This window comes from Paenarthrobacter sp. FR1, from assembly GCF_051106045.1.
GTDB lineage: Bacteria > Actinomycetota > Actinomycetes > Actinomycetales > Micrococcaceae > Arthrobacter > Arthrobacter nitroguajacolicus_A.
In genome coordinates, this window is sequence record NZ_JBPFSF010000002.1 from 286,809 (window position 1) to 343,806 (window position 56,998).

Genomic DNA, 56,998 nt, shown 5'->3' on the forward strand with positions numbered 1-56,998 from the left:
GCCAGTCCTGGCTGCTGTCCACGCGCATCCACACCGAGGAAGCGCTGTTCCCGTCGGAGCTGTGGACCGCGATCGAGCGCTCGCACTACATGCAGTCATCCAAGACGTTCGTGATGGTGGACCGGCCGTTCTGGAAGGATATCGACCCCGAGACGGGCCGCGAAGTCCTCTCCATGACGCTCACCGACCGCCTCAACCGGGCAACGTATCTGCTCGACGACGGTCCGGACAAGCCCGCTGTCATCCTCCTGTCCTACACGTGGAACGACGACGCCCTGAAGTGGCTGGCCCTGACCGCCGAGGAACGCGTGAAGCTGATGCTCCACTCGCTGCAGCAGATCTATCCCGGCGTGGACATCGCGAGCCACATTGTCGGGCAGCCGATCACCGTTTCCTGGGAAGCGGACCCCAACTTCATGGGAGCCTTCAAAGCCAACCTGCCGGGGCACTATCGCTATCAGCAGCGGCTGTTCACGCACTTCAAGCAGGACCAACTGCCTGAGAGCCAGCGCGGTATCTTTCTTGCGGGGGATGACGTCTCCTTCACCGCCGGCTGGGCCGAAGGCGCCGTGACCACGGGCCTGAACGCTGTGTGGGGAGTGGTGAACCACCTTGGTGGCTCGTCCGTTGCCGGGAACCCGGGTCCGGGTGACCTGCTGGACGAGCTCGGTCCGATCCCGCTGGACTAGGTTCCCCGATGTTGTGAGGCCCGCTCTGCGTCCCAAACCCTCAGGTTAGGACGCAGAGCAGGCCTCGCATTGGGCGTTAAGCGTGCATTTCCCGGTGCGCCGCGGCGAGCCCCCTGTAGTGGGCAGCGTTGTGCTTGACGCCCTCGAACTCTTCGTCCGTCAGTTCGCGGCGGACTTTGGCGGGCACGCCTGCTACCAAGGAGCGCGGGGGAATGACGGTGCCTTCCAACACGACGGCGCCGGCCGCAATGAGCGAGCCCGATCCGATCACCGCGCCGTTGAGGATGGTGGCGCTCATGCCGATGAGGCAGTCGTCCTCCACGGTGCATCCGTGGACCACGGCGCTGTGCCCCACGGAGACGCGCTCGCCGACAGTGCACGGGAAACCGGGGTCGGCGTGGAGAACTACGTTGTCCTGCAGGTTGGAGCCTGCGCCTACGCTGATCGCGGCTGTATCCGCGCGGACGGAGACCCCGTAGAAGGCGCTGGAGTCCTCAGCCAACGTTGCCTTCCCAATAATGGACGCAGTGGGTGCCACGAAGGCGGTTTCATGGATGGCCGGGGTGTCCCCGGCGAAAGTGTAAGAAGGAGCCATGGGCCCAGCCTAGTTGGGTGAAGGGGTGCGGAGCAGCAGGAATTGGTAGTGCTGCACCCAGTTGCCCGCGCCGGGGCCTGACTCCACGCCCACGCCCTCAGGCCACGTGCGGAAGTGCTCGATCAAGCCGTGCTCGCTGAAGATCCTGCACACGGTTTCGTCACTGCGGCGGCTGAAGAAACGCCGAGGTTCGTCCAGGTCCTCCGGGTTCAAGACTTCATCGTCCTCACCTGACCAGAGCCCGACGGCGATTGGCGCACCAGGTGCTGTGACCCGCACAAGTTCGCGGACGACGTCGTGAATTCCGCTGTTGGGGACATGTAACAGCGTGCTCATGGTCCAGGCGGCCGCGAAGACCGAATCGGGAAACGGCAGGTTCCGGCCGCTGGCCACCGAGGCGTCGAGCCCCGCCGAACGCGCCAAGCGAACGCTTTCGGACGACAGGTCAACACCCGTATAGTGCAGCCCCGCACGAACGAACTCCGCGCCCTCAACGCCCGTGCCACAGCCGAGCTCCAGCAAGGAACGACGGTGTTCGGACTTGAGCAGCCGGATGAACCACTCCCGGCACTCAACCCGGTGGGGAGTCAGCGAGCGGGTATTCCGTGCGGCGGCATGGCGGTCGTAATAGAGGGCGAGGTCGCGCTCGGGATCAGGAAGGCCCTGCATACCCCCAGCTTAGGAGTGGCGCTAGTTGAACACCACGGTCCGGGTGCCATCGAGCAGCACGCGGTGTTCGGCGTGCCATTGCACGGCCTGGGCCAAGGTGCGGCCTTCGACGTCGCGGCCCATCTGGACGAACTGGGCAGCCGTGCGGGCGTGGTCCACGCGGATGACTTCCTGCTCGATGATCGGGCCTTCATCAAGGTCCGCTGTCACATAGTGGGCCGTGGCACCGATGATCTTCACGCCGCGGGCGTGGGCCTGGTGGTACGGCTTGGCACCCTTGAATGAAGGGAGGAACGAGTGGTGGATGTTGATGGCCTTGCCATTCAACTCCGTGCAGAGATCGTTGGAGAGGACCTGCATGTACCGGGCCAGGACCGTCAGCTCGACGTCGTGCTCGGCGATCAGCTTCAGAAGCTCAGCCTCGGCCTGCGGCTTCGTCTCAGGCGTCACGGGGATGTGGTGGAACGGGATGCCATAGAAGTTGGCCAGTTCCTCCAGGTCGCGGTGGTTGGAGACGATGGCCGGAACCTCGATGGGCAGGGTGCCGGTACGCTGCTGGAACAGCAGGTCGTTGAGGCAGTGGGCATCCTTGGAACACAGGATGATGGTGCGGACTTTCCGGCCCACGGGGTTGATGTGCCACGTCATGCCGAAGGATTCGGCCACGGGCCGCAGGGCGGCAGCCAGTTCCGCCTGGGTGCTCGACGTCGTTGCCTCCACGCGCATGAAGAAGTTGCCGGTGGTAGGGCTTCCGTATTGTTGCGAATCGGCGATATTGCACCCCGCACCAAGGAGTGCGCCGGCAACAGCGTGCACGATGCCGGGACGGTCGGGGCAGGAAAGGGTCACAACAAAAGCGGTGGAGTCAGTCACACGGACAAGCCTACCGGTGCTGCCTTGTTGTACTGTTAACGGGTCGCAACTGGCGTTGGGTGGACTACCACCAGGGAGCGGCAATCACGAAGACCACGGATCGTACGCCTGGGCCGAGGGTCATGTCTTACCGTCGCACGCACGTGACCGATGCCTCCTGTCATCAAGGGGACGCGGGAATGCTGCTGCCGGTAGCCTGACCTGTAGCACCACCCGTTCCCTAGCCAGGAGATCTCCGTGACTACCACCACTTCAGCGTCTGTCAGCAACCAGTCGCTCGCCGAACTCGATCCCGAGATCGCAGCAGTCCTCGACCAGGAGCTTGGCCGCCAGCGCGGCACCCTGGAAATGATTGCCTCCGAAAACTTCGCCCCCCGCGCTGTGATGGAAGCCCAGGGCTCCGTCCTGACCAACAAGTATGCCGAGGGTTACCCAGGCCGCCGCTACTACGGCGGTTGTGAATACGTCGACGTCGCTGAGCAGCTCGCCATCGACCGGGTCAAGGAACTCTTCGGCGCCGAATACGCCAACGTCCAGCCCCACTCCGGTGCCCAGGCAAACGCTGCAGCACTGTCCGCCATGATCAACCCGGGCGACAAGATCCTCGGCCTGTCCCTGGCCCACGGCGGACACCTGACCCACGGCATGAAGCTCAACTTCTCCGGCAAGCTCTACAACGTGGCTGCTTACCAGGTGGAAGAGGACAACTTCCGCATCGACATGGACAAGCTCCGCGAGCAGGCCATCGCCGAGAAGCCTCAGGTCATCATTGCCGGCTGGTCCGCCTACCCGCGCCACCTCGACTTCGCAGCTTTCCGTTCCATCGCGGACGAAGTCGGTGCGCTCCTGTGGACCGACATGGCGCACTTCGCAGGCCTTGTAGCAGCAGGACTGCACCCGAGCCCGGTGCCGCACTCCGACGTCGTCACCTCCACGGTCCACAAGACCCTGGCAGGGCCGCGTTCCGGCGTGATCCTGGGCAAGCAGGAGTGGGCCAAGAAGCTCAACTCCAGCGTCTTCCCGGGCCAGCAGGGCGGCCCGCTCATGCACGTCATCGCAGCCAAGGCCGTTGCCTTCAAGATCGCCGGCAGCGACGAGTTCAAGGAACGCCAGGAGCGCGTCCTTGAGGGCGCCAAGATCATCGCTGACCGCCTCAATCAGTCCGACGTCGCCGAAGCCGGCGTCTCGGTCCTGACCGGCGGCACCGACGTCCACCTGGTCCTGGTTGACCTGCGCAACTCCCAGTTGGACGGCCAGCAGGCCGAAGACCTCCTGCACTCGGTGGGCATCACCGTGAACCGGAACTCTGTTCCGTTCGACCCCCGCCCGCCGATGGTCACCTCCGGCCTCCGCATCGGTACGCCCGCCCTGGCTACCCGCGGTTTCGGTGCCAACGAGTTCACCGAGGTTGCCGACATCATCGCCACCGCACTCGTAAAGGGCGCCGCCGGCAGCGTTGATGCAGAGGCCCTCCAGGCACGCGTCGACAAGCTCGCCGACAACTTCCCGCTGTACCCGCAGCACGAGCAGTGGTAACCAGCGGTTCCTGCGACAACAAGCGCTGAACACGCATTACCCCGGCACTGAACCGGAGCCAACGGGATCCGCCGCCACACCAACGGCGGCGGGTCCCGTTGGCATGAGCCTCCCAGCAGAAAGAGCAGATGGAATGACACAGTCCACCGCACAGATCCTTGACGGCAAGGCCACCGCCGCTGCCATCAAGGCAGAACTGACCACCCGCGTTTCTGCCCTTGCCGCCAAGGGCATCGTCCCCGGCCTGGGCACCATCCTGGTGGGCTCCGACCCCGGCAGCACCTGGTATGTCGGCGGCAAGCACAAGGACTGCGCAGAGGTGGGCATCCAGTCCATCCGCCGCGACCTCCCCGAGGACATCTCCCAGGAAGACCTCCTTGAGGTTGTCCGCGAGCTCAACGACAACCCGGAATGCACCGGCTACATTGTCCAGCTCCCGCTTCCCAAGCACATCGACCAGGACGTCATCCTGGAGGCCATGGACCCGGACAAGGACGCCGACGGCCTGCACCCCATGAACCTTGGCCGCCTGGTGGCCAACGTGAACGGCGAAATGAAGTCTCCGCTGCCCTGCACGCCCAAGGGCTGTGTGGAGCTGCTGCGCCGCCACGACATCGACCTCAAGGGCAAGCGCGTCCTGGTGGTTGGCCGCGGCGTGACCATCGGCCGTCCCATCGGACTGCTGCTGACCCGCAAGGAAGTCAACGCAACGGTCATCCTGGCCCACACCGGAACCGTGGACCTTCCCGCGGAACTCAAGCAGGCCGACGTCGTGATTGCCGCCGCTGGCGTGCCGCACATGATCAAGGCAGAAGACCTCAAGCCGGGCGCAATCGTGCTCGACGTCGGCGTCAGCCGCGTGGACGACGGCAACGGCAAGGCTGTGGTCACCGGAGATGTGGACCCGGCGGCTGCCGACGTCGCTGCGTGGCTGTCCCCGAACCCGGGCGGCGTAGGCCCGATGACCCGCGCCATGCTGCTCGCCAACGTCGTGGAGAGCGCTGAGCGCCAGGCGGGCATCGCGTAGCCCGTACCGCAGTCCAAGGGTGCGTGCACCCAACCCAACTGGCTGGCATTAGTGGTTGTTTTGAAGGCCGGAACAACCACTAATGCCAGCCAGTTGCGCAAATATCTGCAAGAGCCCTTTCACATATTCCTTGGCGCTATTAGTCTGCTGAGGGTGCACAATGAAGCAACCCGCTCTCCGACACCGTCACCAACACAGACACAATCGTCGCAAGCCAGCCTCGACATGAACCGACCAACCGTCATCAGCGCGCGGAACCTCACCAAGGCCTATGGTGACCTTACCGCCGTGGACAACATCTCCTTCGACGTCCCCGCAGGGGAGTCCTTCGGCCTGCTGGGCCCGAACGGTGCCGGCAAGTCCACCACCATGAAAATGATTGGCGGCGTCTCCCAGCGCACGTCCGGCTCACTCACCATCATGGGCCTGGACCCCGAATCCCACGGCCCGGAGGTCAGGGCGCACCTGGGCGTCGTGCCGCAGCAGGACAACCTGGACGAAGAGCTAAGGGTCCGCGAGAACCTGATTGTCTACGGGCGCTACTTTGGCCTGCCGCTGAGCTACTTGCGGCCCAAGGCGGACGAACTCCTGGAGTTCGCGCAGCTGACGGACAAAGCCAACTCGAAGGTGGACGCCCTCTCCGGCGGCATGAAGCGCCGGCTCACCATCGCCCGCTCGCTCATCAACGAGCCACGGATCCTGCTTCTCGACGAGCCCACCACAGGCCTTGATCCGCAGGCCAGGCACATCCTCTGGGACCGCCTGTTCCGGCTCAAGGAAAGCGGCGTGACCCTCATCCTCACCACGCACTACATGGACGAGGCCGAGCAACTCTGCGACCGCCTCATCGTGGTGGACAAGGGCCGGATCATGGCCGAAGGTTCACCCGCCACCCTCATCCGCGAGCACTCCTCGCGCGAAGTACTGGAACTCAGGTTCGGGTCCGAGCGGAACGCGACCATCGGCGTCGAACTTCAAGGCATCGGTGAGCGGCTGGAGACGCTGCCGGACCGCGTGCTGATCTACGCGCACGACGGCGAAGCCGCGCTGGAGCAGGTCACTGCCCGCGGGCTGCGTCCCATGACCTCGCTGGTGCGTCGCTCGTCGCTGGAGGACGTGTTCCTGCGGCTGACCGGCAGGAGGCTCGTTGACTGAGAATCAAAGCACGACGGCGGAGCACCCGTTGCGGGCCCACGCACCCGCCGTCTCGGCTGCCAGGGCGCGCCGCTGGGGTGCCTTCTTCTATGCGGAGCAGGTGCTTCGCGTCATGCGGAACTACGGCTGGTCCGTGGTCCTGTACAGCGTGGGGCAGCCGGTGGCGTACCTGTTCGCCATGGGAGTTGGGCTCGCCAGTTTGGTGGATGCCAACAGCGAGTCGGCCTTCGGCGGCGTCAGCTACCTGGAGTTCGTGGCGCCGGCCTTGTTGGTATCCGCAGCGGTGATGACGGCATCGGGCGAGTTTTCCTACCCCATCATGGATGGCTTCAAGTGGCGCCGGGTGTTCTATGGCCCGCATGCCTCGCCGTTGATTCCACAGCAGATTGCCAGTGGGCACATCATGGCCAGCACAGTGCGGTTCCTGTCGCAATCGGTGGTCTACTTCGCGGTGGTTGCTATGTTCGGTGCCTCACCGAGTCCGTGGGGTTGGGTATCAGCCATAGTGGCAACGGTGGCCGCCCTGAGCTTTGGCCTGCCCCTGATGGCCTATGCGGCAAGCATCACCCAGGACAAAGGGCAGTTTGCGTTGGTGCAACGGTTTATTGTGATGCCGCTGTTCCTGTTCTCCGGGACGTTCTTCCCGCTGGATTCGCTGCCGATGGCGGTGCGGTGGATCGGCTGGATTTCGCCGGTCTGGCATGGAACCGAGTTAAGCCGAGTCTTCACCTACGGCATGGATCAGGACCCGTTGCTGACCATCACCCACGTGGTGTTCCTGGTGGCGACCGCCACGGTGGGCTGGGTGCTGGTCCGCCGGCAGTTCGTGAAGAGGATGGGCTCATGAGTGTCCTGACAGGTGGCCACAGTGCCACGGACGTCGCCCGCGAGCGGAAGTTTGGTTCCCTCTACTCCCGCAACGCGAAGGCTGTTGTGGGCCGTGGGTTGATGGCGGCCAAGAGCAGTACGTGGCTTGTCATGGTGTCCGGGTTCTTCGAGCCCGTGCTGTTCCTGCTGGCCATGGGCGTAGGAATGGGCTCGATTGTGGGCACAGTGCAGGGCCCGGGCGGTGAGGAGATCAGCTACGCGGCGTACATCGCGCCGGCGCTGCTGGCCGTCTCGGCAATGAACGGGGCCATCTACGACTCCACCTGGAACGTCTTCTTCAAGATGAACTTCGCCAAGCTCTACCAAGGAATGCTTTACACCTCCCTGGGGCCGCTGGACGTTGCCATCGGCGAGATCTTCCTGGCCCTCCTGCGCGGCCTGCTCTACGCCACTGGTTTCACGGCCGTCATGGGGGTGATGGGGCTGCTCACCAGTTGGTGGGCGATTTTGGTCATTCCGGCGTCGGTGTTGATCGCGTTCGGCTTCGCAAGCTTCGGCATGGGCATCACCAGCTTCATGAAGACCTTCCAGCAGATGGACTGGATCAACTTCTTCCTGCTGCCCATGTTCCTGTTCAGCGCCACGTTCTACCCGCTCAGCGTCTATCCGCAGGTTATCCAGTGGTTTATCCAGGCCATGCCGTTGTGGCACGGTGTGGAGTTGCTGAGGCAGATCAGCGTGGGTTCTTTCAGCCCGGCAACCGCCATCCACGTGGGTTACTACGTGGTGATGATTGCGCTCGGCATCATGCTGACCACTGGAAGGCTGCGCCAACTGTTCCTCAAGTGATGGAGTTTTTGTACACCTCCTGCCCGTAAAAGGGTGTGTTGAGGGCATCAGGTGTACAAAAACTCCCAGGGATTGGGGCTCGTGTTCGCCGTCCGTGGAAGCGGGCACGTGCACCTTTCCGCGTTTGAGAGAATGGCTTCATGCAATCTCTCGGTGACCCGCACCCGTCCACGTCTCCCGCCGGCAAAGGCATGTTCAAGGGCTTCCGCATCGGCGGCCTGGGGATGACCGTCGTCATCATCGCCTTCCTTGTAGCCGTCATCTTTGCTGCCAACCAGAACGACGTCGTGGGCTGGGTCGTCGCTGTCGTGGCTTTCGGATGGCTGGCCCTCGCCACGTTCGTGGTGCTCAGCATTCGCAAGGCCGCGCAGCGGGCCGGAGCAAAGCTGACCGAAGCGCAGGCCGCCTTCGCTTCGGCAGCCGGCCGCGCGCCGTCGTCGAATGTTGCCGACCATGGCGGCACCCGCGTCGTTGCCGAGCGGAGCCAGGCTGATGAAGTCCGCGACCTCAAGTTGGACCACTCGTTCAAGATCGTCCAGGTGCAGGTCCGTGTGGTGGATGAGGAACGCGCCAAGGGTGGTGCTGCGGACCAGGACACCATCAACCGCGCACTGGAAACCATTGCCATTACGGCCACCAACGCCAGGGACATGATCAAGTCCTCGGGCGGCTCGGACGAGCCCGTTGCCGGCACCATCATCGACTAGAGTAGAGCGGGTGAGTACGGCATTGAAGAAGGACTTCCTTCGCATCGCATCAGTCAACGTCAATGGCCTGCGGGCTGCCTACAAGAACGGCATGGCGGAATGGCTGGAGCCCCGCGAGGTGGATATCCTCTGCCTGCAGGAAGTACGGGCGCCTGACGACATCGTCCGGAAGCTGATTGGCGAAGGCTGGCACATCCTTCACACCGAGGCTGAGGCCAAGGGCCGCGCCGGCGTGGCTATTGCTTCGCGCCAAGAGCCCACCGCCACCCGCGTGGGCATTGGTGACGACTACTTCGATACCTCGGGACGCTGGGTGGAAGCCGACTACACCGTACAAACCGCTGCCGGTGAATTCACCACTCTCTCCGTTGTCAGTGCTTACGTGCACTCCGGCGAAGTCGGTACGCCCAAGCAGGACGACAAGTACCGCTTCCTCGACGCCATGAGCGTGCGGCTGCCTGAGCTCGCCAAGCACAGCGACCACGCCTTGGTGGTTGGCGACCTCAACGTCGGACACACGGAACTCGACATCAAGAACTGGAAGGGCAACGTCAAGCGTGCCGGCTTCCTTCCGGAGGAGCGCGCATACTTTGACCGCTTCCTCGGTGAAGAAATCGGATGGAGGGATGTCCACAGGGGCCTGGCAGGTAATGTCGCCGGCCCCTACACCTGGTGGTCCCAGCGCGGTAAGGCCTTTGACACTGACACTGGCTGGCGCATCGACTACCACTTGGCCACTCCGGGCCTCGCAGCAGCCGCTTTCTCGGCTGTTGTGGACCGGGCGCCTTCGTGGGACACCCGCTTCTCCGACCACGCACCGCTGGTAGTCGACTACCGGCTCTAAGCTTCCTAAGGTATTGCTCCATGACTAGTTCCACCACGACCGAAACCGGCACGGCAGCCGCTGTGACCGAACCGAAGCCTGCGACGTCCACCAAACTGGCCGTTGGTGCCAAGCACCGTGTCCTCTCCGGCATGCAGCCTTCCGCCGATTCCCTGCACCTGGGCAACTACCTCGGGGCCTTGGTCAACTGGGTGAGGATGCAGGACGAGTACGACGCCGTTTACTTCATCCCAGACCTGCACGCCATCACCGTTCCCCAGGATCCCGCCGAACTCGCACGGCGTACGCGGGTCACCGCAGCGCAGTACATCGCCGGTGGCGTTGACGTCAACAAGTGCACGCTGTTCGTCCAGTCCCAGGTCCCGGAGCACGCCCAACTTGCGTGGGTCCTGAACTGCATCACCGGAATGGGCGAAGCCGGCCGTATGACCCAGTTCAAGGACAAAGCGCAAAAGCAGGGTTCGGACCACGCCAGCGTGGGCCTGTTCACCTACCCGATCCTGCAGGCCGCCGACATCCTCCTGTACCAGCCGCACGGTGTGCCGGTAGGGGAAGACCAGCGCCAGCACGTGGAACTCAGCCGGGACCTCGCCAATCGCTTCAACAGTCGGTTCGGTGAGACGTTCCAGGTGCCGGAGGCCTTTATCCAGAAGGAATCGGCAAAGATCTACGACCTCCAGAACCCCACTGCCAAGATGTCCAAGTCCGCCGAATCACCGGCCGGCCTGATCAACTTGCTCGATGACCCCAAGACTGTGGCCAAGCGCATCAAGTCCGCTGTCACGGACACCGAGACGGAGATCCGCTACGACCGTGAGAACAAGCCAGGGGTTTCCAACCTGTTGACCATCTACTCGGCCATCAGCGGTACTCCGGTGGAGAAGATCGTGGCTGACTACGAGGGCAAGATGTACGGCCACCTCAAGGTCGACCTCGCGGAACTCGTCTCCGGCCACCTGGCACCCATCCGGGAACGTGCCAACGAACTCCTGGCGGATCCAGCGGAACTGGACCGGCTCCTGGCCCTCGGCGCAGACAAGGCGCGTGAAATCGCGTCGGCCACCCTCGCAGACGTCTACTCCAAGGTTGGCTTCCTGCCGTACCGTGGGGACGCTGCACTCGGCGAACAGGGAGTCCGCTAACCCCATGTGCTCTGCTGGCCAGCTCAACGTCAAGACCGACACCCCTCCGGGTGTCGGTCCGGACGATTCTCGCCAGCCCGCTGTCACCGGCACTGACTGTGGTGCCGGTGACACCATGTGCGTGGGCGTCATCCTGGGTTTCCCGCCGGAGATCGCCCGTGAACTGCAGGAGTGGCGGGCATCGTTCGGTGACCCCATGGCCGAGGTCATCCCCGCCCACATCACCCTGATCACCACCACGCCCACCCAGGACTGGGCCGCCACCCGGGACCATGTCAGGGAGGTTGCGCAGGCCCAGGAGCCGTTCACCATCACCATTTCCGGCACCGGCTCCTTCCGGCCCATCTCGCCCGTGGTCTTCGTTAACGTTGAAGAAGGCTTTGAAGAGTGCGTGCAGTTGCACGAGAAACTGCAAAGCGGTCCACTCGAACGGATGCTTCCTTTCCCGTACCATCCGCACGTCACGGTGGCCCATGACGTGGCACAGGAAAACCTTGACGAGGCCGAAACGGTGCTCAGAGATTACCGGGCCACCTTCCCTGTGGTTAGCATGGGACTTTACGAGCACGACACCAATGGAATTTGGCAGCTACGGGAAGAGCTCGACTTTGGCGGCGATACTGACGAAGAACAGCAAGCGGATACAAGCCGCGCAGGCGGACGCTCCTCCACTTCCAACTGAGCTGGCGAAGCTCAAACTGGAGCTTCTCCGCAAGAGGCAGGACTGGGGGCAGGCCAAGCGTGCCGGCGATGGCCTGCCGAAGAAGGCCGGCGTATTCTTCGCCCTTTTCATGGCCAGACTGAACACCAACAGGGCCATGCGTGCCTTCCAGCACTACACCCGTCAACACGGCCCCCTGCTCAGTGCGGGCATCGGCTTCAACATGTTCTTTTCCGTCACCGGTCTGCTCACCACCGGCTTCGCGATCGCCGGCATCGTACTGGGCGGCAACCCGGCACTGCAGGACGCCGTGATCGAGAGTGTGGCTGCTGCGGCTCCCGGGCTGCTTCAGGTCAATGGCGGCGAAGGGCTGGTGGATCCGCAATCTCTGCTTAACCCGTCAGGACTGGGGTGGACGGCCCTCATCGCGGCGCTGGTGACGGTCTTCGTATCGCTCGGGTGGATCGCCAGTATCCGGGAAGGCCTCCGGGGTGTGATGAACGCTGACCCGTTGGTCCGCAACGCCGTCCTTCAGAAGCTCATCGACGCCGGCACGCTCTTGCTCCTTGGCCTGATCCTGGTGGTCAGCGCCGGCGCCTCCCTGGTTTTCGGAACGGCCGCAGAGTGGGTCTTCGACCTCTTGAAACTGGACGAGGCCGCGGCGGCACCGCTGGCGGCCGTCATCAAGATCGTGGTGCCGCTCCTCTTGAACTGCGCGACGGCGGCAGTACTGTTCCGCATCGCATCCGGCCTCAAGTTCGGGCGCCGCGCGCTCCTTGAAGGGGTGATCCTTGCCGGCGTCGGCACCACGGTGTTGCAGTTCTTCAGCACCGAGCTCCTGGCCCGGGCCGGCGCCAACCCTGTCCTGGCATCCTTTGCCATCATCATCGGCCTGTTGATCTGGTTCAACCTGGTGAGCCAGGTGTACCTCGTGTCGGCATCGTGGTCCGCCATTCGTGAGTCGGATACTGAGGCGGGGGAGACCCCGCGCAAGAGGGTCCTCGGCTCGCGTCGCGCAGCGCCCCGGACCTGACGGTTCTGGCTTACATGGAGGCTCAATGAATAACCAGCTGTGGATCGCTTGCCTCCTTGGAGCCGCCGTGGGCCTCGTAGTGGGCCAGTTGGTCTTCAACTCGCCCTTCCTTGGCATCCTCATCGGCGTCGGACTGGGTGCGCTGGTCGGTGCGGCTGTGGGACCCCGCCGCGGATAACCGGAAGGGTCCCCTGTCTGCCTAAGGCGCCTGCACCAGTCCTTCCCACGCTACGGTCCATTCCGCCGGGAAGCCCGGCGCGTGCCGCTCCGGCCCGTCATCCCAGCCAGCCGCCATCAGGGCGACAGCGGCGAGCAGGCCTCCGTTTCCGGGCAGGTAGAGCGGCAGTGAGTCGGTTTGGCGGTTGTGCCCATTGGCGAGGACCGTGTTCTTACCGGCGCCAAGGAGCAGGGCATCCACGGCCGCTTCCGGGTCCTCAAGGCGGGCGGCCGTCATGGCCATCACGGGGTAGTCCCAACCCCAGGTGCTGTCCCAGTCCCAGTCAGCCAGGACATCGGACAGGGTGGCGCGCATGATGTCCGGATCGATCACATCCGTCTGTGGGAGCACGCCCAAGGCGCACAGCATGGATGGGTGGTCAGTGCGGATAGTGAAGGGCTCGACGTCGATGGCAGCGTACACGCCGTTGATGACGCGCGGATGGACCATGCCGTCTGCCACGGTGGTCCAGTCCTGCACAGGTTCCAGCCCCAGCCGTTCCCGCCACGCCGCGGCTATCCGGAGGCCCCATTGCCAATACGCCAGCTCAAAGGTGGGATTGGTAACCTTGGCCCGGATGGAGCCGTAGCTTTCCTGGGCCGGAATCAGGGGTGGTCCCAGCTCGAAACCGCGCGGCGTCGGATGGGCAAAGCTGGCCATGAAGGCCGCGGATTCGAACACGATCTCCGCGAACTCCTCCAACACGTCCCGGCTGGGATTGGCCCGATACACCAGCTCGGCCAAGTGGATAGGGTGTGGTTGCTGCCAGATCAGGAACGTCCCGATGGGGCTTGGGCTTTCCCGCCCGTCCGGCCCTACCTGCTTGGGCCACCGCACACCCTCGAAGCCTTGGGCCTTGGCCGTCTGGCGCGACACCTCCAGCACCGTGGAGTACCAGCGCAAGGACGGCAGAAGCAGCTCCACCCGGTTCCAGTGGGCAAAGTGCGCCGCGTGCCACCAATGCATCTCCAGATGGAACCGTCCCCGCCATGAATTGCACACAAGCCCCGTCTCCTGCGGTGGCAGCGAGCCGGAGCAATTGATCGCGGTCAGGTACTGGGACAGCACGATCCTCCGCTCCAACTCCTTGGCGCGGGGATCGTCGGTCGCATCAAGCTCGATTGCCCCACCGGAGAACCAGAACCGCGGCCAATGGACCGCTGATGCGACGGCAACACGGCCTGCCGGTGAAAGTTCGACGCCGGTCGTCGCCTCGGCCTCCGCGTTCGCCCCGGGTGTCCCGGCAGTGAGCGTGTTGTTGCCCCGGGCGATGCAGTCACCGTCTCCTGCGGAGATGAACTCGATGGTGAAATCGAGGAGGTCGATGCTGCCGGGCGCATCTGTCAGTGTCGGCTCTATCCGGAGGCGGTGTTGCCCGCTCTGTTCCACCGTCAGGTTCTGCCCGGTGATTCGCACCTGGTAGCTGGAGCTGTCCAACTCGCGGTGGGCTGTCCACTGTGGAGTAAGCCCAGGTTCCGGGTCCGTTGGATTGTCGAGTGTGGTGGTGTGCGTGTCCGGGGTGCTCCAGTCCGCGGCGTCGTGCCACGCTTCGGAACCGTAGGGGAAACTGACGCCCACTGACAGTCCGGCGCCCAGCGCGGGCGACTCGACGCTGAAGCCGAGCTGATCGCGGTGGGGGTGGCACGCCGTCGTAACAGTGACGGGGTGACCCAGCAGGGTGAAGCGGCTGGTCACCGTTCCCGTCCACAAGTCCAGTGTTTGTTCGGTGTCGGAGAGGTCCGCTGCGGTGATGGCCCGCTCTGCGTCGTCGTCGGTCCAGCGGAAACCTATACGCCCCAGATCCAGCCTGTGGGCGTTGGCCCGGAGCCAGGTCTCAGCCTGGGAAGTGTCGGTCTCGCGATCATTGACGATGTCGCCCACCATGTCCACATAGGGCACAGGGCCACGAGGCGAGTCGTAAAGGACGGTCGAACCAGCGAGGTCGTAAGGCTGCGGTGATGGTACCGAGTGCCAACCCCATTGTGATTGAGTGCCGAGGAGCGTTCCCGGCGGGAGGTCGTCGCGGGCACCGACAGGGTAGGCGTCCGGCAGCGACTGGAGCCCCGTGAGGTCCATGGTGAAGGCGAATTCACCGTTGCCCACGGATACGGGGCTCCGTGGATCGAGGCGGTGCTGCCGAATGTTATGGCGCTGAACGAGTGCTCTGCGGTCGATGGGAGTGGGCGGTGTCGAATTGGGGGTGGTGCTTTGGCTGTGCACTGTGCACGCCCTCCTGATGCTGTCTGCTGTGACTGCGGCTAAAACTGAGAAATCGCTTTCCGAAACGATTCAATCCTGATCTTCGAGAGAGGGCCTGTCAACCCCTCTGAGTGGCGGACGTGGCTCCGGCGCCCGTGCCTGGCGAGGATAAAACGACCGTGTCTTCCAGTTCGTCGAGGGGGAAGAACGCCGCCCGTTCGTTCGGCGTGCTGTTGGGCTGGTGCAGGGTCAGGAACAATCGGTGGTCGAGGGTTCGGCCAATCATCCCGTGCCCACCATTGGCGCTCCAGAGAGCCTCGGTTTCCTGGACCCAGGGGCCAACGACTGTCCCGGACTCGCTGCGGGCGATGCCCATGGCGTAACCGTCGTCGCCGAAGCTGGACCACAGCATGATGAGCCGGCCGCTGGTGAGCCTGAACAGGTATGGGCCATCGGTGACGTACACCGGGAACTCGCGGTCCTTCACGGATGGGACGTCGAGGGCGCGTGCCCAGGGTGCTTCCGAGGCGTTGAAGAGGAAGACGGGCGCCCCTTCCGCGCTTCGCAGGTCCGATGTGAGGCGCTGAGCCATGACGGCCCCATCATGTACTTGCTTCCATTCATGGCAGAAGACCAACCACGGCATGCCTTCCTGGTCCACGTGCAGAGTTCCATCCAGGCACTGCCAATTGCGTGGAGTGACCGGACCGTCACTCCACGGTTGGTACGGCCCCTCGGGTTGCCCTGATGAGAGAATCTGCGTCCCACGGAGATGGCCGGGGGCTATGAATGTGGCGAACATGAAGTAGCGGCCTTGGTATTCGTGGACTTCGGGCGCCCAGTACTGCTCCCGGCTCCAGAAGGTCGGAGATGGACGGAAGGCAGGGGAGGGGCCCTCCCAGGTGACCAGGTCCTTGCTCCGATAGCTATCGAAGCCCGTGGCGGGCCCGGACCAGATGTTCTTGTCCGTGCTTCCGAACAGCAGGTACTCGTGCGAATCGGGCAGGGTGAGGACGAATGGATCGCGGATTTGGATGTCGGTCAAGGGCGTGGACAAGAGGATCTCCTAGGGAATTCAAATAGTTCATAGCCAAAACTATTGACGCTGGAACGGGTCCTTGATACGTTTCAGGAACCGTTTTCTCAGAGTTGAAAGAAGCTTACCCAATGGCGCGTAAATCTCTCCGTCGCATTCGAAAGTCAGTGGCAGTCCTGGCTACAGTGGGCATGCTGGGCCTCACCGTGGCGTGCTCAAGTCCCTCCTCCAACCAGCCCGAAGACGGCCCGGTGGAAATTCGGTTCTCATGGTGGGGAAACGCCACCCGGGCCGAATTGACCAACAAGGCCATCAAGGAATTCGAAGCGGCCAACCCCAACATCAAGGTCAAGCCCGAGTACGGCGACATCGGGGGCTACTTCGACAAACTCGCTACCCAGGTTGCCGCCAACGACGCTCCCGACGTCATCACCATGGGCGGCGCGTACCCGGCCGAGTATGCCAACCGCGGTGCGCTGCTGGATCTGTCCAAAGTGGAGGGTTCGCTCGATCTTTCCAAGCTGGACCAGGGAGCCCGGGAAAACGGGCAGGTCCAGGGCAAGCAGTACGGCGTGTCCACCGGCGCCAACTCACTCGCCATCGTGGTGAACCCCGCCGTCTTCGAGGCCGCCGGCGTGGCAGTCCCGGACGACAGCAAGTGGTCCTGGGATGATTTCGCCAAGGTAGCCGCAGAGGTGACGGCAAAGAGCCCCAAGGGAACTTATGGCACTGCAACCGTACTGACGCATGACTCGTTGGATGCCTTCGCCCGGCAACGGGGAAAGTCGCTCTACACCCAGGACGGCCAGCTGGGTCTCGACAAGGAAACCGTGCAGGACTACTTCGACTTCTCGGTCAAGCTCAGTGAATCGGGCGCAGCCCCCAGTGCTTCGGAGACCGTGGAGAAGCTCAACGTCAGCACCGAGCAGACGCTCATGGGGATGGGCCAGGCCGGCATGATGCTTACGTGGACCAACTCCCTCTCTGCCCTCAGCAAAGCCTCGGGTGCGGAGCTGAAGCTGCTCAAACTGCCCGGTGAGACACCCACGCCCGGCATCTGGCTCCAGTCCTCGCAGTTCTACACCATCTCAGCCCGCAGCAAGCACACGGATGCAGCTGCAAAGCTGGTGAACTTCCTGGTGAACAATGAGGCCGCAGCCAAGATCATCCAGAGCGACCGTGGCGTGCCCAGCAACTCCGGCATGCGCACGGCCATCCAGGACCTGCTGACACCCCAGGGCAAAGTGGAAGCCGCCTACATCGACCAGATCGGCAAGATGGACTTCGCCCCCACGTTCATCGGCCCCACCGGTTCGACGGCTGTCTCCGAGATTACTGCCCGCGTTAACACCGAGGTCCTGTTCAAGCGGCTGACCCCGGAGAAGGCAGCCGAGCAGTGGCTCAGCGAAAGCAAAGCGGCCATCGGCAAGTAGAGGCTAGCCGGCGTCGCGGATCTCCAGATACGGATCCGCCCACGCGCTGATAATCCGCGCAACCCGTGCTGCCTGGCCCTTGCCCGTGAGCAGATGCTCGCTGCCTTCCAGCGAGATGAAGCTACGGGGGTGCCGGGCAGTACGGAAAATCTCGCTGGCGTTGTCTATCCCCACGGTGTTGTCGGTGGGGGAGTGCATCACCATGAGCGGCTTGTGGAGGGTGCGGATGCAGTCGCGCAGATCAGCGCGCTCCACATCCTCCACAAAGTGGCGGCGGACCTCCATGGGCCGGCCACCAAGGTCCACCACGGCGCTGCCGTCACGCAGGATGGCATCGATCTCGCTGTCGAACATGTGCTCCACGTGCTTCGGCTCATAGGGTGCACCGATGGTCACGACAGCATTGAGTCCGGGGATGTCGCGGGCTGCGGCCAGCACAGCCGCACCCCCGAACGAATGGCCCACCAGCAAGGAAATGTCCCTGCCCTGCTCCCTCATGAATTCTGCGGCGAGGATGGTGTCGGCAACCTTGACGCTGAACGACCCGGCGGACCATTCCCCGGCCGAACCGCCCAGACCCAGGTTGTCGAAGCGCAGCATCCCCACGCCCTGCTCAGCCAGCCCTTTACAGATGCGGGACGCCGCCGGGCTGTCCTTGCCCAGGGTGAGCCCATGCGAATACAACCCCCATCCTCGGACGGGACCTTCGGGGACATCCACGATGCCCGCCAGCGCATCGCCGGTGCTTCCAGTGAAGCTGATCTTTTCGGAGCGTGACACGCTGGTCTCCTTGCGTTGCGATGTGTGGTTGCGGCAGTTGATTAACGACGACGGCGCCCCTCACCTGAAGAGGTGAGCGGCGCCGTCGACGTGCTGTTCTTCGAGGAACGGCCGGCTAGATCTTGCGGGCCAGGATGGCCTGCTTGACCTCTGCGATTGCCTTGGTTACCTGGATGCCACGAGGGCATGCTTCCGAGCAGTTGAAGGTGGTGCGGCAGCGCCACACGCCCTCTTTGTCGTTGAGGATCTCAAGGCGCATGTCGCCGGCGTCATCACGGGAATCGAAGATGAAGCGGTGTGCGTTGACGATCGCAGCCGGACCAAAGTACTGGCCGTCGGTCCAGAAGACCGGGCAGGACGAGGTGCAGGCAGCGCAGAGGATGCACTTGGTGGTGTCATCAAAGCGCTCACGGTCTTCGACGGACTGCAGGCGTTCCTTGGTGGGCTCGTGGCCCTTGTTGATCAGGAACGGCATGACTTCGCGGAAGGACTGGAAGAACGGTTCCATGTCCACGATCAGGTCCTTCTCCACCGGGAGGCCCTTGATCGGCTCGACGGTGATGGGCTTGGACGTGTCCAGGTCCTTCAGCAGCGTCTTGCAGGCGAGACGGTTGCGGCCGTTGATGCGCATCGCATCGGAACCGCACACGCCGTGGGCGCAGGAGCGGCGGAAGGAAACACTTCCGTCGATTTCCCACTTGACCTTGTGGAGGGCATCCAACACACGGTCCGTGCCGTACATGGTCAGCTTGTAGTCGTCCCAGCGTGCTTCGTCCGAGATCTCGGGGTCGTAGCGGCGTACGCGGAGCGTGATGTGGAAGGTGGGGATTTCACCGTCACCGGCAACACTTGCCGGGAGCTCGATCTTGGAAGCGGGCTCTGCCATTTCGGTCGTCATTAGTACTTACGCTCCATCGGCTCGTAACGGGTGAAGATGACGGGCTTCGTCTCAAGACGGATGCCCGCGACGGATTCCGCCGAGGAGTCGACGGTGACGGAAGTGTCCAGGTAAGCCATGGAGTGCTTCATGAACTTTTCGTCGTTGCGGTCCGGGAAGTCCTCACGGTAGTGGCCACCGCGGGACTCTTCACGGTGCAGGGCACCGACGGTCATGACTTTGGCCATGTCCAACAGGAAGCCGAGCTCCACTGCTTCCAGGAGGTCCAGGTTGAAGCGCTTGCCCTTGTCCTGGACAGTGACGTTCTTGTAGCGCTCTTCGAAGGAGGCGATGTCGCGAAGGACCTGCTCCAGCGATTCCTTGGTACGGAACACCTGCATGTTGGCATCCATGGTGTCCTGCAGTTCCTTGCGGATCTGGGCAACACGCTCGGTGCCGCTACCCGTGAGCAGGCCGTCAAGGATGCCACGCGTCATTGCCTCGGGGTCCTCGGGCAGCTCGACGTAATCGGCCGTCTTGGAGTACTCCGCAGCGGCAATACCCGCACGCTTACCGAACACGTTGATGTCCAGGAGCGAGTTGGTGCCCAAGCGGTTGGAACCGTGAACGGACACACAGGCAACTTCACCGGCTGCGTAGAGGCCAGGCACGATCGTGTCGTTGTCCTGCAGCACCTCGGTGGTGATGTTGGTGGGGATGCCGCCCATGGCGTAGTGCGCCGTCGGGAACACGGGAACCGGATCCGTGAACGGCTCCACGCCCAGGTAGGTGCGGGCGAACTCGGTGATGTCCGGAAGCTTGGCCTCGATGTGGGCTGGCTCAAGGTGGGTCAGGTCCAGGAGGACGTAATCCTTGTTCGGGCCACTACCGCGGCCTTCACGCACTTCGTTGGCCATGGCGCGGGCCACGATGTCGCGGGGTGCGAGGTCCTTGATGGTGGGGGCGTAGCGCTCCATGAAGCGCTCACCTTCGGAGTTACGCAGGATGGCGCCCTCACCACGTGCACCCTCGGTGAGGAGGATGCCCAAGCCGGCGAGGCCGGTCGGGTGGAACTGGAAGAACTCCATGTCTTCCAGGGGGATGCCGCGGCGGAACGCGATGCCCATGCCGTCGCCGGTAAGGGTGTGGGCGTTGGACGTGGTCTTGAAGACCTTGCCCGCGCCGCCGGAGGCGAACACCACGGACTTGGCCTGGAACACGTGAAGCTCGCCGGAAGCGAGGTCGTAGGAGACCACACCGGCAACGCGCTTCTGCTTGTAGGGGGTACCGTCTTCACGCACTGCGTCTTCTTCGACGATCAGCAGGTCAAGGACGTAGTACTCGTTGTAGAACTCAACGTTGTGCTTGACGCAGTTTTGGTACAGCGTCTGCAGGATCATGTGGCCGGTGCGGTCGGCCGCATAACACGCACGGCGGACCGGGGCCTTGCCGTGGTCACGGGTGTGGCCACCGAAGCGGCGCTGGTCAATCCGGCCCTCGGGCGTGCGGTTGAACGGCAGACCCATCTTTTCCAGGTCCAGCACGGCGTCGATGGCTTCCTTCGCCATGACCTCTGCTGCGTCCTGGTCAACCAGGTAGTCGCCACCCTTGATGGTGTCAAAGGTGTGCCATTCCCAGTTGTCTTCTTCGACGTTGGCCAGTGCTGCACACATTCCACCCTGGGCCGCACCGGTGTGCGAGCGGGTGGGGTAGAGCTTGGTCAGTACCGCTGTGCGTGCGCGCTGACCGGACTCGATCGCGGCGCGCATGCCGGCGCCACCTGCACCGACAATGACGACGTCGTACTTATGGACCTGCATACCAGATGCTCTCTCTTTCAAAAATTCAGATGGTCGGCGGAGGCTGCTCCGCTACGTGAGGCGAGCCGAAGTTAACCGGAACGCCGCTGCGGCAGGGCCGCTACGGGGCCGGGCAGAATCCGCCAGGCAGCTGAACACCGTCGACGACGGGGCACGGGTTGAACGTGAAGATCACCAAGGTGCCAAGGATGATGATGACCAAGGTGGCCGCGTAGAGGACCATCTTGAGCCAGAAGCGAGTGGAATCCTTCTCGGCGTAGTCGTTGATGATGGTGCGGACGCCGTTGGTGCCGTGCAGCATGGCAAGCCACAGCATGGCAAGATCCCAGAACTGCCAGAAGGGATCGGCCCACTTGCCGGCTACGAAGCCGAAGTCAATGGCGTGGATGCCTTCGCCCACCAACAGGTTCACGAAGAGGTGGCCGAAGATCAGCACCACCAGGACGATGCCGGAGAGGCGCATGAAGAGCCAGGCGATCATTTCGAAGTTGCCGCGGCTCGAGCCGGAGCGGTTGTACTTCGGAGCGACCTTCCCGGAGCCAATTTTTCCGCTGCGTGGAGTTTCGATGGTTGTCATGGCTTAGTGGCCTCCCAGCGCGAGGGAAAGGTGGCGGATGGCGAAGCCGGCGAACGTGACCAGCCACAGCGCCAGCACGATCCACAGCATCTGGCGCTGGTACTTCGCGCCCTTCTTCCAGAAATCGATGGCGATCACACGCAGGCCGTTGAAGGCGTGGAAGATGATCGCGGCGACCAGGCCCGTTTCACCCAGGGCCATGAGGGGGTTCTTGTAAGCACCAATAACGGCCGTGTAGGCCTCAGGGGACACGCGCACCAATGAGGTGTCCAGCACATGGACCAACAAGAAGAAAAAGATCACTACACCGGTAATACGGTGTCCAACCCAGGACCACATGCCTTCACGGCCGCGGTACAAGGTGCCAGCTGGTTTTGTCGGCACTGATTAAACCTTCCTGCAACACAGCGGCGCTGGCATGGGATCCACGCGGGGGGAACGCCTGCTGCGAGAGCACTCGTAGCTCACGCCTAAATCTAGGCTTCGCTCACAGCATATTCAATTTAGGGCGGGCTTCTCTGCTTGTTAATTCCATGTTTCCTGCCAGTATTCAGGCGATTTTGGCCAGTCCCTGAGACGAACGCCACATGTGTGGCGTTCTGCGGGGCTTCCGGGTTGCGTCGGATAAAGTGTTGCGGTGAGTACAGAAGACGCGAAATACCCGGAATCGCCAATGAACCGCTTCCATGCGGTTATTCCGGCGGGCGGTGTGGGGACCCGGTTGTGGCCACTCTCGCGTGCCGCTGCGCCCAAGTTCCTCCATGACCTGACCGGTTCCGGCAGCACGTTGTTGAGGGCCACCTACGACCGCCTCGAGCCGCTGGCCGGCGAGAGGGTCCTTGTTGTCACCGGCGAGGCACACCGAGCCGCCGTGTGCCGCCAGCTCCCCGAGGTAGGGGACGACGAGCTGGTGCTCGAAAGCGAGCCAAAGGACTCCGGCGCTGCTATCGGGCTGGCCGCTGCCATCCTGTACCGCCGTGATCCGGACACCATCATGGGTTCCTTCGCTGCGGACCAGGTGATCAGCCCCGACGACCTCTTCCAGGAGACGGTGCGCGAGGCGATCTACACCGCTGCCATGGGAAAGATTGTCACCATCGGCATCAAGCCCACGCATCCCTCCACCGGTTTCGGCTACATCCGATCCGGCGCTGCCCTCCATGTTGAGGGCGCTCCGAATGCGCTGGCCGTGGCGGAGTTCGTCGAGAAGCCCAGCCAGGAAGTCGCCAACAAGTATGTAGAGGCCGGCGATTACGTCTGGAACGCCGGTATGTTCGTCGCTCCCGTTGCCCTCATGCTCAAGCACCTCGAAGCCAACCAGCCGGAGCTGTTCGCGGGCCTGCAGGAAATCGCCGAGGCCTGGGACACTCCGCAGCGCGCCGAAGTGACGGCGCGTGTGTGGCCAACCCTGCCGAAGATTGCCATCGACTACGCCGTCGCCGAACCCGCAGCGGCAGCCGGCGATGTCGCCGTCGTACCTGGCACCTTCCGCTGGGATGACGTTGGCGACTTTGCCGCCATCGGCCGGCTGAACAATGCAGGCGATGTCGATGAAGTGACGGTACTCGGGGAAGGTGCCCGTGTCTTCGCTGAGAACGCGAGCGGCGTGGTGGTTTCCGATACCAAGCGTGTCATTGCCCTCATCGGCATTAAGGACGTGGTCATCGTGGACACCCCGGACGCACTCCTGGTCACCACCAAGGAACATGCCCAACTCGTGAAAGGCACAGTCGACGCCCTGAAAGCCAGCGGCGATACGGACGTGCTGTAAAGCATTCGCTTATACCGTGAGCCACCTCTTTGGTTGTCCTGCGCCTGAACGCAGCGTAACCAAGAGGTGGCTTTCGTTCTTCGGGGGCCGCGCATGGCTAGAGTTGTGACGTGCGCAATTACACGACTGAAACCGAGCCCGCTCCCGTTGTGAGTCCTTGGGTTGATGAACTGCTTCCCGGACTCATCGAATTCCGGCGTGACCTGCATGCGCACCCGGAGCTTTCCTTCAAGGAATTCCGCACCACGGACAAGCTCGTGGAGCGACTGGAGGCAGCCGGACTGAAGCCCCGTCGGCTGGAGGAGACCGGATTGACGGTTGACGTGGGTGAAGGCCCCATTGCCACAGCCCTTCGCGGGGATATCGATGCACTGCCGATCATCGAGGAAACCGGCCTGCCCTTCGCGTCGAAGAACCATGGCGTCACGCATGCGTGCGGGCACGATGTCCACACCACCGCCATGCTGGGTATTGCCTTGACGCTGCAGCGAATGCACAAGAACAATCCGTTGGGCGGCACGGTCCGGATCATCTTCCAGCCTGCCGAGGAAACCATGCCCGGCGGCGCCTTATCCTGCATTGAGCAAGGCGTGCTTGAAGGCGTGCCGAGGATCCTGGCGCTGCACTGCGATCCCCGGATCAACGTTGGCCAGATCGGCACGCGTATCGGCGCCATCACGTCGGCATCGGACACCATCAAGATCGAACTCTCCGGACGCGGTGGCCACACTTCCCGCCCGCACCTGACCGAAGACCTGGTCTTTGCTTTGTCGCAGATCGCCATCAACGTTCCGGCTGTCCTTTCCCGCCGCGTGGATGTCCGCAGCGGTGTATCCGTGGTCTGGGGCCAGATTTCCGCCGGCTCTGCGCCGAACGCCATTCCCGGATCCGGCTACATGGCCGGCACCATGCGTTGCCTCGACCGCGATGCCTGGCACAGTGCGGGGGAGTTGCTGGACGACGTCGTGAAGCAGGTTGCCGCGCCCTATGGCGTGGATGTCCGCATGGAGCACACCAGGGGAGTTCCTCCGGTGGTGAACTCGGAGCACGAGACGGCTCTGATCGAGGCGTCGGCCCGCGCGGAGCTGGGCGAGAATGCTGTGGTCCTCACCCCGCAGTCCATGGGTGGCGAGGACTTTGCCTGGTTCCTGGCCGATCTGCCCGGTGCCATGATGCGACTCGGCACGCACACGCCCGGTGGCGAGGAATACGATCTTCACCGCGGCGACTTCATCGTTGACGAGCGCGCGCTCGGTTATGCCATCCGCGTCCTGACCGCAGCCGCCCTCCGCACCATCCGCGACCTCGAGAAATAAACCCACCTGGGGGACAGCACATGTCCTTTTAAGCGCCCTTTGGAGCCTGTGCTGTCCCTTGATGTGGTGACTTTCTCCCGGATGAGTTGTGCACAATTGAATTGTGCACTATTGTTTTAGTCATGAGTGATGCACCCCGCCTCCGCCACCAGGTCTGCTTTGCGCTGTACTCGGCGTCCAAAGCCGCGACGGCGGTCTACCGCCCCGTACTGGAAGACCTCGGGCTGACCTACCCGCAATACCTGGTGATGCTGGTCTTGTGGGAGCGGGAACCGCGGAGCGTCCGTGAACTCGGTGCTGAACTGGGCCTTGACTCCGGCACCTTGTCGCCCCTGCTGAAGCGCCTCGAAGGCCTGGGCCTCGTGGAACGCCGCCGTGCGGCCGAGGATGAGCGCCGGGTGGACGTCGTCCTGACGGACGCGGGAACCGCCTTGAGTGCCCGCGCCCAGGCTGTGCCCCAGCGCCTCGCGGACGCCGCCGGCCTGTCTGCCGACGAGATCGAACAGTTGCACGCCACCCTCGGCAAACTCACTGCGGCCCTGAACAGCTCACTCTGACACGTTTTCCAAGCCACCCATTCCCAAGAGAAACGGAAACACCATGAAGACTCTCTACACTGCTGAGGCACTTGCCTCCGGCGAAGGCCGCGATGGCAATGCGCGCACCAACGACGGCAAGCTGGACGTTTCGCTCGCCAGCCCCGTGGAACTCGGCGGAAACGGCCAGGGAACCAACCCCGAGCAGCTTTTCGCTGCCGGATACGCCGCCTGCTTCCACTCCGCCTTGCGCCTGGTGGGCCGCAAGGAGCGCGCGGACCTTAGTGATTCGGCTGTTGCCGCGAAGATTCACTTCGGTGCCTTGACGGACAGCGAAGGCTATGGCTTGGCTGCCGAACTCGAAATCGCCCTGCCCGCCCTGGACCGCGACACCGCAGAACAATTGATGGCGAAGGCACACCAGATCTGCCCCTACTCCAACGCAACGCGCGGCAACATGGCCGTTGACCTCAAGCTCGTGGAGTTCGCAGCATGAGCGCCGCCACCAGCACCACAACCCGCGAAATCCAGCTCGCCTCCCGCCCCGTGGGGCGGCCCGCTCCGGAGAACTTCCGCCTGGCGGAAGCCCAGCTGCCGGAGCTCGCTGAGGGCCAGATCCTGGTCAAGAACCAGTACATGTCCGTGGACCCCTACATGCGCGGCCGCATGAATGACGTCAAGTCGTACTCGGCGCCGTTCCGCCTCGATGCAGCGCTCGACGGCGGTGCGGTAGGTGAGGTGATCGCGTCCCGTTCGGACGCGCACAAGGTGGGTGACGTCGTCGTGCACCAACTGGGGTGGCGCGAACACGCGGTGGTGGACGCAGCAGCGACTACCCCCGTGCCGAGCGGCTTGGCTCCTACCTCCGCCTTCCTCGGAGCGCTGGGCATGACCGGCCTGACGGCCTATGCCGGCCTGCTGAAGGTGGCCGAGTTCAAGGAAGGCGACGTTGTCTTTGTGTCCGGAGCGGCCGGCGCAGTTGGATCCATGGTGGGCCAGATCGCCAAGGCCATGGGTGCCGGCAAGGTCATCGGCAGCGCCGGTTCTCCCGAGAAGGTGGCACGGTTGCTGGAACTCGGTTTTGACGCCGCGTTCAACTACAACGATGCACCAGTGCTGGACCAGCTCCGTGAAGCAGCGGGGGAGCGCGGCATCGACGTCTACTTCGACAACGTCGGCGGCGAGCACCTCGAAGCTGCGCTGGCTACGCTGACCGTTGGTGGCCGGGTGGCCATGTGCGGCGCCATCGCCCAATACAACTCCACTGAGCCTCCCGTTGCGCCCAGGAACCTGGCAGTGGCCATCGGCAAGCAGCTGACGTTGCGCGGTTTCCTGGTGGGCGGCCAGCGGCAGCACGCCGCTGAGTTCGCACAGAAGATGGCGGGATGGCTGGCTGATGGGTCCGTTAGCTATGACGAAACCATCGTCGACGGACTCGAGAACGCACCGCAGGCATTCATCGATTTGCTGGACGGCGCGAACACCGGAAAGATGCTCGTTCGCCTGTGACTTGCGCACCCAGCTACTGCTTGGTAACAAAAGGTCAACAATCTGACCTGGAGTGATCAATTGTGGTAGCTGGGTGTGTTGCAGGCCACTAGTGTGGGTTTCATCAATGCGCTTCGGCGCAGCTGCGAGCATCAGTGAAAACAGAATTTCTGCCTCAGGTATAGGAAACGGACACTCATTGACCATCCGTCGTAGCGCCAATCACTTTCTTCCTGGAGGAAAATTGAAGAAACCACTGCGTGCCACCCTGAAGCGCGGTTCAATGGCCGGTGTTGCCACTGTCGGCGCAGCAGCGCTCCTGCTGACCGGCTGCGGACAGGCCCCCGACGCCGGATCCGGCGCCGCTACCAAGAGCGACTTTGTTGGATGCATTGTGTCCGACTCCGGCGGATTCGATGACCAGTCCTTCAACCAGTCCTCGTTCGAAGGCCTTAAGAAGGCCGAGACCGATTTGGGCATCACGGTGAAGTCGGCCGAATCGAAGGCCAACAGCGACTTCGAAACCAACCTCAACGGCATGATCTCTGCCGGCTGCAACCTCACGGTGACCGTTGGCTTCCTCTTGGGCGATGCCACCAAGGCCGCCGCCGAGAAGAACGCCGACAAACACTTCGCGATCGTCGACTACACGTACGAGACTCCGATCGCCAACGTCAAGCCGATCGTCTATGACACGGCACAGGCGGCATACCTGGCCGGATACGCGGCTGCGGCTACCACCAAGACCGGCAAGGTGGGTACCTTCGGCGGCATCAAGATCCCCACGGTCACCATCTTCATGGACGGCTTCTACGACGGCGTCCAGGCCTACAACAAGGCCAAGAACAAGACCGTCCAGGTTGTTGGCTGGGACAAGACCACCCAGGACGGTTCGTTCACGGGTGACTTCGAGAAGCAGGACACGGGCAAGCAGGTCACCATCAACCTGCTGGACCAGGGCGCGGACATCATCATGCCTGTCGCAGGACCTGTTGGTAAGGGTGCGGGCGCTGCGCTGAAGGAGGCCAAGGCGGCCGGCAAGGACGTCAAGCTCATCTGGGTTGACTCCGATGGCTACCTCACCGCTCCTGAGTACAAGGACCTCATGCTGACTTCCGTGGTCAAGCAGATGGGCGAAGCTGTTGAAGCCGTGGTGAAGGATGACACGGAAGGCAAGTTCAACAACGCCGCCTACGTCGGCACCTTGGAGAACGACGGCGTTGCCATCGCTCCGTTCCACGATCTCGATTCGGCAGTTTCTGCCGAAACGAAGTCCGAGCTCGATGCCCTGAAGGCTGACATCGTCTCCGGCAAGCTGGTTGTCGAATCGGCAGCGAGCCCCAAGAAGTAAATCAATTCCTGGACGCGCCGCCAGTACCGAGCCCCGGTACTGGCGGCGCGTTTTTGCCCTGACTACGCTGGGCCTCAAAGCCAGTGGCTTTGGAGCAGTACAGCCGTCCCTCGGACTCACAGAACGGTGGGAGTTGTGAAACTCGAATTGAAGGGGATCTCGAAAGCCTTCGGGACCTTCTACGCCAACCAAGACATCGACCTCGTGGTCGAATCCGGCCAGATCCATTGCCTTCTCGGCGAAAACGGTGCCGGAAAATCAACCCTTATGAACGTGCTGTACGGGCTGTACGAGCCCACAGCCGGACAGATCCTGGTCAATGACCAGCCGGTCAGTTTCCGCGGCCCCGGTGATGCCATGGCGGCCGGCATCGGCATGGTGCACCAGCACTTCATGCTGGTCCCCGTCTTTACGGTGGCGGAGAACGTGGCCCTCGGTGCAGAGCCGACCTCGTTCGGCGGTGTGCTCAGCATGGACGACACTCGAAAGAAGATCCGGGAAATCTCCGATAAGTACGGCTTTGACGTGGACCCCGACGCCTTGGTGGAGGGCCTGCCCGTGGGCGTCCAGCAACGGGTCGAGATCATCAAGGCACTGGTCCGCGAAGCCAAGGTCCTCATCCTGGACGAGCCCACGGCCGTGCTGACGCCGCAGGAGACCGATGAACTTCTGGACATCATGCGTCAGCTCAAAGCAGGCGGCACGTCCATCGTCTTTATCTCGCACAAGCTGCGTGAAGTGAAGGCTGTCTCAGACGTCATCACCGTCATTCGCCGCGGCAAAGTAGTGGGGGATGCGCCTCCCACGGCATCCGCCACCGAACTGGCGTCCATGATGGTGGGCCGCCCCGTCAGCCTGAGCCTGAACAAGGCACCCGCGCAGCCGAAGGAAACCACGTTCGTGGTGGAAAACCTGACGGTCCGCGCTGCCAACGGCACCAACGTGGTGGACGGGATTAGCTTCGACATCGCCCAAGGCGAGATCCTCGCCGTCGCGGGTGTCCAGGGGAATGGCCAAACGGAACTGACCGAAGCCATCCTGGGCGTGCAGGAGCACGTCACAGGTTCGGTGACCCTGGACGGCAAGCAACTGCTGGGCCTTCCGGTCAAAGAGGTGCTGCGTTCGGGCGTCGGCTTTGTTCCAGAGGACCGCACCGTGGATGGACTGGTTGGTCCCTTCTCGGTGGCCGAAAACCTGGTGCTTGACCTGTATGACCAAGCACCGTTTGCCAGCGGCATCAGCATGAAGCCGGCCAAGGTTGCCGAGCATGCCAAGGCCAAGATCGAAGAATTCGATATCCGGACTCCCTCTGCGGGGTCGGCCGCCGGAACGCTGTCCGGCGGCAACCAGCAAAAAGTGGTCATGGCCAGGGAATTGTCCAGGCCTCTGCGGTTGTTCATCGCGAGCCAGCCGACCCGTGGCGTGGATGTCGGCTCCATCGAGTTCCTGCACAAGCGCATCGTTGCCGAGCGCGACGTCGGAACGCCGGTCATGATTGTTTCCACTGAACTTGATGAGGTCATCGAACTCGCCGACCGGATTGCCGTGCTCTACAAGGGCAAGCTCGTGGGCATCGTCCCCGCCGGCACACCCCGCGACACCCTCGGCTTGATGATGGCCGGCGTCGGCCCGGAAGGAGGCTCCGATGACTGAGAACGATCAGTCCAAGAGCGAACCAACACCCGCCCTGCCCACTGAGGACAGGCCCGCTGAGGACCAGTCCGCAGCGGACCTCCGTGCGGCAGATGTATCCCTCGATACCGCGGGAGGCATGCTGGAACCGTCCATCGTTCCGGTGTCTTCCCAAAGCGGCGATTCAGGAGCGCAGCAGGGCAGCCTCATGCGCCGGATCGTGATGGGAAACGGCTTCGTGTCCGTCCTGGCCGTCATCGTGGCGCTGTTCCTGGGTGGCCTGCTGATTGCCAGCACGGACGCCCAGGTAGCCAAAACCGCAGGGTACTTGTTTGCACGGCCCACGGACTTCCTGAGCGCGTTGTGGTCTGCCATGACCGAGAGCTATGTTGCCCTTTTCCAAGGGTCGGTTTTCAACCCCCGGCAGGGACTGCAGCCGCTGCTGGAAACCATGACTGTGGCAACTCCGCTGATCTGTGCGGGCCTTGGTGTTGCCTTGGCCTTCCGCGCCGGCCTGTTCAACATCGGCGCCCAAGGACAGATCATCATCAGCGCCACGCTTGCTGCTTACGTAGGGTTCGCCTGGCACTTGCCGTTCGGCCTGCACCTGCTGGTAGTCATCATCATGGGGGTCCTGGGTGGTGCTCTTTGGGGTGCCATCGTCGGCATCCTCAAAGCTCGGACCGGCGCACACGAAGTGATCGTCACCATCATGCTGAACTACGTGGCGTTGTTCCTGCTGGACTTCCTGCTGAACACTGCTGCGTTCCGGCGTCCGGGTGACAACAGCCCCATTTCGCCCCGCCTGGACGAGTCGGCGACGTATCCCGTCCTCATCCCCGGCTCCCGTCTCCACCTGGGATTCCTGGTGGCCATAGCGCTGACCTACGGCGTGTGGTGGCTGTTGAACCGGTCCACCATCGGCTTCGAGTTCCGTGCTGTTGGCGCCAACCCCATCGCCGCACGGACCGCCGGCGTGAAGGTATCCCGCGCCACCATCCTGGTGATGGCCATGGCCGGTGCCCTCGCCGCCTTCGGAGGTATTGCGCAGGTGGCCGGTACGGAGAAGGTGCTGACCGGCGGCGTCGCTGCCCAGATCGGCTTCGACGCCATCACGGTTGCCTTGCTGGGACGCAGCACGCCGTGGGGGACGTTCTTCGCCGGCCTGCTGTTTGGAGCTTTCCGTGCAGGGGCAGTGCAGATGCAGATCCAGACGGGAACGCCCATCGACATCGTGCTGGTGGTGCAGTCCTTGATCGTGCTCTTCATCGCAGCACCTCCGCTCATCCGGTCGATTTTCCGGCTTGAGCCCAAGAAGAAGAACAAGACACCCAAAGCGGCTCCCAAGGCTGCCCTCGTCAACGCCTCCGGAGGTGCCAAATGAGCGCGACAACCACCGCTCCGAAGTCGGGCTCAACGGCCCTGCCGGCGTTCCGGCCTTCCATGAAAGTCCCGCTATCGCTCGGCATCCTTGCCCTCATAGCCCTGGTCTTCTTCGGCTTCCTGGGCCCGGACCAGACAGCCGAGATGAAGATCAGCGACGCAGGTGACGCCGTTGCCGTCCCGGCGCTCATGATTCCGGGGCAGGTGGGCGGGGTGGTCTTCGGCATCCTGCTCCTGGCCATGGCCGCCTACTCCATCTACCTCTGGACGCAGGGGGAGCGGTCACCCAAGTGGCTGCCCATCGCGTTTGCCGTGGTGTTCGTGTTCGCACTGCTCGTCTGGATCGTGGCCGGCGCACGGCAGCCGTCCATTTCACTGGCAGGCCTCGTTGCCGGTTCGGTGACACTGGCGGTGCCCTTGGTCTTCGGCTCTCTCTCCGGCGTGCTCTGTGAGCGCGTGGGCGTGGTCAACATCGCCATTGAAGGGCAACTTCTGGGCGGCGCCTTCACTGCCGCGCTGGTAGCCACCATGACGGGCAGCCCTTACATTGGCCTGATCGCGGCGGCTGCAGCCGGTGCCGCTGTTTCCATGGTCCTTGCGGTCTTCAGCATCAAATACCTGGTCAACCAGATCATTGTGGGCGTTGTCCTCAACGTGCTGGTCTCCGGCCTCACGGGCTTCCTTTACGGCACGCTGATGGTCCCCAACAAGGAGCAGTTCAACACCCCGGGGCGCCTGGACATCCTGCCGATCCCGCTGCTCTCGGACATCCCCATCATCGGGCCCATCCTGTTTGAGCAGTCCATTGCCGGCTACCTCATGTACATTGCCGTGGCTGTGGTGTGGTTCGGCTTGTTCAAGACCCGGTGGGGCCTGCGGGTCCGCGCCGTCGGCGAGCACCCGCAGGCTGCCGATACCCTGGGCATCAACGTCAACGCCACCCGCTTCTGGAACGTCACCCTGGGTGGTGCCATCGCTGGTATCGGTGGCGCCGTCTTCACCCTGGTGACCATCGACTCCTTCACCAAGGACATCTCCGGCGGCCGCGGCTTCATCGCCTTGGCCGCGTTGATCTTTGGCCGGTGGAACCCGATCGGCGCGTTCCTGGCATCGCTCCTGTTCGGCTTCGCGTACAACCTGCAATCCATCCTGGGCATCATCGGTACCCCGGTGCCCAGCCAGTTCATGGCCATGCTGCCGTATTTGGTGACCATCTTCGCCGTCGCCGGTTTGGTGGGTAAGTCGCGGCCACCGGCCGCAAGCGGCATACCGTACGTGAAGGGTTGACGATGCCTGCGAATGACATCGATTGGCAGACACTGGAAGAGGCAGCCAAGCAGGCCATGCGCCATGCCTATGCGCCGTATTCCAAGTTCCCCGTGGGGGCTGCGGCCCTCACCGAGGATGGGCGCATCGTCAGCGGCTGCAACGTGGAGAACGCCAGCTATGGGCTGACGCTCTGCGCGGAATGTGCCCTGGTGGGGCAGCTCCACATGACCGGCGGTGGCCGGATCGCCGCGTTCTATTGCGTGGACGGCCAAGGCAACATCCTCATGCCGTGCGGGCGCTGCCGCCAGCTCTTGTACGAGTTCAGGGCACCCGGGATGCAGCTGATGACAACGCAGGGAATCAAGTCCATGGACCAGGTACTGCCCGATGCCTTCGGTCCCGAAAACCTGGAGGAAACCACGTGACCAGCACTGAAGCATTCGACGCCGTCCAGATCATTTCCATCAAGCGGGACAAGGGCACTCTTTCTCCCGAGCAGATCGACTGGACCATCGATGCCTACACCCGCGGCGTCATCGCCGAGGAGCAGATGGCGGCGTTGAACATGGCCATCCTGCTCAACGGCATGGACAGAGGCGAGATCTCGCGCTGGACGTCGGCGATGATCGCCTCGGGCGAGCGGATGGACTTTTCGTCCCTGACAACGCCCGACGGCGGCCGGAAGGCTACCAGCGACAAGCACTCCACCGGTGGGGTGGGGGATAAGATCACGCTGCCGCTGGCACCTCTCGTGGCGGTCTTTGGCGTCGCCGTTCCGCAGCTCTCTGGCCGCGGCCTGGGCCACACGGGCGGAACTCTGGACAAGCTCGAGGCCATTCCCGGGTGGCGCGCCAACCTGAGCAACGACGAAATCATGGCACAGCTCCAGGATGTGGGGGCAGTTATTTGCGCCGCCGGATCCGGGCTGGCGCCTGCTGACAAGAAGCTGTACGCCTTACGCGACGTCACCGGAACCGTGGAGGCCATCCCACTCATCGCTTCCTCGATCATGAGCAAGAAGATCGCGGAGGGCACCGGGTCGCTGGTGCTGGACGTCAAGGTCGGCTCGGGTGCCTTCATGAAGGACGAAGCGCGGGCGCGGGAGCTTGCCGAGACCATGGTGGCCCTGGGCAAGGACGCCGGCGTGCACACCGTCGCCCTGATCACGGACATGTCCACGCCGCTGGGCTTGACCGCTGGAAATGCGATCGAGGTTGAGGAATCGGTGGAGGTCCTTTCCGGCGGCGGTCCCGAAGACGTGGTCGAGCTGACCGTCCGGCTGGCCGAAGAGATGCTGGCTGGTGCCGGTATCCACGACGCCGATCCCGCAGCGGCGCTCAAGGACGGCCGCGCCATGGATGTGTGGAACCGCATGATCGAAGCCCAGGGTGGAGATCCCCGGGCCGCACTGCCGGTGGCCAAGGAATCCGAGGTTGTCTATGCTCCCGCGGACGGTGTCCTGGTGGAGCTGGATGCGCTGTCCGTTGGCGTTGCCGCCTGGCGCCTGGGCGCTGGGCGGGCGCGCAAGGAGGACCAGGTCCAGGCTGGAGCCGGAGTCCGTCTCCACGCGAAGCCCGGTGCGCTGGTGCGTGCCGGCGAACCGTTGATGACCCTCCTGACGGACACTCCGGAGAAGTTCGCGCGGGCCAAGGAAGCACTCCAGGACGCGGTGGTGATTGCGCCTGAGGGTTCACGCCCGGCGCATCAGCTCATCATCGACCGCATCGCCTAGGCTTAAGTGTTCCGGGTTGTCCGCGCTGGACAATCCGGAACATTAGTCATCCGGCGCCTGTGGGGGAGCCGGCTACCGTAAGGAAACCGTGCAGGGCATCAACGATTTCATCCTCGCCGCAGCGGAGCAGCCGTGGGTGTTGTTCCTGGTGCTCGCTTGCTGCGTGATCGATGGCTTCTTTCCACCCATCCCGAGTGAATCGGTGGTGGTGGGGCTGAGCGCAGTATCCGGAAGCAGCGGTTCGCCCAACGTCTGGCTGCTGGGCCTGATGGCGGCCCTCGGAGCTTTTTCCGGGGACAACATCGCCTACATTATTGGCAACCGGATCGGTATCCAACGGTGGCGTTGGATGCGCACCCAACGGATGCAGGGCGCCTTCCGCTGGGCCGGCAAGGAACTTCGACGTCGCTCGGCTTCGCTCATCATGGTGGCCCGGTTCATCCCCATTGGCAGGGTGGCCGTTAACCTGACAGCGGGTGCCACGCACTTCAATCACCGCAAATTCGTAGCCCTCACGGCGATGTCCGCCATCCTGTGGGCTTCGTACTCAGTGGTGCTCGGATACTTCTTCGGGGTCTGGTTCGAGCACAACCATTTGCTGGGGGCAGTCATAGCCATCGTCGTGGCCGTGATCCTGGGGATCATCATCGACCGCATCATCAGCAAGGTCCGAGGATCGGTGCCGTTGGATGGGAAGAACATTCCCGAACAGGATGCTCCGCCTCCACCCACGGTATGACGAGGACTACCCTCCAAGATCAGCCCGGCGGTTGACGATGAAACCGCCCCTTCACCTATAGCGTTAAACGCGTGATCCCAAGGCTGGGACGTAGCGAACGACGTCCCGGCCATGGGACACTAAGAGCGACTTCCGTCACACTGTCAAGTCATCTTCGTCTAGGAGCTACCGCCGCGTGGAGTTTTTGAACCAAATGCTCGAGCATGCAGCCGGGCAGCCATGGATATATCCGGTACTCCTGGTCTTCTTCTTCATTGACGGATTTGCCACCATTCTTCCCAGCGAAACAGCCATTGTTGGCCTCTCGGCGCTGTCACTTCACAGCGGAGAGCCCAACCTCTGGATCCTGGGCGCAACGGCCTTGGTGGGTGCCATGGCAGGCGACAACATGGCCTACATGCTGGGCCGGAAGATTGGCCTGACGCGCTGGAAGTGGATGCGCCGCCCCAAGGTCCAAAAGATGTTCGCCTGGGCCCAGTATGAGTTGGACAAGCGCGGCGCGGTGCTCATCTTTACCGCCCGCTACATTCCCTGGGGCCGCGTTGCGGTGAATTACGTCGCCGGACAGACCGGTTTCCGTCACCGGACGTTCTTCTGGCTCGACGCCTTCGCCTGCATCACATGGGTGGGCTACTCCATCGGCATCGGCCTCCTCGCTGGCCAATGGGTGCACCACAACCCGCTCCTCGGTGTTGGCATCGCTGTGGCCTTCGCTGTCGTCCTTGGCATCGTGGTGGACCACGCACTGCGTTGGTGGCACAAGTACCTGGAGAAAAAGGACCACGCCAAGGAAGCTGCCGCGGCTGCGGCGACTCCCACGACGATGGACACGGCCGAAAAGGCCGTTGCCGGCGTCGACGGTTCCAAGCCTGCTGGCTAAGCACCTGCCGTCCCCCTAGAGTTGGTACGTGACTGAGCCCATACTTGACGCTGCCCCTGCCCTCGACTTCGATCTGAAGAGCCTTCCCAAGGTTTCCCTCCACGACCATCTGGACGGAGGACTCCGCCCCGCTACCATCATCGAACTGGCTGATGCCGTTGGCCACACGCTCCCGTCCACCGATCCCGTGGCCTTGGGTGAATGGTTCCGCGAGTCCGCCGATTCCGGTTCGCTGGTCCGCTACCTTGAGACCTTTGACCACACCATCGCTGTCATGCAGACCAAGGAAGGCCTGTTCAGGGTCGCCAAGGAGTTCGTGGAAGACCTCGCCGAGGACGGCGTCGTGTACGGCGAAGTCCGCTGGGCACCCGAGCAGCACCTGCAGAAGGGCCTCACCTTGGACGAGGTGGTAGAGGCAGTCCAGACGGGCCTCGAAGCCGGCGTAGACGCTGCCGAAGAGCGCGGCCAGCAGATCCAGGTGGGTCAGCTCATCACCGCCATGCGGCATGCTGACCGCGGCCAGGAGATTGCGGAGCTCGCCGTCCGCCACCGGGCCAATGGTGCCGTTGGTTTCGACATCGCAGGCGCCGAAGATGGATTCCTGCCCTCCCGCTTCAAGGATGCCTTCACGTACCTGGCCGAGAACAACTTCCCGGCCACGGTCCACGCAGGTGAGGCCGCTGGCCTGGACAGCATCCAGTCGGCACTGGTGGATGGCCGCGCCCTGCGCCTTGGCCACGGTGTGCGGATCGCCGAGGACATCACGGTGGAGTTTGAAGACAACTCGGACGACGACGGCGAGGACACCATCGGCATGGTGACCATCGGCAGCGTGGCTGCCTGGGTGCGGGACCGCGGAATCGCCCTGGAGATCTGCCCGTCGTCCAACCTGCAGACCGGTGCCATTTCCGGCTTTGGCGAAGGCATCGAAAGCCACCCGGTGGACATGCTCTTCCAGCTCGGCTTCAACGTGACCATCAACACGGACAACCGCCTCATGAGTGGTGTCACCCTGACGGATGAGTTCGAGCTCCTGGTGGAGACCTTCGATTACGACCTCGATGATCTGCTGGAACTGACGCTCAACGCCGCCGAGGCTGCCTTCCTGCCGCTCGACGAGCGTGAAGCGCTGGTGGAGTACATCAACGATGCCTACGCCAACCTCGGCTGACAATTCCGGACCGCCAGGGCTGGAGCTGCTGGAACTGCTGGGGACGATCGCCACGCTGCGTGAGCACTGCCCCTGGATGGGCGCGCTGACGCATGAGTCTCTGGTGGAGTACTTGATCGAGGAAGCCTACGAAGTGGTGGACTCAATCGAGGCGGGTGCTGTTGACGATGAGCTTCGCGGCGAGCTGGGTGATGTGCTGCTTCAGGTAGTGCTTCACGCCCGGCTCGCCGAGGAGCGCGGCAGTTTTGACTTCGAAGACGTCGCCCGGGAAATCAACGCCAAGATGGTCCGGCGAAACCGGCACATCTTTAAGGCGGACGGGTCCCTGCAAGAGAGTTTCCCGGCGAGTGTCGAGGAGATCATCCTCAAGTGGGACGCCGCCAAACGTGCGGAGAAGCCTGAGCGCAAAGATCCCTTCGAGGGCATCCCGCCGCACCTTCCGGCGTTGGCAGCGGCGCAGAAATCCCTGGACCGGGCAGCCCGCGCGGGTGTGCCGGTTGCCGCCAAAAGCCGCTCGACCGACGTCGTACTTCCTGTCATCCCGGCCTCGGAAGAGGCGCTCGGCGAGTTGCTGCTGGCCGTCGTCGCCGGCGCCCGGGAGCAAGGCCTCGACGCCGAACGGGCCCTCCGTGCCGCCGTTCGATCGTTTCAGAGCGGCACGGCCCAGCCTTCATGACGTGAGTCTTTGGAAGCTGTTCCGTAACCTGAGCCACTCTGGACTACGCTAGTAGCGACGAGGACGTTGAGAATTTCCCTCCTCATTCCTGTAATTTGCCCATAAGGAGCACATCCATGGCGCTTATCGATGCCATCCACGCACGCGAGATCCTTGATTCCCGCGGAAACCCGACCGTAGAAGTTGAGGTTCTGCTCTCCGACGGCCAGATCGGCCGCGCAGCAGTTCCGTCCGGTGCTTCCACCGGCGAGCACGAAGCTGTCGAACTCCGCGACGGTGACAAGGGCCGTTACCTCGGTAAGGGTGTCCAGAAGGCCGTAGACGCCGTCATCGACGAGATCTCCCCGGCCCTCATTGGCTTCGACGCCACTGACCAGCGCAGCATCGACCAGGCCATGATCGACCTCGACGGCACCCCCAACAAGGGCAAGCTTGGCGCCAACGCCATCCTCGGTGTTTCCCTGGCCGTGGCCAACGCCGCAGCAGCTTCGGCCGACCTGCCGCTGTACAAGTACCTCGGCGGCCCGAACGCCCACGTGCTTCCGGTTCCCCTGATGAACATCCTCAACGGTGGCTCGCACGCTGACTCCGATGTGGACATCCAGGAGTTCATGATCGCCCCGATCGGCGCCGAGACTTTCTCCGAAGGCCTGCGCTGGGGTGTTGAGGTTTACCACAACCTCAAGGCTGTCCTGCAGGAAAAGGGCCTCTCCACGGGCCTCGGCGACGAGGGCGGCTTCGCCCCCAACCTGCCGTCCAACCGCGCAGCACTGGATCTCATCCAGGAAGCCATCAAGAACGCCGGCTACACCCCGGGAACGGACATCGCCCTGGCCCTGGACGTCGCATCTTCCGAGTTCTACAAGGACGGTGCCTACCAGTTCGAAGGCAAGGCACTGTCTGCCACCGAGATGAGCGCCTACTACGCTGAGCTCGTTGCCGACTACCCGCTGGTTTCCATCGAGGACCCGCTGGACGAGAATGACTGGGAAGGCTGGAAGACCCTCACCGACACCATCGGTGACAAGGTCCAGCTGGTGGGCGACGACCTCTTCGTCACCAACCCGGTCCGCCTGCAGCAGGGCATCGACTCTGCCACGGCCAACTCGCTGCTGGTCAAGGTCAACCAGATCGGCTCCCTGACCGAAACCCTGGACGCCGTATCCCTGGCCCAGCGCTCCGGCTACACCACCATCACCTCGCACCGCTCCGGCGAAACCGAGGACACCACGATTGCTGACATCGCCGTTGCCACCAACGCCGGCCAGATCAAGACCGGTGCCCCGGCCCGCTCCGAGCGCGTCGCGAAGTACAACCAGCTGCTGCGCATCGAAGAAGAACTCGACGACGCCGCACGCTACGCCGGCCGCAGCGCGTTCCCGCGTTTCAAGGGCTAGCATTCCGCGAAAACAGCTGACCGGTGGCTATGGTGGAAAGACCATAGCCACCGGTTCTGTTTAACGCTGGCAGGTCAGAACAGCAAGCGCAGCAACCGCCAGGCAAGCACCGGGCATTACAGGAGTGTCATGGCCACCCGTCGTCCAAAGGTACCCAGGGCCGATGCCCTTGGCGGCAAGTCCACAGCATCCCGCCCGTCGGGCGCCGGCGCGGGGTCCACCGGCACAGCTTCCGGCAGTGAAGGCGCCGACGTCATCAAGGGCGAGTTTGGCGCCAACCGCACTGCCGCGAAGTCTTCGACGCCGGCAACTGCGGCCCCGGCGCGGGCCGGCAGCAGCAAGACTTCCAGCAGCAAGACTTCCACCAGCAAGACGGTGGGAGCTAAGACCCCGCCGGTGAAGGCGGCGGAGAAGGCTTCGGATAAGCCTGGGTCCGACGCCAAGGACGAACGCGATCTTGATCCCGTACCGGCCAAGGCTTTCTCCGGACGGATGCTGGCTCTGGCCGTCGTGATGATTGCCATCACCATCATGCTGGCTCCCACGGTGAAGATCTTCCTCGAAAAGCGCGCCGAAATCTCCGCGCTGGAAGCCGAAATCGCGGGCAAGAAAGCGGAGCAAACGGAGCTCAACAAACAGCTCTCCCGGTGGCAGGACCCCAACTACGTGAAACAGCAGGCCCGCGACCGCATTAACATGGTTATGCCGGGTGAAACGGGTTACTGGGTGTTTGGGGGAGAAGAAGCCGCCGGCACTCCGGGTGGCCGTACCGGCTCCGGATCGTCGGCCAACCCGGAGAATCTGCCCTGGGTGGATGCTCTCTGGGAGTCAATCAGACGATCGGCAACTGACTAGACGCGGTGCCCACCGCCGTCGTGTCCGCATGGGACACGGCAATAAGGGCAGGAAGGTTGGCAGCGCAAGTGGAAGAGAACACGGCAGCCGTGCCGCAGGAATCCCGCCAGCCATCAGCACATGATCTCGAGGTCCTGAGCCGCCAACTCGGCCGGCCGGTCCGTGATGTGGTGGAGATCCCCGCGCGGTGCATATGCGGTAATCCGCTGGTCGCGGCCACTGCGCCCCGGCTCAGCAACGGAACACCGTTTCCCACAACCTTCTATCTGACTCACCCTGTCATCACCTCCGCTGTCTCGCGGTTGGAAGCCGGCGGGCTCATGAACCGGATGAACGACCACCTGACCGCCGACCCCGAGCTCGCCAGTGCCTACGAAAGTGCCCACGAGGCCTACCTTCAGGCACGCAACCAAATCGCCGAGCGCTCAGGCACCGGCGCCGTTCCCGAAATCGATGGGATCTCCGCGGGCGGCATGCCCACCCGTGTGAAGTGCCTGCATGTCCTGGTGGGGCACTCGTTGGCCGCAGGCCCGGGCGTGAATCCGCTCGGCGACGAGGCACTGGCTGCCATCACCGAGTGGTGGACCAAGGACCGTTGTTACTGCGACGGTGCGTGGGACACTGCCGGGGAGGCCCCTTCCCGTGACCTGAGCCGCCATGGCCCGCAAGGACTCCCGGATATCGTTGGCCGTCCGGCACCGGTGCGGAAATCGAAGACTGAACCCCAAAGCGAACAGGAAGGCACCGCATGAGCCGCGTGGCTGCCATTGACTGCGGAACCAACTCCATTCGCCTCCTCATCGCCGACGCTTCCCCCAACGGAGCATCGGGTCCGTTGACCGACGTGGTGCGTGAAATGCGCGTGGTGCGGCTCGGCCAAGGCGTTGACGCGACCGGTGAGCTTGCTCCTGAGGCCTTGGCGCGCACCTTCGCAGCCACGCGCGACTATGCGGAGCTCATCAAGGAACACGGCGCCGAGCGGGTACGTTTCGCTGCCACCTCCGCCACCCGGGATGCCAGCAACCGCCAGGTCTTCGTGGATGGGATCCGGGACTTGCTGGGGGTGGAGCCCGAGGTCATTTCCGGTGACGAGGAAGCCGCACTTTCCTTTGCCGGCGCCAGCAGCGTCCTGCCCGCCACGGGGGAGGACGCCATCCTGGTGGTGGACCTCGGTGGTGGCAGCACAGAATTCGTCCTGGGCGATTCCAGCGGTGTCATTGCTGCGCGCTCTGTGGACGTTGGCTGCGTCCGGCTCACCGAACGTCACCTTCGCAGCGATCCGCCCACAGCCGCGCAAATCGCCGCTGCAGAGGCCGACGTCGACGCCGCCCTGGATCTCGCGGCGCAGACGGTGCCGCTTGACCGCGCCACAGCCGTTGTTGGCGTGGCTGGTTCGATCACCACCATCACGGCGCACGCCCTGGGCCTGAGCGAATACCAGCCGGAGCGGATCCATGCGGCCTCCCTGGACCTCCAAACCATCAGCGACGCCTGCACCAACTTGTTGGAAATGACACGGGACGAACGCGCTGCGCTTCCTTACATGCACCCGGGCCGGGTGGATGTTATCGGCGCAGGAGCCTTGGTATGGCGCCGGATCCTGGCACGACTGACCGTGGTCAGCGACGGGGCCATCAGCACCGCAGTCTCCAGCGAACACGACATCCTGGACGGCATCGCGCTGAGTATCCGGGGAGCCGAATGACGATGCGACACCGCTGCACCCTCTCCGCCGCGCTGGCCACCACGTTGGCCGGCGGGGCGCTGGCGGGTGCGCTGTTGACGGCTCCTGCCGCCAACGCGGACGCGTGGCGTGACAAAGAGTTCTGGCTGAAGGACTCAGGAGTCACCAACGCCTGGCAGGTTTCCAAGGGCGCTGGAGTCAAGGTCGCCATCATCGACAGCGGCATTGACGGAAACCACCCGGACCTCAAGGGCGTTGTGGTCGGCGGAACCGACGTTTCCGGGGCGGGGGCTCCCAACGGGCAGAAGAGCATCGGCGCCAAGACCGAGCACGGGACCTTGGTGGCCACCATGCTGGCTGGCCGCGGACACACCACACCCACCGCCTCAGCCTCTCCGTCGGCTTCGGCGCCACCGCCCGCGCCGCCAACCACACCTCCCGCCGGGGGACCGGACGGAATCGTTGGTGTTGCGCCCGAAGCGGAGATCCTGGCCGTTTCAACCTGGCTGGGGTCCCCGAACCCGGGCGGCAAAACCGATCAGGAACAAATCCCCGATGCCGTGCGCTGGGCAGTGGACAACGGTGCCAAGGTCATCAATATCTCGCTGGGCAGTACGTCGCCGGACTGGCCACAGAGTTGGGACGCGGCGTTCCTGTATGCCGAGCAAAAGGACGTGGTGATTGTTGCCGCCGCGGGCAACCGTGTGGGCGGCAACATCCAGGTGGGCGCCCCGGCCACCATTCCCGGTGTCCTCACGGTAGCCGGCCTTGACGGCGAAGGGCGTGCCAGCGTTGACTCCTCGTCCCAGGGCATCAGCATTGGGGTGGCGGCACCGGCAGAGAAGCTGGTGGGCGGCATTCCCGGCGGAAGCTATGCCGAGTGGGCAGGAACATCTGGAGCTGCGCCCATCGTTTCAGGTGTGGCAGCCCTCATTCGATCCAAATGGCCGGAGATGAGCGCCAACCAGGTCATCAACCGAATCGTCAGCACTGCCAAGGACGCTGGCGCTCCGGGCAAGGACCCGCTGTACGGCTACGGCATCCTTAACGCCGAGGCTGCGCTCAAAGACGACGTGCCCGCTGCCAGCAGCAATCCCTTGGGTTCCATCGCCGACTGGATCCGGGTTCATCGCCGGGGAGACTTCAGCGAGCCTTCGCAGGCACCGGTCGCAAGTCCCACCAGCGCCGCGCCCACCCTGGCGGACCCGACCGTTCCTGCAGCAAAGACGCCCGCCACCATGGACGATGCCCTGCCTGCCGCCGTCGTTCTTGGTTTTGGAGGCCTGTTTCTTGCGCTGGTGACCGGCGCGGCGATCCAGTTGCGGAGGGTCTCCAAGACCCCGGGGCCGGTAGTGGATGAGGCGGAGACCGGGGTGCTGGAGACGGTTGATCCGCCCGCCAAGACGTAGTTAGTGAAGATTTTCACAAAGTACTGTAGTCTGGTCTCATGGCAACCACCCCAGAGCTCATTGACCGTCCCCGGGTTCTCGTCGTCGGCGGCGGCTACGTCGGCCTGTACGTAGCACTCAAACTGCAGAAGAAGATCGCGAACGCAGGCGGCATCGTCACCGTCGTTGATCCACTGCCGTACATGACTTACCAGCCCTTCCTGCCGGAAGTAGCTGGTGGCAACATCGAGGCACGTCACGCCGTCGTCTCCCACCGTCAGCACCTCAAGCAGACTGAGCTCATCCAGGGCCGCGTCACCAGCATCGACCACGCCAACCGGACCGCGGTCATCGCTCCGTCCGATGGCGGCGAAAACTTCGAAATCCCGTACTTCGACGTCGTCATTGCGGCAGGTGCCATCACCCGTACGTTCCCCATCAAGGGCCTCGCGGACAAGGGCATCGGCCTGAAGACCATCGAGGAAGCCGTTGCACTGCGCAACAAGGTGCTGGAGCGCATCGAAGCCGCTTCCACCATGACGGACCCCGCAGAGCGCGCCAAGGCACTGACCTTCGTGGTTGTCGGCGGCGGTTTTGCCGGCATCGAGTGCCTCACCGAAATGGAAGACCTTGCCCGCGCCGCCGTGCGGAACAACCCGCGCATCCGCCAGGAAGAAGTCCGCTTCATCCTGGTCGAAGCCATGGGCCGCATCATGCCCGAGGTCACGGCCTCGCAGGCCGAGTGGGTCGTGGAGCACCTCCGCAGCCGCGGCATTGAAGTTCTCCTCAACACCTCCTTGGACAGCGCCGAGGGCAACCTCAAGCTGATCAACCTCCCGGACAAGACTCCCGCCCAGGAAGTTGAAGCCGACACCCTGGTATGGGCTGCCGGTGTGCAGGCCAACCCGATGATCCGTTCCACCGACTTCCCGTTGGAACCGCGTGGCCGCGTTCGCGTCCTCCCGGACCTGCGTATCGCAGGCGACGAAGGCATCGTGGAGAACGCCTGGGCAGCCGGCGACATCGCCGCTGTTCCGGACCTCACGGGCAAGGGTCTGCCGGACGGTACCTGCGTCCCCAACGCCCAGCACGCACTGCGCCAGGCCAAGAAGCTCGCCAAGAACCTGTGGGCTTCCCGCTGGGACAAGCCGCTGCACGACTACAAGCACAAGAACCTCGGTGCTGTTGCCGGCTTCGGCGAGTGGAAGGGTGTTGCCAACATCAACCTGCTCGGCCGCATCGGCCTCAAGGGCGGCCTCGCCTGGCTGGCACACCGTGGTTACCACGGCATGGCCATGCCCACGGTTGAGCGCAAGTTCCGCGTGATCTTCGGCTGGATCCTGGCCTTCTTCGCTGGCCGCGACACCACGCAGCTGATGGATCTCGACAACCCGCGCGGTGCCTTCGTGGCTGCAGCGACGCCGGCCCCCAAGCCCGCCGCTGCTCCGGCACCGGTGGAAGCCAAGCCTGTAGCGGAAGAAGTCAAGACGCCGGTTACGGCCGACGCCAAGTAGTTTCCGCCCGACGGCGGTCGCTCCCTAGGGGGAGTGGCCGCCGTCGGCGTTTAAGCGGTTGCGCTGCCCACGCCCCTAGACTGTTTCCATGTCCGGCGAAACCGACCTGAAGACCCTCGTGGAATCCCTGCACCCTGTAGTCCGGGAAGGCGCTTACGTCTACGCTCTCTGGCCGCACGGCCGCCCACTGGAGGGCGCAATAGAGGCTGCCGTCCGCGAAGCGGAAGGCCTCACAGTTGTCCTCCACCGGGACGAAGCCGACAGGCTGGGCCTTAACTACGATTTCGTGGCTTCCTGGATTACGCTGCAGGTCCACTCGGCACTGGAAGCCGTGGGACTGACGGCTGCAGTCAGCGCCGCTTTGACGCACGCGGGAATCAGCTGCAACGTCCTGGCAGGTTTCCACCACGACCACCTCCTGGTGCCTTCCGCCGATGCCGATCGGGCCGTGGAGGTGTTGCGGCTCCTCGCGCGCGGTGTGGTCCTGCGTTCGGAGCGACCGGAGGACCGGCCCGAGATCCTGGAATTGACGGCCCGGGCGTTCTCTGTCTCTCCGGTGACGGGGGAGCCGGTTGAGGGCACACCGATTGAGGTGGGCCTGCTGCGGGAGCTCTTTGAGTGCAGCGAGTACATTCCGGACTTCAGCATCGTGGCCGAAATGGGCGGCGAGATTGTGGGTCACGCCATCAGCACCCGGGGCTGGATCGATGACTTGGAGCTTATTGCGCTGGGCCCCATCGGCGTGCTGCCGCCCTTCCAGCGGCGTGGCGTTGGTTCGGCGCTGATGCGTGAGACGGCGGCCCGTGCCACCGCCGCGGGGGAGCCAGGGATCGCGCTCCTCGGCAGCCCGCTCTATTATCCGCGCTTCGGTTATGTGCCGGCCACGACTGTGGGCGTACAACCACCGGAGGAGGTGTGGGGCGATCACTTCCAGCTGCTGACCCTGCCGGAGTGGCCCGACGGCGTCCGCGGCACCTTCCGCTACGCCGAACCCTTCAACCGGCTATAGCTGGGATACCATGGTCCGGGCGCCCCAGTAGCCCAATTGGCAGAGGCATCGGACTTAAAATCCGCGTGTTGTGGGTTCGAGTCCCACCTGGGGCACTGGCGGAAGGTGAGAGCTCTTTCTCCCTTCCGCCGGGCTGTTCTCTCCTTCATTGTCTTTTCCCAGCAACCTCGTAGATTCCCCACAGGCAACGAGTGTTATAGGGATGTGACCTGAATCACTTATGTTCGCCGATCAATTGCATTAGTTTGAGTCTTAATCAGGAACACCTGAGTAATCGCATCAAAGGCAGTTCGCACCTTTCGATCGAGGAGACAACGAATGTTTGATCTTTCCCCAGCGGCGCCCCGAGCCGCCAAGCTAACAGCGCTTGGCATTGGGGTCGCTCTCTTGGCCACAGCTTGTGGTGGGTCTTCGACGCCTACCCAGACTGGGTCTTCATCCGCCGCCGCGGCAGGCATTTCCTGCCCGGCACCGAGCGGCGGGGCGGGGGCCGGCAACAGCCAGGCTGCCACCAACACGGGACCTGTACCTCCCTCGACCACTACCACGGCTACGCCGCTTAAGCTTGGATCGCTCCTGCCGACAACGGGGTCGCTGGCGTTCCTCGGCCCACCTGAAATCGCCGGCGTCAACCTCGGCATCAAGGAAGTCAACGATGCTGGTGGCGTCCTGGGCGCCCCTGTCTCTGTAGTCCACCGCGACTCCGGCGACACCAAGACGGACATCGCCACCCAGTCCACCACGGCACTCCTTGGCCAAGGCGTGAGCGCAGTTATTGGTGCAGCTTCCTCCGGTGTTTCCAAGACGGTCATCAACCAGATCACCGGCGCTGGCGTTATCCACTTCTCGCCCGCAAACACCTCGCCTGACTTCACCACGTGGGACGACAAGGGCCTCTACTGGCGTACTGCGCCGTCCGACGTCCTGCAGGGCAAAGTCCTCGGCAACTACATGGCCACCTGTGGTGCCCAGACCGTCGGCATGATCGTCCTGAACGATGCCTACGGAACCGGCCTCCAGAAGAACGTCAAGGAAGCCTTCGAGGCAGCCGGTGGCAAGGTTGTTGCTGAAGAACTCTTCAATGAGGGCGATTCTCAGTTCAGCAGCCAGGTGGACAAGGTCCTAGCAGCAAAGCCTGACGCCATCGCACTGATCACCTTCGACCAGGCAAAGAGCATCGTGCCACTGATCACCGGCAAGGGCATCAAGCCCACGCAGTTGTTCATGGTTGACGGCAACACCTCGGACTACAGCAAGGACTTCCAGGCAGGCACCATGAAGGGCGCGCAGGGAACCATTCCCGGTACGTTCGCCAAGGACGCCTTCAAGCAGAAGCTCCTCGCCATCGATCCCGCCCTGAAGGATTACAGCTACGCAGGCGAGTCCTACGACGCCGTCAACCTGATCTCGCTGGCCTCTGAGGCCGCCAAGAGCACCAAGGGTACGGACATCGCAGCCAAGCTGAAGGAAGTCTCTGAAGGCGGCGAGAAGTGCACTGACTTCCCGTCCTGTGTCACCCTGCTCCGCGAGGGCAAGGACATTGACTACGACGGCCAGTCCGGTCCGGTAACGTTCTCCGATGCTGGTGACCCCACCGAGGCGTACATCGGTATCTACGAATACCAGGATGACAACACCTACAAGCCGGTCCGCGAAGAGTTCGGCAAGCTCTAAGCCGAACGCCAGCTAGGCCGAAACCACTAAACAGGTCCCCTTCCTCACCAGGAAGGGGACCTGTTCTGCGTTAAGGCCTCGGCCGTTGCTTAACCACAGGGAGGGAAGCCCCGGAGAACCCTTTCCACCATCTCAACGCCCTGCTGTTCAAAAGAGGCGTCTCCCACCTGGTGGGCCCAGACCACTGTGCCCACAGACTGGTTGAGGTTCTCCAAAGTCCAGAGCTGCCGGTCCTGTTCCGTGACGATCATCTTGCCCAATCCCTCTAGGAATGCCGTCCGCAGTGCGGGTTGTGACAGGAACTGCTGATGGCTGAGCCGCACCAGGTCGTGGACCCACGGCCGTACCTCGGCACGGCCGAAGTCAATGACGTTGATGTGGCCGGCGTCCTGCAGCCAATTCCTGGGCTGGTAGTCGCCGTGGGTCGTCACCAGTTCGACGGGGCCAAGGTCAACGGAGGCCAAGGCGTCCCGGAGGCGGCTTTGCGTCTCGCCGGGCAGGAGTCCCTGGGCGGTGTCAATCAGGAAGCCCGTCTTCACCGTCAAAGCACGAACGTATCCCCGTGATGTTCCTGCCGACTGATGCAAAGCGGCCAGGATAGCGCCGGCCTCACGGTAGGTTGCAGGGTCTGTCTCGGCATCCGTTCCGGCAACGAGTTTCCCGGGAAGGTAGGTGGTGACCAGAATCCCTGCCTCTGGCGCGGCGTGCCTGAGCGTGGGGACACGGCCTTCAAGCCCAGACAGGCCTCGTGCATGTGCTGCAATCTCCCGGCGGATGTGGTGGCTGGTGGTGCTGGCTTTGACGATGTAATGGCGACCGTCGTGACCGGCGACCTGCAGGACCGTAGTGTCCTGCAGCGGCCAGGAATGGTCCTGTATCACCGCGTAAATGCCCAACCACGAAGTCAGCAGCTCATGCTGCTGTTCTGTGATGCTTCCAGTCATCAGTCCAGCTTGCCATCGGTGCCCCGTGGCGGCCGCTACAGGGCCCTCTGGCGAGTCTTTAACGAAGGAGGGCTCCGGGAGGTGATCCCGGAGCCCTCCTGCGCAGGTGGGGCTGCGCGCCTAGACCTCGTCGGCCAGCGTACCCAAGTAGAGCTGGATGACCTTGGGGTCCTTCATCAGCTCACGGCCAGTACCCGTGTACGCATCCTTGCCTTGGTCAAGGACATAGCCGCGGTCGCAGATCTGCAGGCAGCGGCGGGCGTTCTGTTCCACCATGATCACGGAGACGCCTGCGCGGTTGATCTCGTGCACGCGGAGGAAGGTCTCGTCCTGTTTGACGGGGGAGAGGCCTGCCGATGGCTCATCGAGCAGCAGTACGGCCGGGTCCATCATGAGGGCCCTGCCCATGGCCACCATCTGACGTTCGCCGCCGGAGAGGGAACCCGCCCGCTGTGCACGCCGCTTGCCCAGTTCCGGAAAGAGGCTGGTCACAAAGTCGAACCGCTCGGAGAAGTCCTTGGGCCGCTGGAACATACCCATTTGGAGGTTCTCTTCGATGGTCAGCGTGGCGAACACGTTGTTGGTCTGCGGGACGAAGCCGACGCCCTGGGTGACCAGCTTGTTGGCCTTCAAACCGGTGAGGTCCTGGCCTCGGACCACTACCGTGCCGGAGTGGACCTTCACGAGGCCGAACATGGCCTTCAGGAGCGTGGATTTTCCGGCGCCGTTGGGGCCGATAATGCCGATCAACTCGCCCTTGCGGGCCTCGATACTACAGCCATTGAGGATGTTGACGCCTGGGATATAGCCAGCCACCAAGTTGGTGACTTTGACGACGGAATCGCCAGCGGGGGCGGCTGCCGAGGCGGGCATTGCGCTGGTGCTGCTCATCGACCGTCCTCCTTCTTGGGTTCTTCGATCTCGGACAGGATGCCTGCGTCTTCGGTTCCGACCACTGACTCCTCGTCGGCTTCAAGTTCTGCTTCGAGTTCCTTGATGCCTTCAGCGTCGCCAAGGTCTACGTCGTGGTGGGCGCCAAGGTAGGCGTCGATGACGGCGGGGTTCTTCATGACTTCACCGGGAGGTCCTTCGGCCACTACCTTGCCCTCTGCCATGACCACCACCCAGTCGGCAATATGGCGCACCATGTTCATGTCGTGCTCCACGAAGAGCACAGTCATGCCCTCAGCCTTGAGGTTCTTGATGTGGTCCAGGAGCGACTGGGTCAGGGCGGGGTTCACGCCGGCCATGGGCTCATCGAGCATCACCAGCTTGGGCCGCACCATCAGGGACCGTGCCATTTCCAGGAGCTTGCGCTGGCCGCCTGAGAGGGACGCGGCGTAGTCGTCCTTCTTGGCGTCAAGCTTGAACTTCTCCAGCAGCACGTTGGCCTGGGCGGTGATCTCCTTTTCGCGGCTTCCCCACATGCCTTTGAACAGGGCCTTGGAGAGCCGTTCCCCGGGCTGGTCAGCCGCGCCGAGCCGCATGTTTTCCATGACCGTCAGCTTGCCCATGACCTTTGTCAGCTGGAAGGTGCGGACCATGCCCATGCGTGCCACTTTGTAGGAGGAAACGCCTGCCAGGCTGTTGCCTTCGAACTGCCACTTGCCCGAGTTGGGGGTGTCGAATCCGGTGAGCAGGTTGAACAAGGTGGTCTTGCCGGCACCGTTGGGACCGATCAACGCGGTGATCTTGTGCCGTGGGATCTCGAGGTACTCGACATCCACGGCGTTGATCCCGCCGAAGGACCGTGTGACGTCCTCCGCCACGACGATCGGATCGCGCTTCTTGCAGCCCGGGGTGTTTTCCCCGACGGCGATGGGCCGCGAATCGGTCATGTAGTCAATATTTTCGGTATTGCGTTCGTTGGTCTCACTCATGCGAAAGCAAGCTCCTTCTTATTGCCGAAGACGCCTTGCGGGCGGAAGATCATCAGGAGCATCAGTGCGACGCCTACCAGGATGTAGCGCAGCTGGCCGGCCTGGACTGTGGTCAGCCAGGTGACAACCCCTGATTCGATGAGGCCGTAGAGCAGGCTCTGTGTCAGGGAGAGAACCACCCAGAAGATCATTGCTCCGATGACGGGCCCCAGGACTGTAGCCATGCCACCCAGCAGGAGGCAGGTCCAGAGGAAGAAGGTCAGTTCAGTGCCGTAGTTGGACGGCTGGACAGCGCCGCGGGGGAGCGTGAAGATCATCCCCGCCAAGGCGCCCAGGACGCCACCGATGATCAGTGCCTGCATCTTGTACGCGTAGACGTTCTTGCCCAAAGAGCGGACTGCGTTCTCGTCTTCGCGGATGCCCTTCAGGACGCGGCCCCAAGGGCTGCGCATCAGCAGCCATACCAGCACGCAGCAGACGATCACCAAGCCCCAACCGACGACCCGGATGAAGAAGTCGCGGTTGTTCATGCCCATGTAGGACCCCTCCGGGAAGGGGTTCATTGAGTAGAAGGTGCCTTCAAATGCTGCAAGTCCATTAGCCGAGCCGGTAACGCTGGTGAGCTGGTTGGTGGTCACCACATAGCGGACAATTTCGGCCGCTGCGATGGTGACGATTGCCAGGTAGTCCGCCCGAAGCCGGAGAGTAGGAATACCGAGGATAAAGGCGAAGATCACCGAACACAGCACGGCGATGAGCAAGGCGAGGAAGAACGGGGCGTCGAAGCTCAACGTGGAGATTGCGAAGCCGTAGGCACCAACTGCCATGAAGCCCGCCTGACCGAAGTTCAGCAGGCCTGAGTAGCCGAAGTGAACCGCAAGGCCCAAGGCGGCAAGCGCGTAGGCCGCCGTCGTTGGACTGAACAATTCGCCAAGGGCGCTGGAAAGAATAAATCCGAAGTCCATGGCCCGCTCCTAACCCACACGCTCACGCCGGCCGAGGATACCCTGCGGTCGGAACAGAAGGACAACAATCATGATGAACAGGGCACCGACATACTTGAGGTCGGCGGGAAGGCCGAACACGGTAGTCAGTTCCACGAAGATGCCGACGACGATCGAACCGATCAGGGCACCGAAGACAGTACCCAGACCGCCGAGGGTGACACCGGCGAAGATGAGAAGCAGGATCTGCGAACCCATGTCGAAGGTAACTCCTGGCCGGTAGTACGCCCACAGGATGCCACCGAGGGAGGCGAGGACGCCGCCCACGATCCAGACAATGCGGATGACGGAATCGACGTCGATGCCGGACGCAGCCGCCAGTGCGGGGTTGTCCGCAACTGCGCGGGTTGCCTTGCCAAGACGGGTCTTCAGCAGGACGATGCCGATCAAGGCAATCACCACCGCGCTGATGATCAGTGACCAAAGGTTGTTCGGCGAGATGGAAACCGGCCCGATCTGGATCTCGGCGCTTTGTGCGCCAGGCAGCTGCTGGGTTGCGCCGCCGAAGAAGAACTGGATGACGTATCGGATGGCCAATGCGAGGCCGATGCTGACGATCATCATCGGGACAAGGCCGGAGCCACGTTTCCTCAAGGGGCGCCATAGTCCTGCGTCCTGGACGTATCCGAAGACACCGCCGCCAACCAGCGCAAGCAGGATGGCCAGCCAGAAAGGCAGGCCGAAACCGTTGAACATGAAGACGAGGACGGCTCCCAGCGTCACCATCTCGCCGTGGGCGAAGTTGGTGAGGCCTGTGGTGCCGAAGATCAGGGAGAGGCCCACTGAGGCGAGGGCGAGCAAGAGGCCGAAGCTCAAGCCTGCTACGAGGCGGTTGAGGAGGTTCTGGCCAAAGTCCTGTTGCTGGACCACGATGCCTTCTCCGAAGGCGAAGATCACCGACAAATTGGACGTCTGGCTGAACGTGACATCGCGGGGATTGTCCTGGCCTTCAGCCAGTGCGATGCCCTCCGGCAAGGTGGAGGTGTCCAGCTCAATGGTGTAGGTGCCCTGGACGGGAACGCCAATAGTCCAGGCGCCGTTGGCTCCGGAGGTGGCTTCACCTTCGAATCCGTTGCCTGAAGCTTTGATCTTGACGCCGGGTATGGGGGCCCGGGCATCATCGCGGAGGAATCCGCTGATGTTGTTCTGGAAAGTAGTTGGTGATGGCGAAGGCGAGGGGGTGGTTGCCTGTGCCGAGGGGGCGGCGATCAACAGAGTGGCGATGAGGGCTGCGAACAGTGCCCCCACAACTCTCTGCAGTCCCTTGGACCGTCTGATGGACGGGTCGCGCAGTGTGCTTCTCAAAATGGAAACCTCCACAGTGGGGGTGGTCCCGGCTGCGCCATTGCAGCCGGTGCGAACGGTCATGGGGCTTGTGAACAGTCCTTGCCTAGCTGCCTCGATTGTGATCTAAGTCACCCATGTGTGGCCTATGTTACCGCTCGGTGGACTGAATGAATGCCCAGTTCGGGGGTGCAAAGATCGCGATCAGGTAACAACTATGAAGCTGCATGCAACCAGTGATGTAGCACCGCTTAAGTAAACCTTTGTTGTTTGAGGGTGTTACTAAACGTTCGGGTGGGTGCCCGGACCGGACAATCTTCCATTTTCTTGTCACGGTTGCGTTTCGTCTGGGTGAACAAGGGAACTTTCCCTGCCGCGGGCGCGTGGTAATTGGTACCGTGAATTATCACTTAGCCCTTTTTCAGGAGGACACCCGCAATGGCACTTGGCGGAAACCCAGTCTTCAACGGAAAGAATTTCCGTGGAGCAAAGCAGGCCCCGCCTGTACCGCAAAATCCGTACGGCCAGCAGTTTAACCAAGCACCCGGCCGGGCACCCGGACAGGTGATGGACGGCCACGCGGCCTGGTCGGCACAGCAGCAGAACATGACCAATGAGCAGCTGCAGCAGATGTACAACCAGCCGGCTGCCGGCCCGGCTGACACCGGACGCATGACGTATGACGACGTGATCATGAAGACCGTCGCCTGCCTCGTGGTGCTGATCATCGGCGCCGGCGTCACGCTGTTCGTGGCCCCCGCGCTCTCCACCATGCTGATGATCGTCGGTGCCTTGGGTGGATTCGTCCTGGCCTTGGTCAACACGTTCAAGAAGCAGCCGTCCCCGGCCCTGATCCTCGCCTACGCTGGCCTCGAAGGCCTGTTCCTTGGTGGCCTTACCCGCATCCTCGACGGAATGTACCCGGGCGTCGGCCTTCAAGCCGTCATCGGCACCTTGGCAGTCTTCGGCGTCACCCTGGTGCTCTTCAAGAGCGGCAAGGTCCGCGCCACTCCCAAGATGGTGCGCTTCTTCATGATCGCAACCATCGGTTACGCGGTCTTCGCGCTGATCAACCTGGTGATGATGTGGACCGGCGCGGTGCAGGAGCCCTTCGGCCTGCGCACGAGCATCACGATTGCAGGCATCCCGCTGGGCGTCTTCATCGGCATCCTGGCCATCGGCTTGGCAGCTTTCTCGCTGATCATGGACTTCACCAGCATCGAAGAAGGCGTTCGCGCCGGTGCCCCGGAGCGTTACTCCTGGGTTGCAGCATTCGGCCTGACGGTCACCCTGGTGTGGCTGTACGTCGAAATCATCCGCCTGCTGGCAATATTGCGAGGCGACGACTAACTCCCTCGGAGTACATCCACGCAAAACTGCCCCCGAAGATACTTCGGGGGCAGTTGTGCGTCCCGAGCCTTTGAACTAGCCCAAGCGCTCAAACACCACGGCCATGCCCTGACCGCCACCAACGCATAGTGTTGCCAGGCCCAGCGTTCCGTCGCGTTCCTTCAAGCCGTTCAGCAATGTGCTGGTCATGCGTGCGCCCGTCATGCCGAACGGGTGCCCCAACGCAATCGCACCGCCGTGGACATTGAGTTTGGCGGGGTCGATGCCCAGTTCCCGTGCACTCGCCACAACCTGGACAGCAAACGCTTCGTTGAGCTCCACCAGATCGATGTCGGACATGGTGAGCCCGGCCAAAGCCAAAGCCCGACGAGAGGACTCCACCGGCCCCATTCCCATGAGCTCCGGGGAGAGAGCGCTGACACCGGTAGACACCACGCGAGCCAGAGGTTCCAGTCCAAGTTCTTGTGCTCGAGTGTCGCTCATGACTACTACGGCGGCGGCGCCATCGTTGAGTGGGCAGGCATTGCCGGCGGTGACCGTGCCATCGGGACGGAAAACCGGCTGCAGCGCCGACACTGCCTCCAAGGTCACCCCAGGCCGGGGAGAGTCGTCCCGGTCCACGACGCTGCCGTCCCTGCGGGTGTACGGTGTGATGTCGCGGGAGTAAAACCCGGCGGCTATTGCGGCCTCGGCGCGGTTCTGGCTCAGTACGCCCCACTCGTCCTGCTCGGCCTTGCCGATGCCGTAACTGGTGGCAACGTTCTCCGCAGTTTGGCCCATGGAGATGTAGATGTCGGGCAGCCGGCCGCCCAGGCGAGGATCGGTCCACGGAATATTGGACGCCGCGCGGGCTGCCGTGCGTTGCGCTGCTGCCTCGAAGAGCGGGTTGTGGTTTGCGGTATCGGTTTCGCCTGCCCCGGCCCAATTCTGGTACCGGGACACACTTTCCACCCCAGCGGCGACAATCGCGTGAGCTTCGCCGGCTTTGATGGCGTGGAAGGCCATCCGCAGGGTTTGCAGGCTCGAGGCGCAGAAACGGTTGATGGTCGCTGCGGGCACCCGATCCAGCCCAGCGAGGACAGCCACCACGCGGGCCATGTTGGATCCGGCTTCGCCGCTGGGTTCCGCGCAGCCCAGGAGGATGTCGTCCAGACCTCGACCATCGTCGGCGCCGGGATCGAAGCCGGGGATCTTGGTGAGGGCAGCCTGCACCATGGCCGTGGCGAGGTCGTCCGGGCGTTCGTCCTTCAGGGAACCCTTGAAGGCTCGCCCAATGGGGCTTCTGGCAGTGGAAACAATGACAGCCTCAGTCATGGCCCCAGCTTACGCCCGGCATCAGGACGGACGCCGGACGCAAGCGGTGAGGAGGTCAGGCCAGGCGCAGGGCGCCGGCCGCCGGGGTCACGGTGAAGATGTCCGGTGTAGTGAAGCCCGCCTCCGCGAAGGAACGCACGACGGCGTCACGCACCTGCTGCTCCTGGCCCACCGGCGTCAGGGCGATGGCTGAGCCGCCAAAGCCGCCACCGGTCATGCGGGCGCCGATGGCACCGTTCGCCCGGGAAGTATCCACGGCCAGATCCAGCTCGGCGCAGGAGATCTCAAAGTCGTCGCGCATGGAGACATGGCTGGCATCCAGCAAAGCACCGATGCTGGCGGGACCATTGCTGCTCAACAGTTCCACCGTCTGAAGCACGCGGTCGTTTTCAGTGACCACGTGGCGGACCCGCCGAAGCGTGGTCTCGTCCAACAGGCCGGAAGCCTCCTCCAAAACCTCGATGCCGACGTCGCGCAGCGCTTTGACGCCGAGGATCTCGGCACCCAACTCGCAGGACGCGCGGCGGGAGGCGTATCCTCCGTCAGCGTGAGAATGCGACACCTTGGTATCGATGACCAGCAGCACCAAGCCCGAGGCTTCGGCGTCGAAGGGGACAAGCTCCACATGCTGGTCACGGCAGTCCAGGAAAACTGCATGGCCCTTGGCGCCGCGCAAGGACGCCGACTGATCCATGATTCCGGTGGGCGCACCAACGAAGACGTTCTCCGCACGCTGAGTTGCCAGCACCAGGTCTTCGGCCGCGAAACCGGCGCCGGTCAAGTCGTTGAGGGCCGAGATGACGGCGCACTCGATCGCGTGGGAGGAAGAGAGGCCTGCACCCGAAGGAACATCGGAATCGAGCAGGAGGTCAAAGCCGGGAACGTCTATGCCGCGTTCCTTCAACGCCCAGGCAACCCCGAGCGGGTAGCGGGACCAACCTTCCCCGGAGCCGGGTTCCAGGCCTTCGAGGTCGGTTTCCACCAGACCGTGCCCGCCGAAGGTGGACAGCATGCGCACGGCGTAGTCGTCGCGGACCCGCAAAGCTACCTTCGCCGTCTTGTCGATGGCGAAAGGCAGCACAAAGCCTTCGTTGTAATCCGTGTGCTCGCCGATCAGGTTGACGCGTCCCGGCGCCTGCCAGACGCCGTCGGGAGCTGCGTCGAACGTTTCCTGGAAGCGGGCGGCCAGGACGCTGGTGTCAGTGGTGGTGGTCATGCTCGGGTGCCTTCCAGGGTCTTGTTGGCCGCCGGTACTGCGGCGACGCTGCGCAGACGCTCAGCCACGGCTTCCGGTGTGGTGTCGTTGATGAACGCTCCCATGGCGGCCTCTGAGCCGGCCAAGTACTTGAGCTTATCCGCCGCCCGGCGAGGCGAGGTGAGCTGCAGGTGCAGTTGGCCCGCAGGACGAAGGGAAGGGTCCAGTGGTGCCTGGTGCCATGCCGAGATGTACGGCATGGGGGTTGGGTACAAAGAGTCCAGGCGCTTCAGGAGGTCCAGGTAGACAGAGGAGAGCTCGTCGCGCTCCTCACCCGTGAGCGCAGCGAGGTCAGGCACGCTGCGATGCGGTACCAGGTGGATTTCCAAGGGCCAGCGCGCTGCGAAGGGAACATAGGCGCTGAAGTGCTTGGCCTCCAGGACCATGCGGCTGCCGTCTTCGCGTTCGGCGTTGAGGAGTGAAGCCGCGAGCGTTTCCTTCGCGTCGACGTCGTCGTAGTACTTGCGGGCCACGGCGCCGAGCTGTGCGGCGCGGGGCGTTACATAGGGGTAGGCATAAATCTGGCCGTGCGGGTGGTGCAACGTAACACCAATGTCCGCGCCGCGGTTTTCGAAGGGGAAAACCTGCTTGATGCCGGGCAGGGCGCTGAGCGCCTCGGTCCGCTGGGCCCAGGCTTCAATGACGGTACGGGCCCGCGTTTCGCCCAGTTCGGCGAAGGAGCCCGTGTGCTGCGGAGTGAAGGCTACGACCTCGCAGCGGCCGAATGCGGGACCGATGGTGCCGTGGCCGCTATGCCCTGGCGCGGGGAGCGGAGGAATGTCGCCCATGGCCGGTCCCAATGACGGGAAGCGGTTCTCGAAGACCACCACGTCGTAATCCGAAGCCGGGATTTCGGAGGGGTTGGCAGGTGTCGTGGGGCAAATGGGGCATTGGTCCGCCGGGGGGAGGTGCGTCCGGGACTGGCGGTGGGCGGCAACGGCAACCCAATCACCGG

At 63.3% G+C, this 56,998-nt stretch carries 55 protein-coding genes, 1 tRNA gene and 1 riboswitch (2 of these 57 only partly in view); of the genes, 38 read left to right on the forward strand and 18 right to left on the reverse strand.

Annotated elements, in window-relative coordinates; translation table 11 throughout:
• Window positions 1-689, forward strand: the 3' portion of a protein-coding gene (locus ACR30Z_RS06015) for a flavin monoamine oxidase family protein (RefSeq protein ID WP_434371564.1). It extends 1,012 nt beyond the left edge of the window; only the last 689 of its 1,701 coding nucleotides appear in the window; its start codon lies off the left edge, out of view; it ends in the stop codon at window positions 687-689.
• Between the two features lie 76 nt (window positions 690-765).
• Here ACR30Z_RS06015 and ACR30Z_RS06020 read toward each other — a convergent pair whose 3' ends face one another.
• From ACR30Z_RS06020 to purU, 3 genes are read right to left on the reverse strand one after another with little or no spacing between them, the layout of a single operon-like run.
• Window positions 766-1,284: a gamma carbonic anhydrase family protein gene (locus ACR30Z_RS06020; RefSeq protein WP_434371565.1), complete on the reverse strand. Its 519-nt coding sequence runs from the start codon at window positions 1,282-1,284 to the stop codon at window positions 766-768.
• Between the two features lie 9 nt (window positions 1,285-1,293).
• Window positions 1,294-1,953, reverse strand: coding sequence for a class I SAM-dependent methyltransferase (locus ACR30Z_RS06025; RefSeq protein ID WP_434371567.1), 660 nt, complete (start codon window positions 1,951-1,953; stop codon window positions 1,294-1,296).
• 21 nt (window positions 1,954-1,974) lie between these two features.
• On the reverse strand, window positions 1,975-2,826 hold the full coding sequence (gene purU / locus ACR30Z_RS06030; protein ID WP_144647690.1) for a formyltetrahydrofolate deformylase: 852 nt from the start codon (window positions 2,824-2,826) through the stop codon (window positions 1,975-1,977).
• Between the two features lie 35 nt (window positions 2,827-2,861).
• Window positions 2,862-2,947: riboswitch (ZMP/ZTP riboswitch) on the forward strand.
• A gap of 116 nt (window positions 2,948-3,063) precedes the next feature.
• Between purU and glyA the strand changes: the two genes are divergently transcribed.
• From glyA to ACR30Z_RS06085, 11 genes are all read left to right on the forward strand, one after another.
• Window positions 3,064-4,362, forward strand: coding sequence for a serine hydroxymethyltransferase (glyA, locus tag ACR30Z_RS06035; RefSeq protein ID WP_208759899.1), 1,299 nt, complete (start codon window positions 3,064-3,066; stop codon window positions 4,360-4,362).
• 133 nt (window positions 4,363-4,495) lie between these two features.
• Entirely contained in the window at window positions 4,496-5,389 is an 894-nt protein-coding gene (locus tag ACR30Z_RS06040; protein WP_434371569.1) for a bifunctional methylenetetrahydrofolate dehydrogenase/methenyltetrahydrofolate cyclohydrolase, read from the forward strand.
• Between the two features lie 225 nt (window positions 5,390-5,614).
• Window positions 5,615-6,544: an ABC transporter ATP-binding protein gene (locus tag ACR30Z_RS06045; RefSeq protein WP_434371571.1), complete on the forward strand. Its 930-nt coding sequence runs from the start codon at window positions 5,615-5,617 to the stop codon at window positions 6,542-6,544.
• Complete coding sequence (locus tag ACR30Z_RS06050) at window positions 6,537-7,391, forward strand: ABC transporter permease (protein WP_434371572.1); 855 nt, start codon at window positions 6,537-6,539, stop codon at window positions 7,389-7,391. The genes ACR30Z_RS06045 and ACR30Z_RS06050 overlap by 8 nt, the downstream gene beginning before the upstream one ends.
• Window positions 7,388-8,221 (forward strand): ABC transporter permease, encoded by an 834-nt coding sequence (locus tag ACR30Z_RS06055; protein WP_144647683.1) that lies wholly within the window; start codon window positions 7,388-7,390, stop codon window positions 8,219-8,221. Before ACR30Z_RS06050 ends, ACR30Z_RS06055 begins: the two co-directional genes overlap by 4 nt.
• A gap of 140 nt (window positions 8,222-8,361) precedes the next feature.
• Complete coding sequence (locus tag ACR30Z_RS06060; RefSeq protein WP_434371575.1) at window positions 8,362-8,928, forward strand: hypothetical protein; 567 nt, start codon at window positions 8,362-8,364, stop codon at window positions 8,926-8,928.
• Window positions 8,929-8,938: 10 nt separating this feature from the next.
• A complete protein-coding gene (locus ACR30Z_RS06065) occupies window positions 8,939-9,772 on the forward strand; it encodes an exodeoxyribonuclease III (protein WP_144647679.1) in 834 nt (277 codons plus the stop codon).
• A gap of 20 nt (window positions 9,773-9,792) precedes the next feature.
• Window positions 9,793-10,914, forward strand: a complete 1,122-nt coding sequence (trpS, locus tag ACR30Z_RS06070) for a tryptophan--tRNA ligase (protein WP_434371577.1) — start codon at window positions 9,793-9,795, stop codon at window positions 10,912-10,914.
• A 4-nt stretch (window positions 10,915-10,918) separates the two neighbouring features.
• Entirely contained in the window at window positions 10,919-11,596 is a 678-nt protein-coding gene (locus ACR30Z_RS06075) for a 2'-5' RNA ligase family protein (protein ID WP_144647676.1), read from the forward strand.
• On the forward strand, window positions 11,523-12,608 hold the full coding sequence (locus ACR30Z_RS06080; RefSeq protein WP_144647674.1) for a YihY/virulence factor BrkB family protein: 1,086 nt from the start codon (window positions 11,523-11,525) through the stop codon (window positions 12,606-12,608). Before ACR30Z_RS06075 ends, ACR30Z_RS06080 begins: the two co-directional genes overlap by 74 nt.
• Window positions 12,609-12,633: 25 nt before the next feature.
• The gene (locus ACR30Z_RS06085) at window positions 12,634-12,786 is read left to right on the forward strand and encodes a hypothetical protein (RefSeq protein WP_167510385.1); all 153 of its coding nucleotides are present in this window, start codon (window positions 12,634-12,636) and stop codon (window positions 12,784-12,786) included.
• 21 nt (window positions 12,787-12,807) lie between these two features.
• Here the strand turns inward: ACR30Z_RS06085 and ACR30Z_RS06090 are convergent, their stop codons facing one another.
• Both ACR30Z_RS06090 and ACR30Z_RS06095 read right to left on the reverse strand, forming a co-directional pair.
• Window positions 12,808-15,045 carry a hypothetical protein gene (locus ACR30Z_RS06090; protein WP_434371580.1) on the reverse strand — a complete coding sequence of 746 codons (2,238 nt, stop codon included), beginning with the start codon at window positions 15,043-15,045 and terminating at the stop codon, window positions 12,808-12,810.
• Window positions 15,046-15,142: 97 nt separating this feature from the next.
• Window positions 15,143-16,081 (reverse strand): glycoside hydrolase family 43 protein, encoded by a 939-nt coding sequence (locus ACR30Z_RS06095; RefSeq protein WP_434371581.1) that lies wholly within the window; start codon window positions 16,079-16,081, stop codon window positions 15,143-15,145.
• Between the two features lie 110 nt (window positions 16,082-16,191).
• Here ACR30Z_RS06095 and ACR30Z_RS06100 point away from each other — a divergent pair, with 110 nt between their 5' ends.
• Window positions 16,192-17,493, forward strand: coding sequence for an ABC transporter substrate-binding protein (locus ACR30Z_RS06100; RefSeq protein WP_144647669.1), 1,302 nt, complete (start codon window positions 16,192-16,194; stop codon window positions 17,491-17,493).
• Window positions 17,494-17,496: 3 nt separating this feature from the next.
• Here the strand turns inward: ACR30Z_RS06100 and ACR30Z_RS06105 are convergent, their stop codons facing one another.
• The 5 genes from ACR30Z_RS06105 to sdhC all read right to left on the reverse strand — a co-directional run bounded on the left by ACR30Z_RS06105 (window position 17,497) and on the right by sdhC (window position 21,931).
• Entirely contained in the window at window positions 17,497-18,273 is a 777-nt protein-coding gene (locus ACR30Z_RS06105; RefSeq protein ID WP_144647667.1) for an alpha/beta hydrolase, read from the reverse strand.
• Window positions 18,274-18,388: 115 nt separating this feature from the next.
• Window positions 18,389-19,171: a succinate dehydrogenase iron-sulfur subunit gene (locus ACR30Z_RS06110; protein ID WP_144647665.1), complete on the reverse strand. Its 783-nt coding sequence runs from the start codon at window positions 19,169-19,171 to the stop codon at window positions 18,389-18,391.
• Complete coding sequence (sdhA, locus tag ACR30Z_RS06115; protein ID WP_434371584.1) at window positions 19,171-20,970, reverse strand: succinate dehydrogenase flavoprotein subunit; 1,800 nt, start codon at window positions 20,968-20,970, stop codon at window positions 19,171-19,173. Before sdhA ends, ACR30Z_RS06110 begins: the two co-directional genes overlap by 1 nt.
• Window positions 20,971-21,070: 100 nt before the next feature.
• The gene (locus tag ACR30Z_RS06120; protein WP_144647661.1) at window positions 21,071-21,547 is read right to left on the reverse strand and encodes a succinate dehydrogenase hydrophobic membrane anchor subunit; all 477 of its coding nucleotides are present in this window, start codon (window positions 21,545-21,547) and stop codon (window positions 21,071-21,073) included.
• Window positions 21,548-21,550: 3 nt separating this feature from the next.
• Window positions 21,551-21,931: a succinate dehydrogenase, cytochrome b556 subunit gene (sdhC, locus tag ACR30Z_RS06125; RefSeq protein ID WP_089594138.1), complete on the reverse strand. Its 381-nt coding sequence runs from the start codon at window positions 21,929-21,931 to the stop codon at window positions 21,551-21,553.
• Window positions 21,932-22,220: 289 nt separating this feature from the next.
• Here sdhC and ACR30Z_RS06130 point away from each other — a divergent pair, with 289 nt between their 5' ends.
• The 24 genes from ACR30Z_RS06130 (at window position 22,221) to ACR30Z_RS06245 (ending at window position 47,012) form a co-directional block, all read left to right on the forward strand.
• Window positions 22,221-23,318, forward strand: a complete 1,098-nt coding sequence (locus ACR30Z_RS06130) for a mannose-1-phosphate guanylyltransferase (RefSeq protein ID WP_434371745.1) — start codon at window positions 22,221-22,223, stop codon at window positions 23,316-23,318.
• A 110-nt stretch (window positions 23,319-23,428) separates the two neighbouring features.
• Window positions 23,429-24,634, forward strand: coding sequence for an amidohydrolase (locus tag ACR30Z_RS06135; RefSeq protein WP_144647657.1), 1,206 nt, complete (start codon window positions 23,429-23,431; stop codon window positions 24,632-24,634).
• A 122-nt stretch (window positions 24,635-24,756) separates the two neighbouring features.
• Window positions 24,757-25,191 (forward strand): MarR family winged helix-turn-helix transcriptional regulator, encoded by a 435-nt coding sequence (locus tag ACR30Z_RS06140; RefSeq protein WP_434371587.1) that lies wholly within the window; start codon window positions 24,757-24,759, stop codon window positions 25,189-25,191.
• A gap of 43 nt (window positions 25,192-25,234) precedes the next feature.
• On the forward strand, window positions 25,235-25,666 hold the full coding sequence (locus ACR30Z_RS06145) for an organic hydroperoxide resistance protein (protein ID WP_144647653.1): 432 nt from the start codon (window positions 25,235-25,237) through the stop codon (window positions 25,664-25,666).
• Window positions 25,663-26,679, forward strand: coding sequence for an NADP-dependent oxidoreductase (locus ACR30Z_RS06150; protein WP_434371589.1), 1,017 nt, complete (start codon window positions 25,663-25,665; stop codon window positions 26,677-26,679). The genes ACR30Z_RS06145 and ACR30Z_RS06150 overlap by 4 nt, the downstream gene beginning before the upstream one ends.
• Window positions 26,680-26,902: 223 nt before the next feature.
• A complete protein-coding gene (locus ACR30Z_RS06155) occupies window positions 26,903-28,009 on the forward strand; it encodes a BMP family lipoprotein (RefSeq protein ID WP_434371591.1) in 1,107 nt (368 codons plus the stop codon).
• A 135-nt stretch (window positions 28,010-28,144) separates the two neighbouring features.
• Entirely contained in the window at window positions 28,145-29,662 is a 1,518-nt protein-coding gene (locus tag ACR30Z_RS06160) for an ABC transporter ATP-binding protein (protein ID WP_434371593.1), read from the forward strand.
• Window positions 29,655-31,025 (forward strand): ABC transporter permease, encoded by a 1,371-nt coding sequence (locus ACR30Z_RS06165; RefSeq protein WP_434371595.1) that lies wholly within the window; start codon window positions 29,655-29,657, stop codon window positions 31,023-31,025. The genes ACR30Z_RS06160 and ACR30Z_RS06165 overlap by 8 nt, the downstream gene beginning before the upstream one ends.
• A complete protein-coding gene (locus ACR30Z_RS06170; protein ID WP_089594145.1) occupies window positions 31,022-32,311 on the forward strand; it encodes an ABC transporter permease in 1,290 nt (429 codons plus the stop codon). The genes ACR30Z_RS06165 and ACR30Z_RS06170 overlap by 4 nt, the downstream gene beginning before the upstream one ends.
• A 2-nt stretch (window positions 32,312-32,313) precedes the next feature.
• Entirely contained in the window at window positions 32,314-32,718 is a 405-nt protein-coding gene (locus ACR30Z_RS06175; RefSeq protein WP_434371597.1) for a cytidine deaminase, read from the forward strand.
• Window positions 32,715-34,025, forward strand: coding sequence for a thymidine phosphorylase (locus ACR30Z_RS06180; RefSeq protein WP_434371599.1), 1,311 nt, complete (start codon window positions 32,715-32,717; stop codon window positions 34,023-34,025). Before ACR30Z_RS06175 ends, ACR30Z_RS06180 begins: the two co-directional genes overlap by 4 nt.
• Window positions 34,026-34,113: 88 nt before the next feature.
• Window positions 34,114-34,764, forward strand: coding sequence for a DedA family protein (locus ACR30Z_RS06185; protein WP_144647637.1), 651 nt, complete (start codon window positions 34,114-34,116; stop codon window positions 34,762-34,764).
• A 193-nt stretch (window positions 34,765-34,957) separates the two neighbouring features.
• Window positions 34,958-35,644 (forward strand): DedA family protein, encoded by a 687-nt coding sequence (locus tag ACR30Z_RS06190; RefSeq protein ID WP_144648067.1) that lies wholly within the window; start codon window positions 34,958-34,960, stop codon window positions 35,642-35,644.
• 28 nt (window positions 35,645-35,672) lie between these two features.
• A complete protein-coding gene (locus ACR30Z_RS06195; RefSeq protein ID WP_144647635.1) occupies window positions 35,673-36,815 on the forward strand; it encodes an adenosine deaminase in 1,143 nt (380 codons plus the stop codon).
• Entirely contained in the window at window positions 36,793-37,491 is a 699-nt protein-coding gene (locus ACR30Z_RS06200; RefSeq protein WP_434371601.1) for a MazG nucleotide pyrophosphohydrolase domain-containing protein, read from the forward strand. The genes ACR30Z_RS06195 and ACR30Z_RS06200 overlap by 23 nt, the downstream gene beginning before the upstream one ends.
• 116 nt (window positions 37,492-37,607) lie before the next feature.
• The gene (eno, locus tag ACR30Z_RS06205; protein ID WP_144647630.1) at window positions 37,608-38,888 is read left to right on the forward strand and encodes a phosphopyruvate hydratase; all 1,281 of its coding nucleotides are present in this window, start codon (window positions 37,608-37,610) and stop codon (window positions 38,886-38,888) included.
• Window positions 38,889-39,017: 129 nt separating this feature from the next.
• Window positions 39,018-39,743, forward strand: coding sequence for an FtsB family cell division protein (locus ACR30Z_RS06210; protein WP_434371603.1), 726 nt, complete (start codon window positions 39,018-39,020; stop codon window positions 39,741-39,743).
• Window positions 39,744-39,811: 68 nt separating this feature from the next.
• Window positions 39,812-40,495 (forward strand): DUF501 domain-containing protein, encoded by a 684-nt coding sequence (locus ACR30Z_RS06215; RefSeq protein ID WP_208759897.1) that lies wholly within the window; start codon window positions 39,812-39,814, stop codon window positions 40,493-40,495.
• Entirely contained in the window at window positions 40,492-41,448 is a 957-nt protein-coding gene (locus ACR30Z_RS06220; RefSeq protein WP_434371605.1) for a Ppx/GppA phosphatase family protein, read from the forward strand. The genes ACR30Z_RS06215 and ACR30Z_RS06220 overlap by 4 nt, the downstream gene beginning before the upstream one ends.
• A complete protein-coding gene (locus tag ACR30Z_RS06225; RefSeq protein ID WP_434371607.1) occupies window positions 41,445-42,836 on the forward strand; it encodes a S8 family serine peptidase in 1,392 nt (463 codons plus the stop codon). Before ACR30Z_RS06220 ends, ACR30Z_RS06225 begins: the two co-directional genes overlap by 4 nt.
• A 38-nt stretch (window positions 42,837-42,874) precedes the next feature.
• Complete coding sequence (locus ACR30Z_RS06230) at window positions 42,875-44,329, forward strand: NAD(P)/FAD-dependent oxidoreductase (protein WP_144647620.1); 1,455 nt, start codon at window positions 42,875-42,877, stop codon at window positions 44,327-44,329.
• An 88-nt stretch (window positions 44,330-44,417) separates the two neighbouring features.
• Window positions 44,418-45,338, forward strand: a complete 921-nt coding sequence (locus ACR30Z_RS06235; protein WP_434371609.1) for an N-acetyltransferase — start codon at window positions 44,418-44,420, stop codon at window positions 45,336-45,338.
• A gap of 21 nt (window positions 45,339-45,359) precedes the next feature.
• Window positions 45,360-45,433 (forward strand) — tRNA-Leu (locus tag ACR30Z_RS06240).
• Between the two features lie 223 nt (window positions 45,434-45,656).
• Entirely contained in the window at window positions 45,657-47,012 is a 1,356-nt protein-coding gene (locus ACR30Z_RS06245; RefSeq protein ID WP_144647616.1) for an ABC transporter substrate-binding protein, read from the forward strand.
• An 89-nt stretch (window positions 47,013-47,101) separates the two neighbouring features.
• On the opposite strand, the gene ACR30Z_RS06250 is transcribed toward ACR30Z_RS06245, so the two are convergent.
• The 5 genes from ACR30Z_RS06250 to ACR30Z_RS06270 form a co-directional block, all read right to left on the reverse strand.
• On the reverse strand, window positions 47,102-47,956 hold the full coding sequence (locus ACR30Z_RS06250; RefSeq protein WP_434371612.1) for an aminoglycoside phosphotransferase family protein: 855 nt from the start codon (window positions 47,954-47,956) through the stop codon (window positions 47,102-47,104).
• A gap of 120 nt (window positions 47,957-48,076) precedes the next feature.
• The gene (locus tag ACR30Z_RS06255) at window positions 48,077-48,847 is read right to left on the reverse strand and encodes an ABC transporter ATP-binding protein (protein ID WP_144647612.1); all 771 of its coding nucleotides are present in this window, start codon (window positions 48,845-48,847) and stop codon (window positions 48,077-48,079) included.
• On the reverse strand, window positions 48,844-49,836 hold the full coding sequence (locus tag ACR30Z_RS06260; RefSeq protein ID WP_144647610.1) for an ABC transporter ATP-binding protein: 993 nt from the start codon (window positions 49,834-49,836) through the stop codon (window positions 48,844-48,846). The genes ACR30Z_RS06255 and ACR30Z_RS06260 overlap by 4 nt, the downstream gene beginning before the upstream one ends.
• Complete coding sequence (locus tag ACR30Z_RS06265) at window positions 49,833-50,801, reverse strand: branched-chain amino acid ABC transporter permease (RefSeq protein ID WP_144647608.1); 969 nt, start codon at window positions 50,799-50,801, stop codon at window positions 49,833-49,835. Before ACR30Z_RS06265 ends, ACR30Z_RS06260 begins: the two co-directional genes overlap by 4 nt.
• A gap of 9 nt (window positions 50,802-50,810) precedes the next feature.
• Complete coding sequence (locus ACR30Z_RS06270; RefSeq protein WP_434371615.1) at window positions 50,811-52,208, reverse strand: branched-chain amino acid ABC transporter permease; 1,398 nt, start codon at window positions 52,206-52,208, stop codon at window positions 50,811-50,813.
• A gap of 354 nt (window positions 52,209-52,562) precedes the next feature.
• Between ACR30Z_RS06270 and ACR30Z_RS06275 the strand changes: the two genes are divergently transcribed.
• A complete protein-coding gene (locus tag ACR30Z_RS06275; RefSeq protein WP_144647604.1) occupies window positions 52,563-53,474 on the forward strand; it encodes a Bax inhibitor-1/YccA family protein in 912 nt (303 codons plus the stop codon).
• A gap of 75 nt (window positions 53,475-53,549) precedes the next feature.
• On the opposite strand, the gene ACR30Z_RS06280 is transcribed toward ACR30Z_RS06275, so the two are convergent.
• The 3 genes in view from ACR30Z_RS06280 to galT are tightly spaced (at most 55 nt apart) and all read right to left on the reverse strand, a layout consistent with a single transcriptional unit that may run on beyond the window.
• Entirely contained in the window at window positions 53,550-54,788 is a 1,239-nt protein-coding gene (locus ACR30Z_RS06280) for an acetyl-CoA C-acetyltransferase (protein ID WP_434371617.1), read from the reverse strand.
• Between the two features lie 55 nt (window positions 54,789-54,843).
• Window positions 54,844-56,004: a galactokinase gene (gene galK / locus ACR30Z_RS06285; RefSeq protein WP_434371619.1), complete on the reverse strand. Its 1,161-nt coding sequence runs from the start codon at window positions 56,002-56,004 to the stop codon at window positions 54,844-54,846.
• Window positions 56,001-56,998, reverse strand: partial view of a galactose-1-phosphate uridylyltransferase gene (galT, locus tag ACR30Z_RS06290; RefSeq protein WP_434371621.1) — the 3' portion only. The gene runs 154 nt beyond the window's last position; only the last 998 of its 1,152 coding nucleotides appear in the window; its start codon lies off the right edge, out of view — the gene reads right to left on this strand; the stop codon is at window positions 56,001-56,003. Before galT ends, galK begins: the two co-directional genes overlap by 4 nt.

Coding starts and splice junctions, on each gene's coding strand:
- ACR30Z_RS06020 (WP_434371565.1), bottom strand. CDS start 1,284: ATGGCTCCTTCTTACACTTTCGCCGGGGACACCCCGGCCATCCATGAA.
- ACR30Z_RS06025 (WP_434371567.1), bottom strand. CDS start 1,953: ATGCAGGGCCTTCCTGATCCCGAGCGCGACCTCGCCCTCTATTACGAC.
- ACR30Z_RS06040 (WP_434371569.1), top strand. CDS start 4,496: ATGACACAGTCCACCGCACAGATCCTTGACGGCAAGGCCACCGCCGCT.
- ACR30Z_RS06045 (WP_434371571.1), top strand. CDS start 5,615: ATGAACCGACCAACCGTCATCAGCGCGCGGAACCTCACCAAGGCCTAT.
- ACR30Z_RS06055 (WP_144647683.1), top strand. CDS start 7,388: ATGAGTGTCCTGACAGGTGGCCACAGTGCCACGGACGTCGCCCGCGAG.
- ACR30Z_RS06060 (WP_434371575.1), top strand. CDS start 8,362: ATGCAATCTCTCGGTGACCCGCACCCGTCCACGTCTCCCGCCGGCAAA.
- trpS (WP_434371577.1), top strand. CDS start 9,793: ATGACTAGTTCCACCACGACCGAAACCGGCACGGCAGCCGCTGTGACC.
- ACR30Z_RS06075 (WP_144647676.1), top strand. CDS start 10,919: ATGTGCTCTGCTGGCCAGCTCAACGTCAAGACCGACACCCCTCCGGGT.
- ACR30Z_RS06085 (WP_167510385.1), top strand. CDS start 12,634: ATGAATAACCAGCTGTGGATCGCTTGCCTCCTTGGAGCCGCCGTGGGC.
- ACR30Z_RS06100 (WP_144647669.1), top strand. CDS start 16,192: ATGGCGCGTAAATCTCTCCGTCGCATTCGAAAGTCAGTGGCAGTCCTG.
- ACR30Z_RS06110 (WP_144647665.1), bottom strand. CDS start 19,171: ATGACGACCGAAATGGCAGAGCCCGCTTCCAAGATCGAGCTCCCGGCA.
- sdhA (WP_434371584.1), bottom strand. CDS start 20,970: ATGCAGGTCCATAAGTACGACGTCGTCATTGTCGGTGCAGGTGGCGCC.
- ACR30Z_RS06120 (WP_144647661.1), bottom strand. CDS start 21,547: ATGACAACCATCGAAACTCCACGCAGCGGAAAAATTGGCTCCGGGAAG.
- ACR30Z_RS06130 (WP_434371745.1), top strand. CDS start 22,221: ATGAACCGCTTCCATGCGGTTATTCCGGCGGGCGGTGTGGGGACCCGG.
- ACR30Z_RS06140 (WP_434371587.1), top strand. CDS start 24,757: ATGAGTGATGCACCCCGCCTCCGCCACCAGGTCTGCTTTGCGCTGTAC.
- ACR30Z_RS06145 (WP_144647653.1), top strand. CDS start 25,235: ATGAAGACTCTCTACACTGCTGAGGCACTTGCCTCCGGCGAAGGCCGC.
- ACR30Z_RS06150 (WP_434371589.1), top strand. CDS start 25,663: ATGAGCGCCGCCACCAGCACCACAACCCGCGAAATCCAGCTCGCCTCC.
- ACR30Z_RS06165 (WP_434371595.1), top strand. CDS start 29,655: ATGACTGAGAACGATCAGTCCAAGAGCGAACCAACACCCGCCCTGCCC.
- ACR30Z_RS06170 (WP_089594145.1), top strand. CDS start 31,022: ATGAGCGCGACAACCACCGCTCCGAAGTCGGGCTCAACGGCCCTGCCG.
- ACR30Z_RS06175 (WP_434371597.1), top strand. CDS start 32,314: ATGCCTGCGAATGACATCGATTGGCAGACACTGGAAGAGGCAGCCAAG.
- ACR30Z_RS06190 (WP_144648067.1), top strand. CDS start 34,958: ATGCTCGAGCATGCAGCCGGGCAGCCATGGATATATCCGGTACTCCTG.
- ACR30Z_RS06200 (WP_434371601.1), top strand. CDS start 36,793: ATGCCTACGCCAACCTCGGCTGACAATTCCGGACCGCCAGGGCTGGAG.
- eno (WP_144647630.1), top strand. CDS start 37,608: ATGGCGCTTATCGATGCCATCCACGCACGCGAGATCCTTGATTCCCGC.
- ACR30Z_RS06210 (WP_434371603.1), top strand. CDS start 39,018: ATGGCCACCCGTCGTCCAAAGGTACCCAGGGCCGATGCCCTTGGCGGC.
- ACR30Z_RS06220 (WP_434371605.1), top strand. CDS start 40,492: ATGAGCCGCGTGGCTGCCATTGACTGCGGAACCAACTCCATTCGCCTC.
- ACR30Z_RS06225 (WP_434371607.1), top strand. CDS start 41,445: ATGACGATGCGACACCGCTGCACCCTCTCCGCCGCGCTGGCCACCACG.
- ACR30Z_RS06230 (WP_144647620.1), top strand. CDS start 42,875: ATGGCAACCACCCCAGAGCTCATTGACCGTCCCCGGGTTCTCGTCGTC.
- ACR30Z_RS06235 (WP_434371609.1), top strand. CDS start 44,418: ATGTCCGGCGAAACCGACCTGAAGACCCTCGTGGAATCCCTGCACCCT.
- ACR30Z_RS06245 (WP_144647616.1), top strand. CDS start 45,657: ATGTTTGATCTTTCCCCAGCGGCGCCCCGAGCCGCCAAGCTAACAGCG.
- ACR30Z_RS06250 (WP_434371612.1), bottom strand. CDS start 47,956: ATGACTGGAAGCATCACAGAACAGCAGCATGAGCTGCTGACTTCGTGG.
- ACR30Z_RS06255 (WP_144647612.1), bottom strand. CDS start 48,847: ATGAGCAGCACCAGCGCAATGCCCGCCTCGGCAGCCGCCCCCGCTGGC.
- ACR30Z_RS06260 (WP_144647610.1), bottom strand. CDS start 49,836: ATGAGTGAGACCAACGAACGCAATACCGAAAATATTGACTACATGACC.
- ACR30Z_RS06265 (WP_144647608.1), bottom strand. CDS start 50,801: ATGGACTTCGGATTTATTCTTTCCAGCGCCCTTGGCGAATTGTTCAGT.
- ACR30Z_RS06270 (WP_434371615.1), bottom strand. CDS start 52,208: ATGACCGTTCGCACCGGCTGCAATGGCGCAGCCGGGACCACCCCCACT.
- ACR30Z_RS06275 (WP_144647604.1), top strand. CDS start 52,563: ATGGCACTTGGCGGAAACCCAGTCTTCAACGGAAAGAATTTCCGTGGA.
- ACR30Z_RS06280 (WP_434371617.1), bottom strand. CDS start 54,788: ATGACTGAGGCTGTCATTGTTTCCACTGCCAGAAGCCCCATTGGGCGA.
- galK (WP_434371619.1), bottom strand. CDS start 56,004: ATGACCACCACCACTGACACCAGCGTCCTGGCCGCCCGCTTCCAGGAA.